General features: G+C 65.3%; 57 protein-coding genes and 1 tRNA gene (2 of these 58 only partly in view). 25 read left to right on the forward strand and 33 right to left on the reverse strand.

Features of this window, described 5'->3' with window-relative positions; all coding sequences use genetic code 11:
* On the forward strand, window positions 1-223 hold the end of the coding sequence (gene hemB, locus JQ507_18290) for a porphobilinogen synthase (GenBank protein QRI66968.1). 842 nt of this gene lie to the left of the window's left edge; 223 of the gene's 1,065 nt are visible here — the last part of the coding sequence; its start codon lies beyond the left edge, outside the window; the stop codon is at window positions 221-223.
* Window position 224: 1 nt separating this feature from the next.
* Here the strand turns inward: hemB and JQ507_18295 are convergent, their stop codons facing one another.
* Complete coding sequence (locus tag JQ507_18295) at window positions 225-866, reverse strand: hypothetical protein (protein QRI66969.1); 642 nt, start codon at window positions 864-866, stop codon at window positions 225-227.
* A gap of 157 nt (window positions 867-1,023) precedes the next feature.
* Here JQ507_18295 and JQ507_18300 point away from each other — a divergent pair, with 157 nt between their 5' ends.
* Both JQ507_18300 and JQ507_18305 read left to right on the forward strand, forming a co-directional pair.
* Window positions 1,024-1,566, forward strand: a complete 543-nt coding sequence (locus JQ507_18300; GenBank protein QRI66970.1) for an RDD family protein — start codon at window positions 1,024-1,026, stop codon at window positions 1,564-1,566.
* A gap of 86 nt (window positions 1,567-1,652) precedes the next feature.
* Window positions 1,653-2,429 (forward strand): arginyltransferase, encoded by a 777-nt coding sequence (locus JQ507_18305; GenBank protein QRI66971.1) that lies wholly within the window; start codon window positions 1,653-1,655, stop codon window positions 2,427-2,429.
* A gap of 225 nt (window positions 2,430-2,654) precedes the next feature.
* On the opposite strand, the gene JQ507_18310 is transcribed toward JQ507_18305, so the two are convergent.
* Window positions 2,655-4,028: an Nramp family divalent metal transporter gene (locus tag JQ507_18310; GenBank protein ID QRI66972.1), complete on the reverse strand. Its 1,374-nt coding sequence runs from the start codon at window positions 4,026-4,028 to the stop codon at window positions 2,655-2,657.
* Between the two features lie 121 nt (window positions 4,029-4,149).
* Here JQ507_18310 and JQ507_18315 point away from each other — a divergent pair, with 121 nt between their 5' ends.
* The 4 genes from JQ507_18315 to JQ507_18330 all read left to right on the forward strand — a co-directional run bounded on the left by JQ507_18315 (window position 4,150) and on the right by JQ507_18330 (window position 9,288).
* Window positions 4,150-5,280: a PspA/IM30 family protein gene (locus JQ507_18315; GenBank protein QRI66973.1), complete on the forward strand. Its 1,131-nt coding sequence runs from the start codon at window positions 4,150-4,152 to the stop codon at window positions 5,278-5,280.
* The gene (locus tag JQ507_18320) at window positions 5,277-5,939 is read left to right on the forward strand and encodes a DUF1449 family protein (GenBank protein QRI66974.1); all 663 of its coding nucleotides are present in this window, start codon (window positions 5,277-5,279) and stop codon (window positions 5,937-5,939) included. Before JQ507_18315 ends, JQ507_18320 begins: the two co-directional genes overlap by 4 nt.
* A 3-nt stretch (window positions 5,940-5,942) precedes the next feature.
* On the forward strand, window positions 5,943-7,697 hold the full coding sequence (locus JQ507_18325; protein QRI66975.1) for a flotillin family protein: 1,755 nt from the start codon (window positions 5,943-5,945) through the stop codon (window positions 7,695-7,697).
* 349 nt (window positions 7,698-8,046) lie between these two features.
* A complete protein-coding gene (locus tag JQ507_18330) occupies window positions 8,047-9,288 on the forward strand; it encodes an MFS transporter (GenBank protein ID QRI66976.1) in 1,242 nt (413 codons plus the stop codon).
* Here JQ507_18330 and JQ507_18335 read toward each other — a convergent pair whose 3' ends face one another.
* Window positions 9,289-10,542 (reverse strand): adenylate/guanylate cyclase domain-containing protein, encoded by a 1,254-nt coding sequence (locus JQ507_18335; protein QRI66977.1) that lies wholly within the window; start codon window positions 10,540-10,542, stop codon window positions 9,289-9,291. It lies immediately after the preceding gene.
* A 173-nt stretch (window positions 10,543-10,715) separates the two neighbouring features.
* On the opposite strand from JQ507_18335, the gene JQ507_18340 reads away from it, so the two are divergent.
* Window positions 10,716-10,910, forward strand: coding sequence for a hypothetical protein (locus tag JQ507_18340; protein QRI66978.1), 195 nt, complete (start codon window positions 10,716-10,718; stop codon window positions 10,908-10,910).
* Here JQ507_18340 and JQ507_18345 read toward each other — a convergent pair whose 3' ends face one another.
* Window positions 10,911-11,789: a DMT family transporter gene (locus tag JQ507_18345; protein ID QRI66979.1), complete on the reverse strand. Its 879-nt coding sequence runs from the start codon at window positions 11,787-11,789 to the stop codon at window positions 10,911-10,913.
* 78 nt (window positions 11,790-11,867) lie between these two features.
* On the opposite strand from JQ507_18345, the gene JQ507_18350 reads away from it, so the two are divergent.
* Complete coding sequence (locus tag JQ507_18350) at window positions 11,868-12,677, forward strand: helix-turn-helix domain-containing protein (protein QRI66980.1); 810 nt, start codon at window positions 11,868-11,870, stop codon at window positions 12,675-12,677.
* On the opposite strand, the gene JQ507_18355 is transcribed toward JQ507_18350, so the two are convergent.
* From JQ507_18355 to recO, 4 genes are all read right to left on the reverse strand, one after another.
* Window positions 12,668-13,447: an N-acyl homoserine lactonase family protein gene (locus tag JQ507_18355; protein ID QRI73400.1), complete on the reverse strand. Its 780-nt coding sequence runs from the start codon at window positions 13,445-13,447 to the stop codon at window positions 12,668-12,670. The genes JQ507_18350 and JQ507_18355 overlap by 10 nt on opposite strands.
* A gap of 173 nt (window positions 13,448-13,620) precedes the next feature.
* Window positions 13,621-14,598 carry a cation transporter gene (locus JQ507_18360; GenBank protein QRI66981.1) on the reverse strand — a complete coding sequence of 326 codons (978 nt, stop codon included), beginning with the start codon at window positions 14,596-14,598 and terminating at the stop codon, window positions 13,621-13,623.
* A 122-nt stretch (window positions 14,599-14,720) separates the two neighbouring features.
* Window positions 14,721-16,976 (reverse strand): DNA topoisomerase IV subunit A, encoded by a 2,256-nt coding sequence (gene parC, locus JQ507_18365; GenBank protein ID QRI66982.1) that lies wholly within the window; start codon window positions 16,974-16,976, stop codon window positions 14,721-14,723.
* Window positions 16,977-17,048: 72 nt separating this feature from the next.
* Window positions 17,049-17,798 carry a DNA repair protein RecO gene (gene recO, locus JQ507_18370; protein ID QRI66983.1) on the reverse strand — a complete coding sequence of 250 codons (750 nt, stop codon included), beginning with the start codon at window positions 17,796-17,798 and terminating at the stop codon, window positions 17,049-17,051.
* Window positions 17,799-17,860: 62 nt separating this feature from the next.
* Between recO and JQ507_18375 the strand changes: the two genes are divergently transcribed.
* Entirely contained in the window at window positions 17,861-18,160 is a 300-nt protein-coding gene (locus JQ507_18375; protein ID QRI66984.1) for a hypothetical protein, read from the forward strand.
* A gap of 10 nt (window positions 18,161-18,170) precedes the next feature.
* Here the strand turns inward: JQ507_18375 and JQ507_18380 are convergent, their stop codons facing one another.
* The 8 genes from JQ507_18380 to JQ507_18415 form a co-directional block, all read right to left on the reverse strand.
* Window positions 18,171-18,551: a hypothetical protein gene (locus tag JQ507_18380; GenBank protein QRI73401.1), complete on the reverse strand. Its 381-nt coding sequence runs from the start codon at window positions 18,549-18,551 to the stop codon at window positions 18,171-18,173.
* 14 nt (window positions 18,552-18,565) lie between these two features.
* Window positions 18,566-19,489: a GTPase Era gene (gene era / locus JQ507_18385; GenBank protein ID QRI66985.1), complete on the reverse strand. Its 924-nt coding sequence runs from the start codon at window positions 19,487-19,489 to the stop codon at window positions 18,566-18,568.
* A complete protein-coding gene (gene rnc / locus JQ507_18390; protein QRI66986.1) occupies window positions 19,482-20,303 on the reverse strand; it encodes a ribonuclease III in 822 nt (273 codons plus the stop codon). The genes era and rnc overlap by 8 nt, the downstream gene beginning before the upstream one ends.
* Window positions 20,300-21,061, reverse strand: coding sequence for a signal peptidase I (gene lepB, locus JQ507_18395; GenBank protein QRI66987.1), 762 nt, complete (start codon window positions 21,059-21,061; stop codon window positions 20,300-20,302). Before lepB ends, rnc begins: the two co-directional genes overlap by 4 nt.
* A 282-nt stretch (window positions 21,062-21,343) precedes the next feature.
* Window positions 21,344-21,760, reverse strand: coding sequence for a holo-ACP synthase (locus tag JQ507_18400; protein ID QRI66988.1), 417 nt, complete (start codon window positions 21,758-21,760; stop codon window positions 21,344-21,346).
* On the reverse strand, window positions 21,757-22,530 hold the full coding sequence (locus JQ507_18405; GenBank protein ID QRI66989.1) for a pyridoxine 5'-phosphate synthase: 774 nt from the start codon (window positions 22,528-22,530) through the stop codon (window positions 21,757-21,759). Before JQ507_18405 ends, JQ507_18400 begins: the two co-directional genes overlap by 4 nt.
* Window positions 22,531-22,623: 93 nt before the next feature.
* Window positions 22,624-24,915: a bifunctional (p)ppGpp synthetase/guanosine-3',5'-bis(diphosphate) 3'-pyrophosphohydrolase gene (locus JQ507_18410; protein ID QRI66990.1), complete on the reverse strand. Its 2,292-nt coding sequence runs from the start codon at window positions 24,913-24,915 to the stop codon at window positions 22,624-22,626.
* A gap of 216 nt (window positions 24,916-25,131) precedes the next feature.
* Window positions 25,132-25,524 (reverse strand): DNA-directed RNA polymerase subunit omega, encoded by a 393-nt coding sequence (locus JQ507_18415; GenBank protein QRI66991.1) that lies wholly within the window; start codon window positions 25,522-25,524, stop codon window positions 25,132-25,134.
* 360 nt (window positions 25,525-25,884) lie between these two features.
* Here JQ507_18415 and JQ507_18420 point away from each other — a divergent pair, with 360 nt between their 5' ends.
* Genes JQ507_18420 through JQ507_18430 form a run of 3 tightly spaced genes read left to right on the forward strand, consistent with a single transcriptional unit; the run spans window position 25,885 to window position 28,353 of the window.
* Window positions 25,885-26,517 carry an NYN domain-containing protein gene (locus JQ507_18420; protein QRI66992.1) on the forward strand — a complete coding sequence of 211 codons (633 nt, stop codon included), beginning with the start codon at window positions 25,885-25,887 and terminating at the stop codon, window positions 26,515-26,517.
* On the forward strand, window positions 26,498-27,160 hold the full coding sequence (locus JQ507_18425; GenBank protein ID QRI66993.1) for a uracil-DNA glycosylase: 663 nt from the start codon (window positions 26,498-26,500) through the stop codon (window positions 27,158-27,160). Before JQ507_18420 ends, JQ507_18425 begins: the two co-directional genes overlap by 20 nt.
* Window positions 27,161-27,177: 17 nt before the next feature.
* Window positions 27,178-28,353: a LanC-like protein gene (locus JQ507_18430; protein QRI66994.1), complete on the forward strand. Its 1,176-nt coding sequence runs from the start codon at window positions 27,178-27,180 to the stop codon at window positions 28,351-28,353.
* A gap of 221 nt (window positions 28,354-28,574) precedes the next feature.
* Here the strand turns inward: JQ507_18430 and JQ507_18435 are convergent, their stop codons facing one another.
* Genes JQ507_18435 through JQ507_18450 form a run of 4 tightly spaced genes read right to left on the reverse strand, consistent with a single transcriptional unit; the run spans window position 28,575 to window position 31,042 of the window.
* Complete coding sequence (locus JQ507_18435) at window positions 28,575-29,156, reverse strand: peroxiredoxin (GenBank protein QRI66995.1); 582 nt, start codon at window positions 29,154-29,156, stop codon at window positions 28,575-28,577.
* Between the two features lie 44 nt (window positions 29,157-29,200).
* Window positions 29,201-29,674, reverse strand: coding sequence for an SsrA-binding protein SmpB (gene smpB / locus JQ507_18440; GenBank protein ID QRI66996.1), 474 nt, complete (start codon window positions 29,672-29,674; stop codon window positions 29,201-29,203).
* 1 nt (window position 29,675) lies between these two features.
* Entirely contained in the window at window positions 29,676-30,092 is a 417-nt protein-coding gene (gene mscL / locus JQ507_18445; protein ID QRI73402.1) for a large conductance mechanosensitive channel protein MscL, read from the reverse strand.
* 59 nt (window positions 30,093-30,151) lie between these two features.
* On the reverse strand, window positions 30,152-31,042 hold the full coding sequence (locus JQ507_18450; protein QRI66997.1) for a 4-hydroxy-tetrahydrodipicolinate synthase: 891 nt from the start codon (window positions 31,040-31,042) through the stop codon (window positions 30,152-30,154).
* 355 nt (window positions 31,043-31,397) lie between these two features.
* On the opposite strand from JQ507_18450, the gene JQ507_18455 reads away from it, so the two are divergent.
* The 3 genes from JQ507_18455 to JQ507_18465 all read left to right on the forward strand — a co-directional run bounded on the left by JQ507_18455 (window position 31,398) and on the right by JQ507_18465 (window position 35,427).
* Window positions 31,398-33,851 (forward strand): transglycosylase SLT domain-containing protein, encoded by a 2,454-nt coding sequence (locus tag JQ507_18455; GenBank protein QRI73403.1) that lies wholly within the window; start codon window positions 31,398-31,400, stop codon window positions 33,849-33,851.
* Between the two features lie 250 nt (window positions 33,852-34,101).
* A tRNA-Ser gene (locus JQ507_18460) sits at window positions 34,102-34,194 on the forward strand.
* Window positions 34,195-34,686: 492 nt separating this feature from the next.
* Entirely contained in the window at window positions 34,687-35,427 is a 741-nt protein-coding gene (locus JQ507_18465) for a DUF2061 domain-containing protein (protein QRI66998.1), read from the forward strand.
* Window positions 35,428-35,522: 95 nt separating this feature from the next.
* On the opposite strand, the gene JQ507_18470 is transcribed toward JQ507_18465, so the two are convergent.
* Window positions 35,523-36,449 carry a DMT family transporter gene (locus JQ507_18470; GenBank protein QRI66999.1) on the reverse strand — a complete coding sequence of 309 codons (927 nt, stop codon included), beginning with the start codon at window positions 36,447-36,449 and terminating at the stop codon, window positions 35,523-35,525.
* A gap of 113 nt (window positions 36,450-36,562) precedes the next feature.
* On the opposite strand from JQ507_18470, the gene JQ507_18475 reads away from it, so the two are divergent.
* On the forward strand, window positions 36,563-37,333 hold the full coding sequence (locus tag JQ507_18475; GenBank protein ID QRI67000.1) for a helix-turn-helix transcriptional regulator: 771 nt from the start codon (window positions 36,563-36,565) through the stop codon (window positions 37,331-37,333).
* A gap of 17 nt (window positions 37,334-37,350) precedes the next feature.
* On the opposite strand, the gene gcvA is transcribed toward JQ507_18475, so the two are convergent.
* A complete protein-coding gene (gcvA, locus tag JQ507_18480; protein QRI67001.1) occupies window positions 37,351-38,253 on the reverse strand; it encodes a transcriptional regulator GcvA in 903 nt (300 codons plus the stop codon).
* Window positions 38,254-38,459: 206 nt separating this feature from the next.
* Here gcvA and JQ507_18485 point away from each other — a divergent pair, with 206 nt between their 5' ends.
* The 4 genes from JQ507_18485 to JQ507_18500 all read left to right on the forward strand — a co-directional run bounded on the left by JQ507_18485 (window position 38,460) and on the right by JQ507_18500 (window position 41,855).
* Window positions 38,460-38,966: a PaaI family thioesterase gene (locus tag JQ507_18485; protein ID QRI67002.1), complete on the forward strand. Its 507-nt coding sequence runs from the start codon at window positions 38,460-38,462 to the stop codon at window positions 38,964-38,966.
* A gap of 11 nt (window positions 38,967-38,977) precedes the next feature.
* A complete protein-coding gene (locus tag JQ507_18490; GenBank protein ID QRI73404.1) occupies window positions 38,978-40,225 on the forward strand; it encodes an MFS transporter in 1,248 nt (415 codons plus the stop codon).
* A 69-nt stretch (window positions 40,226-40,294) separates the two neighbouring features.
* Entirely contained in the window at window positions 40,295-41,017 is a 723-nt protein-coding gene (locus JQ507_18495; GenBank protein QRI67003.1) for a helix-turn-helix domain-containing protein, read from the forward strand.
* A gap of 73 nt (window positions 41,018-41,090) precedes the next feature.
* Entirely contained in the window at window positions 41,091-41,855 is a 765-nt protein-coding gene (locus JQ507_18500) for a sulfite exporter TauE/SafE family protein (protein ID QRI67004.1), read from the forward strand.
* Between the two features lie 104 nt (window positions 41,856-41,959).
* Here JQ507_18500 and JQ507_18505 read toward each other — a convergent pair whose 3' ends face one another.
* The 7 genes from JQ507_18505 to gatC all read right to left on the reverse strand — a co-directional run bounded on the left by JQ507_18505 (window position 41,960) and on the right by gatC (window position 49,157).
* Complete coding sequence (locus JQ507_18505) at window positions 41,960-42,226, reverse strand: hypothetical protein (GenBank protein ID QRI67005.1); 267 nt, start codon at window positions 42,224-42,226, stop codon at window positions 41,960-41,962.
* 1,479 nt (window positions 42,227-43,705) lie between these two features.
* Window positions 43,706-45,193, reverse strand: coding sequence for an Asp-tRNA(Asn)/Glu-tRNA(Gln) amidotransferase subunit GatB (gene gatB, locus JQ507_18510; protein ID QRI67006.1), 1,488 nt, complete (start codon window positions 45,191-45,193; stop codon window positions 43,706-43,708).
* Window positions 45,194-45,323: 130 nt separating this feature from the next.
* Entirely contained in the window at window positions 45,324-46,685 is a 1,362-nt protein-coding gene (locus JQ507_18515; GenBank protein ID QRI73405.1) for a patatin-like phospholipase family protein, read from the reverse strand.
* Between the two features lie 166 nt (window positions 46,686-46,851).
* Window positions 46,852-47,133 (reverse strand): hypothetical protein, encoded by a 282-nt coding sequence (locus JQ507_18520; protein QRI67007.1) that lies wholly within the window; start codon window positions 47,131-47,133, stop codon window positions 46,852-46,854.
* A gap of 3 nt (window positions 47,134-47,136) precedes the next feature.
* The gene (gatA, locus tag JQ507_18525; GenBank protein QRI67008.1) at window positions 47,137-48,612 is read right to left on the reverse strand and encodes an Asp-tRNA(Asn)/Glu-tRNA(Gln) amidotransferase subunit GatA; all 1,476 of its coding nucleotides are present in this window, start codon (window positions 48,610-48,612) and stop codon (window positions 47,137-47,139) included.
* Window positions 48,609-48,845, reverse strand: coding sequence for a hypothetical protein (locus JQ507_18530; GenBank protein ID QRI67009.1), 237 nt, complete (start codon window positions 48,843-48,845; stop codon window positions 48,609-48,611). Before JQ507_18530 ends, gatA begins: the two co-directional genes overlap by 4 nt.
* A 24-nt stretch (window positions 48,846-48,869) precedes the next feature.
* Window positions 48,870-49,157: an Asp-tRNA(Asn)/Glu-tRNA(Gln) amidotransferase subunit GatC gene (gene gatC / locus JQ507_18535; protein ID QRI67010.1), complete on the reverse strand. Its 288-nt coding sequence runs from the start codon at window positions 49,155-49,157 to the stop codon at window positions 48,870-48,872.
* 354 nt (window positions 49,158-49,511) lie between these two features.
* Between gatC and JQ507_18540 the strand changes: the two genes are divergently transcribed.
* Window positions 49,512-49,688 (forward strand): hypothetical protein, encoded by a 177-nt coding sequence (locus JQ507_18540; GenBank protein ID QRI67011.1) that lies wholly within the window; start codon window positions 49,512-49,514, stop codon window positions 49,686-49,688.
* On the opposite strand, the gene JQ507_18545 is transcribed toward JQ507_18540, so the two are convergent.
* Entirely contained in the window at window positions 49,679-50,758 is a 1,080-nt protein-coding gene (locus JQ507_18545) for a nitronate monooxygenase (protein ID QRI67012.1), read from the reverse strand. The genes JQ507_18540 and JQ507_18545 overlap by 10 nt on opposite strands.
* A 163-nt stretch (window positions 50,759-50,921) precedes the next feature.
* Entirely contained in the window at window positions 50,922-52,007 is a 1,086-nt protein-coding gene (locus JQ507_18550) for a nitronate monooxygenase (protein QRI67013.1), read from the reverse strand.
* A gap of 58 nt (window positions 52,008-52,065) precedes the next feature.
* Between JQ507_18550 and JQ507_18555 the strand changes: the two genes are divergently transcribed.
* From JQ507_18555 to JQ507_18565, 3 genes are all read left to right on the forward strand, one after another.
* Window positions 52,066-52,956 (forward strand): LysR family transcriptional regulator, encoded by an 891-nt coding sequence (locus JQ507_18555; GenBank protein QRI67014.1) that lies wholly within the window; start codon window positions 52,066-52,068, stop codon window positions 52,954-52,956.
* A gap of 75 nt (window positions 52,957-53,031) precedes the next feature.
* Window positions 53,032-53,514, forward strand: coding sequence for a Holliday junction resolvase RuvX (gene ruvX / locus JQ507_18560; GenBank protein ID QRI67015.1), 483 nt, complete (start codon window positions 53,032-53,034; stop codon window positions 53,512-53,514).
* 2 nt (window positions 53,515-53,516) lie between these two features.
* Window positions 53,517-54,443 carry an AEC family transporter gene (locus JQ507_18565; GenBank protein QRI67016.1) on the forward strand — a complete coding sequence of 309 codons (927 nt, stop codon included), beginning with the start codon at window positions 53,517-53,519 and terminating at the stop codon, window positions 54,441-54,443.
* Between the two features lie 81 nt (window positions 54,444-54,524).
* Here the strand turns inward: JQ507_18565 and JQ507_18570 are convergent, their stop codons facing one another.
* Window positions 54,525-55,295, reverse strand: coding sequence for a CPBP family intramembrane metalloprotease (locus JQ507_18570; GenBank protein QRI67017.1), 771 nt, complete (start codon window positions 55,293-55,295; stop codon window positions 54,525-54,527).
* A 10-nt stretch (window positions 55,296-55,305) separates the two neighbouring features.
* Window positions 55,306-55,330, reverse strand: the final stretch of a protein-coding gene (locus tag JQ507_18575) for an acyl-CoA dehydrogenase family protein (GenBank protein QRI67018.1). It continues 1,619 nt past the right edge of the window; the window shows 25 of its 1,644 coding nt (coding positions 1,620-1,644); its start codon lies beyond the right edge, outside the window — the gene reads right to left on this strand; the stop codon is at window positions 55,306-55,308.

A 55,330-nucleotide genomic window follows, 5' to 3' on the forward strand; every position in this document is an offset into this window, starting at 1 on the left:
TCTCGACATCGTCCGCCGCGTGAAGGACCATTTCGCGATGCCGACCTTCGTGTACCAGGTGTCCGGCGAATACGCGATGATCGCGGGCGCCGCCGCCAATGGCTGGATCGACGGCGAGCGCGCCATGATGGAAAGTCTGGTCGGCTTCAAGCGCGCCGGCGCCGACGGCATCCTGACCTATTTCGCGCCGAAGGCCGCCGAGAAGATCAAGGCGGAATCCTAGACTAGGTCTGGCCCGCGGCCGGTGCTGTCGGATGCGGGCCGCACAGCGGACGCAGGGCGTCGCGCTGCTGCTGCGACAGCACGGTTAGCGGATAGATCGGCTCACCGGTCTCGCGCCTGAAGAACGGATGCGGCCACGCCTTTCCGCGCAGGCGCCAGCCCAGCACCCTGCCAATGGCGCGCGCGATCAGCCCCAGGTTCAATCCGGTCGAGCCCTTTGGCGCCTCGCCGACCGCGTATTTCCCTTGGATCGCGCCGATCGGCTTGCCGAACGCTTCATCGGCGCGCAGCGCGCCGCCGTCGAACGCCTGCGCGACAATTCCGACGAACGGGACCGATGGCCTTAGCGTATTGCCGACCGGCGTGTTGCAGCACGTCGTGTGCCAGCGGAACAGGCCCTTCGGCGTCAGCCGCACGCCCGCAATCTTGTCCTGGCCCTGCACGAAACTCAGCGACGACGGCGCGATCTGGACGATGTCGGTGCCGCCATGTGCGTCGAGCAGATCGGCGCGGCCTAGCTGGTGCATGAACGCCTGGCAGTCGTCGCAGTAACAGGTCACGCGATTGGCCGATTGGGGCGACGGGTTCGAGACGACACCGAAAACCTCTCCGCACCTGCAGCGCAGCCCGATCCGTGTGCTCATGGGTTCCTCTCGGCTTGCCGTACGCAACATACACGTTCCGCGACCGCCTATGGCCGCCGAATCGCCGGAATATTTCGGCTAGTTAATGTTCGCCCAGACTTGGCAGGCGCCCGTCCTGTTCCCATGTCCTGCGCGGGTGTTTCATCGGAGGTTGGTCATGTCTTACGGCAGTGACGGTGGTGCGTGGCGCAACGACGGCGGCGTTCCCCCGCATGCGTTCGATCCATCGATAGAGCCGGAACTGTTCCGCGGCGTGCTGACGCGCCGCGTCTTCGCGTTCCTGATCGACCTCTTCGTGCTGTCGGTGCCGGTGATCCTCGCCGTGATCTTCATTGCGGTGTTCGGCCTGGTCACGCTCGGCCTCGGCTGGGCGCTGTTCTGGCTGGTATCGCCGGCTTCGATCGTCTGGGCCATCGTCTATTACGGCGCCTCGATCGGCGGCCAGCATTCGGCCACCATCGGCATGCGCATGATGGATCTGGAACTGCGCACCTGGTACGGCGCCCGCGGCTATTTCGTGCTCGGCGCCACCCACGCGGTGCTGTTCTGGGTGACGATCTCGTTCCTGTCGCCTCTGGTGCTGCTGGTCGGGCTCCTGAACGGCCGCCGCCGGCTGCTGCACGACATCATCCTCGGAACCGTCATTATCAACAGCTCGGTCCGGACCCAGGTCTCTCCGGCCGCGCGGGCCTCCTATTAGGCCCGCCTAAACCAATTGACCGTTAGCCTCCGGGGGGCGATGCTAACTCGGCTGCCTGTATTGTTTGTGGAGCCCGACGATCAGACGTGACCCAGCACTCGCGTGATACCCCGCAGTTCTATCTGACGGCGCCCTCACCCTGCCCCTATCTACCGGGCCGGCACGAGCGGAAGGTTTTCACGCACCTGGTCGGCGACAAAGCGGGCGATCTCAACGACTTGCTGACCCATGGCGGCTTCCGGCGCAGCCAGTCGATCGCCTACCGTCCGGCGTGCGACCAATGCCGGGCCTGCGTCTCGGTCCGGGTGGTCGCCAACGAATTCCGCCCCTCCCGCAATTTCCGCAAGGTTCTCGCCCGCAACGCCGACATCATCGGCGAGCAGCGCACGGCGGTGCCGACCTCGGAGCAATATTCGGTCTTCCGCGCCTATCTCGACCGCCGCCACCGTAACGGCGGCATGGCCGACATGACCGTGCTGGACTACGCGATGATGGTCGAGGACAGCCATGTCGAGACCCGGATCATCGAGTACCGCAAGCGCAATGCCGACAGCGCGATCACCGGCCGCGGCGACGAGCTGATGGCGGTGGCGCTGACCGACGTGCTCAGCGACGGGCTGTCGATGGTCTATTCCTTCTTCGAGCCGGGGCTCGAGGCCCGCTCGCTGGGCACCTTCATGATCCTCGATCACATCGCCCGCGCCCGCCGGCAGGGTCTGCCTTACGTCTATCTCGGCTACTGGATCGAAGGCTCCAAGAAGATGGACTACAAGGGTCGCTTCCTGCCGCAGCAGCGGCTCGCCCCGTCAGGCTGGCTGCGCGTCGACGCGTCAGGCGAAGGGCTGGCTGAGCCGCAGGACTAGCGCCTGGTGAGATTGGGCTAAGCTGCTACGGCGTCGAAACTTCACCTCTCCCTTGGGAGAGGTCGATTTGCGCAGCAAATCGAGTGAGGGGTTAAGGTCTACCGAGGGAGCAAGGGCCCTCACCCGGATTGCTGCGCAATCCGACCTCTCCCCGGCGGGGAGAGGTGAAACAAGACCGCGCCAAGTCGATTCAACTAAAGCTCATTCCGCTATAGAGCGCTCGCGCTAGGTACCGAAGATCGTATCGAACAACAGCTTCAGGTTCAGGATCACGATCAGGCCGGCGACGATCCACGCCGCCACCGCGACCGGCATCGAGATCGCGAGCGCGCCCATCTTGCGCTTGTCGGACACGAAGCGCACCAGCGGGATCACCGCGAAGGGCAGCTGCATCGACAGCACCACCTGGCTGAACACCAGGAGCTGCGCGGTGCCGCTCTCGCCATAGAGCGCGGCGACCACGATCACCGGGATGATCGCGATGCCGCGGGTCACCAGCCGCTGCAGCCAGTCGGGCAGCTTGAGGTCGAGAAAGCCCTGCATCACGATCTGGCCGGCCAGCGTTGCCGTCACCGTCGAGTTGAGGCCGGAGGCGAGCAGCGCCACGGCAAACAGCGTCGAGGCGATGCCGAGCCCGAGCAGCGGCGACAGCAGTTCGAACGCCTGGTCGATCTCGGCGACGTCGGAATGGCCGCTCTTGTGGAAGGTCGCGGCCGCCAGCACCAGGATCGCGGCGTTGACGAACAGCGCCAGCATCAGCGCGATGGTGGAATCCGTGGTCGCCCATTTGATCGCGTCGCGCCGCCCCTCCTCGGTGCGCGGATAGGCGCGGGTCTGCACGATCGATGAGTGCAGATAGAGGTTATGCGGCATCACGGTGGCGCCGATGATGCCGATCGCGATGTAGAGCATCTCCGGATTGGTGACGATCTCGCGCGACGGCATGAAGCCGCCGAGCACGCCGGCGATCGGCGGCGCGGCGGCGGCGATCTGCACCGCGAAGCAGACCGCGATCACGATCAACAGCGCGATCACGAAGGCTTCGAGGAAGCGGAAGCCGCGGTTCATCAGCAGCAGCAAAAGGAACGCGTCGAGCGCCGCCAGCAGTGCGCCGCCGATCAGGGGAATGCCGAACAAGAGCTTGAGCGCGATCGCGGTGCCGATCACCTCGGCAAGGTCGCAGGCAATGATCGCGGCCTCGCAGGCGAGCCACAGCAGCAAATTCACCGGCCGCGAATAGGTCGCACGGCAGGCCTGCGCCAGATCGCGATCGGTCGCGATGCCGAGCCGCGCGGCAAGCGCCTGCAGCAGGATCGCCATCAGGTTGGAGAGCAGGATGACCGACAGCAGCGTGTAGCCGAACTTCGAGCCGCCCGCGAGATCGGTGGCCCAGTTGCCGGGATCCATGTAGCCGACCGAGACCAGATAGCCCGGGCCGGCGAAGGCGAGCAGCCGGCGCCACCAGACGCCTGCACTCGGCACCTGAACGGTCGCGTTCACCTCAGGCAGGCTGCGCGCATGGCCGGCATCATCGCGCCAACCGCCGGGCGCGGCGTTGGAAACAGAAACGGGAGACATATCAGGAGTCCGAGCGTCCATCGCTCAAGGATGGCCGATCTCTCCCGTTATTGCAACTCATTTGCAACTGCATCTGGGCTCACGGAAATGATACCGGCCGCCAACCTTGTAAAGCACTGAGGAAGTGCTTTACGTTGGACGCATGATCAAACTTCCCGTCGAGACGCCAACCGCAACGCTGCGCTACGCCCTCGCACCCGACCCGTCGGGCATCGAAGCGATCGAAGCGACCTTTGCGGCCTATGACCGGATGATGGCTGTTCTCGCCGAGGTCGCGCCCGTCGGCGCCAACCTCGTCTCGCTGCACGCCCAGGCCTATGAGCGGATCCGCAAGGAAACGGGCCTGCCCGCGCGCCTCGTCACGCTCGGCCTGCGCGACCGCGCCAACTACATCGCGGGCGCCGCCGTCCGCCGGATACCGCTCGACGACAAGTTGTTTGCGATCAAGGGTCCAACTTCACTGACCATTAGCACTGTCAGCGGACGCGTGTTGGTGCCGTTCGACGTGCCGGGATATGTCTCTGGCTGGGAAAGCCCCTTCCCGGCGCATTTGATCTCGGATGGTCGCGGCTACGAAATCCACATCGCCGTCAAATCGAAATCAGCACAACCGGAGGAGAAGACCATGCTTCACGAAGGCATCCTTGCACGTATGGGCCGGCTTCTTGCCGCCATCGCGAGCCAGACCATCGACAATGTCGAGAACAACAACAAGGTCGCGCTGGTCAAGCAGGCGATCCGCGAGATCGACGCCGGCGCCGACGAAGCGCGCTATGCGCTCGGCAAGTCGCGTGCCGAAGAATTCCGCCTGAAGAGGCGTCGCGAGGAACTGGATACCGAAACCGCTGGTCTGAAGGAGAAGATCCGTCTCGCACTTGCGGAAAATCGCGAGGACCTCGCGCGCGCCGGCGTCGCACGGCAAATTGATCTGGAGTCGCAGGTGATCGCGCTGGAACGCGCGATGGATTTCATCGAGCTCGAAATCGATGAGCAGACCAAGGCACTGCAGGCCATGCTCGGCGCGCGCCGCGAGGCGGAGGCGCGATTAACCGATCTCGAACAAAGTCTGGTCCGCGAGGCCAGGGACGAAACCAGCCGGGGCCCATCGACGACCAATACATTGAGTGCTGAACGCGCCATGGCGGCGATCGCCCGGGTGACCGGTGTTCCCGCTTCCAGCGTGCTCGGCGACAAGGAGCTTGACGAACTCGATCGCCTGCACCGCGAAAAGGAAATCGCGGCGCGGCTTGAAAGGATCAAGTCAGAAAAATGAGTGCAGTTGGCGACATCCTGCTCGCCCCCGACGTACGGCCCTTCGCGGTCGCGGCTGCGATCATGGTGGCACTTGGCGGTATCGAGTTGCTCACCACCATGGTCGGACTTTCGATCAGCGAACTCATCGGCAAGGAGTTCGCGGTCGAGGCCGAGAGCCACAATGCTCTCAGTGGCCTGTTTCTCTGGATCAACGCCGGGCGGCTTCCCCTCCTGATCCTGATCATCCTGGTACTTGGCATATTCTCGATCGGAGGCTTTCTGCTCCAGGGACTGGCGCATGCCGCAGGCACCGCCATCCCGGTTTCCATTGCCGCCGTGGTTGCCGCCGCAGGCAGCATTCCCGTGATCAGAAACACCAGCCGCGGCCTCGCCCGCATCATTCCGCGCGACGAGAGCTATGCGGTCAGCGACAGCGACTTTGTCGGCAAGGTCGCCACCGTGTCGGTCGGCCCGCTCGATCAGGGCCTGCCGGGCCGGGTTCGTCTCAAGGATGTCTTCGGCAACTGGCACACCGTGTCGGCGCGTGCCAGCGCCGAGTCCGAGGCATTGCCGGTCGGCGCCAGCGTGCTGCTGGTCGACCGCGACGCCAAAAGCTTCATCGCGATATCAGCTCCAGCCGACCTGGTCGAACAACAACACTCTTCCAACAGGGCATAACACATGTGGGAACTTGCTATACCCGTCGCTATTGGCGTCCTTGCCATTCTCGTTATCGGTCTGCTGTTCGCAAAGCTTTACAAGCGCTCGACGCGCGACGAGGCCTATGTCCGCACCGGCCTCGGCGGCCAGAAGGTGGTGCTCGACGGCGGCTCGCTGGTGCTGCCGATCTTCCACTCCACCGCTGCGGTAAACCTGAAGACCTTGCGGCTCGAGGTCGCGCGCGGCGGCCCGGACTCGCTGATCACCAAGGACCGCATGCGCGTCGACATCGGCGCCGAGTTCTACCTGCGCGTCAAGCCCGATAGCTCCTCGATCGCCCTCGCTGCGCAGACGCTCGGCAACCGCACCAACGACGCTGCCGAGCTGCGCGAGCTGGTCGAGGCCAAGTTCGTCGACGGCCTGCGCTCGGTCGCCGCGACCATGAACCTGGAAGAGTTGCAGGAGCAGCGCGCGACCTTCGTCAAGGCGGTGCAGGACGCGGTCGGCGCCGACATCCAGAACAACGGCCTCGAGCTTGAATCGGTGTCGCTGACCCGGCTCGACCAGAGCGACATCAAGCACTTCAACCCGAGCAATTTCTTCGACGCTCACGGTCTGACCACGCTGACCAAGATCACCAAGGAGCGTGAACAGGAGCGCAACCAGATCGTCCGCACCACCGAGGTCAATATCGCCCAGCAGGACCTGGTGGCGCGGCAGACCACGCTGACGATCGAAAGCACCAAGCGCGAGGCCGAGCTCGCCCAGCAGCGCGACATCGCCAACAAGACCGCGGCGATGCGCGCGCAGACCGCGCAGGTCGAGCAGACCGCGTTGCAGAACGAGGCCGAATACCGCATCCAGCAGGAGCTCGCGGTCGCCAACAAGCAGACCGAGGCCAACCAGGCCCGCGACACCCGCAAGATCGAGGCCGATCTCGCGGTCAAGCGCCGCACCACTGAGACCGACCGCGAGCTGCAGATCGTGGCGCAGGAAGCCGCAATCGCGGTTGCGACCAAGAGCAAGGAGCAGTCGGAAGCCCAGACCATCGCGGAGACAGCGCGCGCACTCGCGATCGCGGCCGAAGAAAAGGTGACCACCGCCCGCGCCACCGAGGTCGCCGAACGCGACAAGATCATCAACGTGATCGCCGCGCGCAAGGTTGCCGAGACCAATGCAATGCCGATCACGGTGATGGCGGAAGCCGAGAAGCAGGCTGCGGCCAACAAGGCCGAGGCCACCAACGTGCTGGCGAAAGCCGACGCCAACGCAGCCACCACCCGCGCCGCTGGCGTCAAGGCACTCGGTCAGGCCGAGGCAGAAGTTGCGACATTGAAGGCGGAGGCGCGCAACAAGCTGAGCGCCGAGATGATCGACTACGACCTCAACCTCGCCCGCATCAACGTGATCCCGAGCGCGCTCGCCGAGGCGGTGAAGCCGATCGAGAAGATCTCCGACATCCGGATCTTCGACACCGGCAGCATGCTCGGCCGCGGCGGTGCCAACGGCCATGGCAACGGCAATGGCGGTCTCGGGCTCGGCGACGGGCTCGCCGCGCAATTGCTGTCGGTCTCGGCATTCAAGCCGATGATCGACAAGATCCTTTCGGAGGCCGGCTTCCCGGCAGGGTCCGATGCGCTGACCAGCCTGACCAGCGCGCTGGCGCAGCGCAAGGCCGAGGCCGCCGCGGCTCCCGCGGTCAGTGACGATGCCCGGCCGGCCACGCTGGTCGGCACCATCACCGGCCAGCTCGCACCGGGACCCACGCCGCAGTAACGGGCTTTAGGCGCATGAAATCGATGCGGTTCAGACTGAGCCGATCTGACGGCAGACACGCTCGACCTCTCCCGCTTGCGGGGGAGGTCGGATCGCATCGCTAGATGCGATCCGGGTGGGGGCTCCCTCCACGACACGACTCGCTGTGAGAGCCCCACCCTGACCCTCCCCCGCAAGCGGGAGAGGGAATGCAGCTTCGATGCGGCGACTGAACCCAACCTGACTTCCTCTGGAAAGGCTCACCGAATCCTCGGCGGGCCTTTGTTTTTGCGTTATCGGGAAACGGGTGGGATCGGACGTCTTCCAACCACACACTATGGCCAGATCGAATTTTGCCAAGGATTCTGCCATGTCCGCCGATACGCCTCGCCTGCCGGCCACCTTCAATCGCCTCGCCTGGTCCAACCTTGCCGCGCAATCGGCCGAGCAGATCGCGCTTGCAGCTGCGCCCATCGTCGCCGTGCTGGTGCTCGGCGTCGGCGAAGGCCAGACCGGCCTGCTGCAGACCGCGCTTACGCTGCCCTTCATCCTGTTTGCAATTCCCGCCGGCCTACTCGCCGATCGCGTGTCGCGGCGCTGGGTCATGGCGGGCTCCGAGGCGCTGCGCGCAGTGGCCCTTGCCGCGATCCTGCTGTTGCTCTGGCTCGGCGCGATGACCTTGCCGTTGCTCGCTTTGCTCGGCTTCATCGCGGTCTGCGGCACGGTTGCCTACAGTGTCGCTGCTCCTGCGCTGGTCCCGTCACTGGTGACATCGCAGCAACTCCCAGCCGCCAACGCTCGCATCGAGCTGGCGCGCACCGTCGCGTTCGCCAGCGGTCCAGCACTCGGCGGCGTGCTGGTCGGCTGGGTCGGCGCCGCGCCCGCATTCGGCTTCGCCGCGGCGCTGTCGGCGATCGCGGTCGTGCTGCTGGCCGGCCTCTACGAGCCGGCGCGTGCGCCCGCACCGCGGCGCCACCCGTTGCAGGACATCAAGGAAGGCGCTATTTTCGTGATGCACCATGCCTTGCTGCGGCCCGTCTTCATCACCCAGTTCATCTTCAACACCGCCTCGTTCCTGCTGCTCGCCGTGTTCGTGCCCTATGCGGTGCGCCACCTCGGGCTCAGCGCCACCGGCGTCGGCACGACACTTGCGATGTATGGGGTCGGCATGGTGGTCGGCGCGCTGTTCGCCACCCGTGTGATGAAGCGGCTGGCGTTCGGCACCGTGATCGGGCTCGGCCCCGTCACCGGCCTGGTCGCCTCGCTCGTGATGGCGTTGACGACCTGGATTGCCACGCCGCTGCTCGCCGGCCTCGGCTTTTTCCTGCTCGGCGTCGGCCCGATCCTGTGGGTGATCTCGACCACCACGCTGCGGCAGTCGGTAACGCCGCCCTCGCTGCTCGGCCGCGTCTCGGCGATCAACATCATGAGCTACGGCGCCCGCCCGCTCGGCTCCGCGCTGGGCGCCATCGTCGGCGGCCTGTACGGTGCCGAAGCCTGCCTCTACCTCGCAGCCGCGATCTTCGCCGCCCAGGCGCTGGTGATCCTGCTGTCGCCCGCGGTGTCGCTGACGCGGCAGCCGGACATGGTCGGCGAGCCTGCGCGCTGCTGATCAGCTCGCCAGATACCGCTCATACTTGCCGCCGACGACCTCGTCGGCGGCAACCGCCGGATCCAGCGTATAGAGATCCTGCGCGTGGCTGATGCCGCGCAACACGAAGCGGCCGGTGGAAACCAGGTAGTTGCGGCCGGCGGCATCCAGCCCGGTGCGGAAATCGGTCGAGGTCAGCAATTCGCGGTCAACCGAGGCACACATCGAGGCGATCCGGCTGACCTCGTTGACGGCGGGCCCGACCACGGTGAAGTCGAGCCGGTCCTCGCTGCCGATGTTGCCGTAGAAGACTTCGCCGACATGGAGGCCGACATAGGCCGTGGTGGTCGGCCGGTTCTCGTTTTCGCGGCGATCGTTCAGCACGCGGATGTTATGGCGGAATCTGTGCTCGGCACGCAGTGCCGCGCGCCTGGCGCTTGCCATGTTCTCGCTGGTGAACATCGCCAAGACGCCGTCGCCGATCAGCTTCAGCACCTCGCCACCCGCGTCGTGGACCGCGTCGATCGAGGCCTGCGCGTAATCGTTGAGGAACGGAATGATCTCGTCAGGGCCGATGCGCTCGCTGATCGCGGTCGAGCCGCGCACGTCGGAGTACCACAGCACGGCCTTGATCTTCTCGGTGATGCCGCGCTGCATGCGTCCGCGCAGCACCTGCTCCGCCGTCTCGCGGCCGAGATAGACCCGACCGAGCGTGCGGGCGATCTCGACCTGCGCCGCCGATTTGATCGCGAGCCCGAGCACCGGCACCAGGTCGCGCAGCGCGGCCATGTGGTTCTCACCGAAACCGTCCGAATGCCGGGTCGTGTAGTAGGAATAGAAGCAGTCCATCTCGCCGATCGTGCCGGCCTCGCCGAAGCGGTGCACGAACGCCGCGAAATGCTTGTGGCCCTTCTCGGCGAGGTCGCCGATCATCGAGAAATCGTGTGGCGCGGCGAGGTCGATCACCATCTCGTCATGGCCGTTTTCGAGCATGTGGTGGAACGCCGACTGCCGCCACTTCTGGCCGGCTTCGCCGGTACTGGTCGAGCCATATTCGAAGATGTCGGCCTCGTTGCTCTCGCCGTCGTTCCAGCGGAAGCCGCGCCCCTCGAAGATCGGATGCAGGGTGTCGATGAAGACGATGGCCCGCGACAGCGGCATGCCGGCGGCCCGACAGCGCTCGCAGAAGCCGCGCAGCAGGTCGTTCTCCGGCAAGCCCGTCAGACCCTGGCGGACCAGCCAATTCATGAGGCGCAAACGGGGCGTCAGTTCCATCAATGGATTATGCCGGGCAATTGGTGCGGGAGGAAGGGCTGGTCGTCGCGCGACAGATGCGGATGCCAACGCGGCATTGCAAGGCAGCCCGCCTCACCATTTCGCAGGGAACAGCGCAGCCCGAGTCGGCGATTCCGCTTCACTTTGCCTTGGCCTTCGCGCACAAGGAGCGCATGGACAACGATGCCGGCCCGCAAAATCCGATCCGACGCCTCCTGCTATGGGCGATCACCCCGCCGCAATCCTATGGGGTCTATCTCGGCGGCATCATCCTGGTCTACGCCCTGTCGTTCTATGCCGGCACGCTGAAACCGAAACACGTTCCCCCCGCTCCGCCGGTGACCACGCCGTCCGCCCCGCACAGCTGATCAGGCCGGCTTGGCCTCCGACGTCGCGATCCAGATTCCGGCGCAGACCGCGATCAGGCCGGCGACCAGACTGACCGTGATCGGCTCGCCGACCAGTTGCTTGGCCAAAAGCCCGGCCGCGATCGGGTTGACCGTCATGGTGTTGGCGACGCGGGTCGGTGAGGCCCGCTCGAGCGCCAGCACCCACAGGATGAAGGCCAGCGCACCACCGGCAATTCCAAGATAGAGCCCGGCGATCCATTGCGATGCGCCGAACGCGCGGAGCGTCGCCAGGCTGCCGCTGAACGCCCCAACCGCCACCAGCGCAGCCGCACCCGCGCCCATGCCGACGGCAAGGAAGCCGAGCGCGCTGGAGCGGCGGATCAACGGTCGCGACAGCACGTTGTAAAACGCCATGCAGAGCACGGCGGCGGCCATGATCAGCTCGCCGCGCCATGCGCCCGGTGGCGCCGCCGACAGCCCGGATGCGAGCGCCGCGGCGACGCCGAGCACCGCAATCGAGACCCCGGCCGATTTGCGCATCGTCAGCGGCTCGATGCCGAGCACGGCGCCGACCACCATGGTGGAGAGCGGCAACGTCGCCAGCGCCAGGCTGGCACGTGCCGCCGTCGTGTAGGACATCGCGATGTTGTAGAGCACGAAGAACACGCCGAAGAAGGCGATGCCGAGCGCCGCGACCGCCGGCCAATCCCCGCGCCGCGGCCATTTCGCCCCGAGCAACACCGCAGCGGGAAGCACGCAGAGGAAGCCGATTGCCCAGCGTAGGATCGCAAGCGTGATCGGGTCGGCGTTACCGGCCAGATACCGCGTGATCGCCGCTGCCGTGCCGCCGAGGCAGCTCGAGACCAGAGCCATCGCTACGCCGATCCACTCCCCCATTCCGCCCTCATGCGTTTCGCACTCGCTTGTGGCATCTTGCAAAGCGAAATCGTTCCGGCAACTACTTCACAGGTACTCATGTCGCAGCAGCGCGATTTTGCAGCCAGCCTGCGCTGGTGGCGGCAGCGCAAGGGCCACTCCCAGCTCGAGCTCGCCGGTCGCGCGGACATTTCGCAGCGCCATCTGAGCTTCCTGGAGCTCGGCCGGGCCGCGCCGAGCCGCGACATGGTGATCCGGCTTGCCGCGGCGCTCGACGTGCCGCTGCGCCAGCAGAATGCGCTGTTGGTCGCGGCCGGCTTCGCGCCGGTCTGGCGGCAAACCGACCTTGCCGCGCCCGAGCTCGCCCAGATCCGCCACGCGCTGGATTTCATTCTGGCACAGCAGGAGCCATTCCCTGCGGTCGTGGTCGACCGGCACTGGAATCTGCTGCTTGCCAACGCCGGCGCGGTACGGCTGGTGGAATTCCTGGTCGGGCCGCTGGTATCAGGCACACCGGTCAACCTCGCCGACGCGCTGATCGCTCCCGGCGTGCTGCGGCCCTGGCTCACCAACTGGACCGAGGTCGCCGGCTACTTCGTCCGCAGCGTCGAGGCCGATGCGGCCGCCGACGGCACGTCAGCGACGGCGGACCTGCTGAAGCGCCTGCTGGCCTATGACGGCGTCGAGGCCGCGTTGACCGCGCCGCCGCCAACATCCGGGCCGGTGCTGCCGATGTTGTTCCGCAAGGGCGACGCGCGCCTGCAGCTGTTCACGACAATCGCAACGCTGGGGACGCCGCAGGACGTCACGTTGCAGGAACTGCGGATCGAGAGCTTCTTTCCGATGGACGAAGCGACCGCGCAGATTTTTCGAGACTGGTCGAGTGCCGCCAAAGCAGCTCAGTCGTAGAACTCCGGCGACAGCTTCAGCCCGTCGCGCTGCGCCTTGTCGTGGTTGATCCAGAGCTGCGCCTTCTCCTTGGTCAGCGTGTCGGCGATCTTCTGCATCGAGGCCAGCGTCTGCTCCTTGCTGGCGTTCAGGCTCGGCACGCGCCGGTTGTCCCAATTGTCCTTGAAGTGGACGGCGTCGCCGGTCAGCACGACCGCGCCGCTTTTCGGCAGCTTCACCAGCAGCGACTGGTGGCCGGGCGTGTGGCCCGGCGTCGCCAAAATGGTGACGCTGCCGTCGCCGAACACGTCGCGATCACCCTCGAGCTTGGTGACCGGATGCTCGGGCTTGAAGCGCGGCGCGTCGTTGACGCCCGGCCAGTCATACTCCGCCTTCTGCACGTACAGCATCGCGGCCGGGAACAGCTCGACATTGCCGATGTGATCGGGATGGGTATGCGAGACGGCGATCGCCTTGATGTCCGACGGCTTCACGCCGAGCTGGTCGAGCTGCGCGGCGAGCGTCTTCGGCCGGTGCCACGCGACGGCTTTGGGATCGGCCGGTGCAAGGCCGTTCGGCATCGCGGCTACCGCGTCGGGAATGCCGGTGTCCCACAGGAACCAGCCCTGCGCGTGCTTGATCAGATAGCAATTGTCGACGAAGTCCATCGACTTGCCTTCATTGACGCCGGGCGACCAGCGTGAAATGTCGCCGGCAACGCCCTCGCCGCAGTTGAGGATGTAGAGCCGTTCGACGCCTGATTTCGCCGGCTGGGCGTCCGCATACGGCATCGCGCCCGCGACCCACAGCGAAAATGCAAGACCGATTGCCTTCTTCACGTTGGCCTCCGTTGATCGAGCCGGTTACTTAAGCGCGCGCAGCCGCAATGTGCCGTCTCGTCCGCAACCGCGGAAGAGGTCGGCATGAGGCAATCGATCAATTGAATGCGAGCGCGCGCCGCCGCCTAGACCATTTCCGCGGGCGCCAGCCGGCAGGTCTCGCTGCTGATCTCGACCTGCAGCGTTGCGTGGTGGATGCTGAACCGCTGCGAAAGCTCGGCGCAGACGCGATGCAGGAAGACATCGTCGTGTCCTCCGGGCCGCACCAGATGCGCGGTCAACGCGGTCTCGCTGGTGCTCATCGCCCAGATGTGCAGGTCGTGCACCTCGGTGACGCCCTCGAGCGCGGCGAGATAGTCCCTCACCCGCTTGAGGTCGATCCCCTTCGGCACCGCGTCGAGCGCGAGGTTGACGCTGTCGCGGGCAAGCTCCCAGCCGCTCAGCAGCACGACCACCGCGATGGCGAGGCTGATCGCCGGATCGAGCCATTGCCAGCCGGTCGCCATGATCAGGAGCGCGGCGATCACGACGCCGAACGAAACGCCGGCATCGGCCGCCATGTGCAGATAGGCGCCGCGGACGTTGAGGTCGCTGTCGCGGCCGCGCATGAACATGAGCGCAGTGCCGCCATTGATCAGGATGCCGAGCGCCGCGACCCAGACCACGGTCCAGCTCGCGACCTCCGCCGGCTCGCGGAAGCGGTTGATTGCCTCGACCGCGATGCCGCCGACCGCGATCAGCAGCAGCCCGGCATTGAACAGCGCCGCCAGGATCGAGGCGCGGCGATAGCCATAGGTGTGGGTATCGGTCGGGCGCCGGCCGGCGAGCCACGCCCCGCCCCAGGCCAACAGCAGCGCGATGACGTCGGAGAGATTGTGAACCGCGTCGGAGACCAGCGCCAGCGAGTTGGCGGAATAGCCGAAGATCAGCTCGGCAACGACGAAGGCGGTGTTGAGCGAGGCGCCGATCGCAAAGGCCGTGCCGAAACTGGCGGGCGCATGGCTGTGCCCGGCATGGGAATGTCCCGCGTGGGAGTGGCCAGCATGGGACTGGTTGTGAGAATGACCGCTGTGGTCATGGTCGTGGTCGTGATGATGCGCCATGGCAACCGTCGCCCGTGATCGTTGGCGACGGTTATAGCGCGGCGAAATGTGGATACTATCACACCGCGCTGGTCGTAAGCGTAGCCCGGATTTCGCTGCGCGCCATCCGGGCTACAATTCCACTACTCCACACCGCGGTTGAACTTGTTCGACTTGGGCAGGCCGTGGGCGAGCCGGCCGGCGTCGGCGCGGTTGCCGCGCCAGTCGGCCAGTTCCTTCATGCTCATGCTGTGCTCGCGGCCGGCGGAGTCCTTCCAGGTCAGGCCGGTCTTGGCGTCGAACACCGCAACGTCGGACAGCTCCGAGCTGGTATATTTCTGCAGCCGCACGCCGCGGCCGCGCGCCATCTCCGGCACCTGGTCGAGACCGAACAGCACCATCTTGTGGTTGGTGCCGATCACGGCGACGGTATCGCCGAGCACGGTCGTGATCGCGCGGGCCTCGTTCGGCATCTCGACATTGAGCACCTGCTTGCCCTTGCGGGTGTTGCCGACGCAGTCCTCTTCCTTGACGACGAAGCCCTGGCCCTCGCTGCTCGCGATCAGGAACTTGCGCTCGCCCTTGTTGACGAACAGCGAGATGATCGCGGCGTCCTGCTCGAGGTCGATGAACATGCGGATCGGCTCGCCATGACCGCGGCCGCCCGGCAGTTTTGCGACGTCGAGCGAGTAGAACTTGCCGTTGGTGGCGAACAGCAGCAGCTTCGAGGTGGTCTCGGCAAAGAACGAGTGCTCGAGCTTGTCGTCGGTCTTGAAGGCAAGCCCCGAGAGATCCTCGACATGCCCCTTCAGCGTCCGCACCCAGCCCTTCTCGGAGATCACGACGGTGCACGGCTCGCGCTCGACCAGCGCTTCCTCGATCGCGGCGAGATCGTGCTCGGGCGCATCGTCGAAGGTGGTGCGGCGCTTGCCGAGCGGCGTCTTCGGCCCGAAGATGTCGCGGACCTTGCGGACCTGATCGCCGACCTTGGCCCACTGCTCGGTCTCGGAGGCGAGTAGCCCCTCGACGCCCTTCAGCTCCTTGCGCAGATCCTTGTCCTCGGTGCGGATCTCCATCTCTTCCAGGCGGCGCAAATTGCGCAGCCGCATGTTGAGGATGGCGTCGGCCTGGATTTCGGTGAGCTTGAAGGTCTTGATCAGGACCGGCTTCGGCTCGTCCTCGGTACGGATGATCTTGATCACCTTGTCGAGGTTCAGATAGGCGACGAGGTGGCCGCCCAGCACTTCCAGCCGGTGCTCGATCTGCGTCTTGCGAAAGTTGGAGCGGCGGATCAGCACGTCGCGCAGATGGTCGAGCCATTCGCGCAGGCACTCGGCAAGGCCGACCACCTTCGGGATGCGGCCCTTGATCAGCACGTTGAGGTTCAGCGAGATCTTGCTTTCCAGCTCGGTCAGCCGGAACAGCGACTCCATCATCAGCGCCGGATCGACGGTGCGCGACTTCGGCTCGATCACGAGCCGAACGTCCTCGGCCGATTCGTCGCGCACGTCGGCGACCAGCGGCAGCTTCTTCTCGTTGATCAGCTCGGCGATCTTCTCGACGATCCGCGACTTCTGCACCAGCCACGGGATCTCGGTGACGACCACCACCCAGGTGCCGCGCGCGCCCTCCTCCTGGGTCCAGCGCGAGCGGGTGCGGAACGAGCCGCGCCCGGTGGTGTAGGCCTCGACGATCGCTTCCTTGGAATCGACGACGATGCCGCCGGTCGGGAAGTCCGGGCCCTTGACCCATTTCAGCAGCGCCTTCGACTTGGCGTCGGGCTTCTCGATCAGGTGCAGCGCGGCGTCGCACAGTTCGGCGGCGTTGTGCGGCGGGATCGAGGTCGCCATGCCGACCGCGATGCCCTGCGCGCCGTTGGCGAGCAGGTTCGGGAAGCCGCCCGGCAGCACCACCGGCTCTTTCGACTGGCCGTCGTAATTGAGGCGGAACTCGACACCGTCCTCGTCGATGCCGTCGAGCAATAGCCGCGCGACTTCGGTCATGCGCGCTTCGGTGTAGCGGTAGGCGGCCGGATTATCGCCGTCGATATTGCCGAAATTGCCCTGGCCGTCGACCAGCGGATAGCGCGAGGAGAAATCCTGCGCCAGACGCACCATGGCGTCATAGATCGCCTGGTCGCCGTGCGGATGGAACGAGCCCATCACGTCGCCGACGATCTTGGCCGATTTCTTGAACGCGGCGCGCGGGTCGAGCCCGAGCAGGTCCATGCCGTAGAGGATGCGCCGGTGCACCGGCTTCAACCCGTCGCGGGCATCCGGCAGCGCGCGATGCATGATGGTCGAGAGCGCATAGGCGAGATAGCGCTCCTCGAGCGCATCACGCAGCGGCACCTCGTGAATTTCGGCCGGCTTTTCCGGCGGTATCTGTCGTTTTCCCATGGGGAGGCGTTAAACCCTGGCGGTGAATCGGGCAAGCCGCGAATCACCGCGAATTTAGGTTGCGAATCGGCCCTACGGAATGGCCGTCCGGCCCCGCCGCCGGGTCACGGCGTTGATGAATCCGTCGCGGGCGTCGGAATGGCCCTGCCCGCGCGGCTCCAGCACGTGGCGGAGCAGGAACAGGCCGGTGATCGTAAAGCCGTCGCGCAGGTCCTGCTCCGACCAGCTGTTGGCGCCGCCCTCGCCTTCGCGCAGGAATGCCGGCAACGGCAACAGCCGGTCGCGCCACGGCTCGCCGGCGGCCCGGGACACCGCGCCGCCGGATTTCGGCGACACATAGATCAGGTCGGTGGTCTCCCCGGTGGCCGCGCAGTTCTCCAGATCGAGCCCGAAGCCGAGCTCGGTCAGCATCGCCAATTCAAACCGGATCAGGTGCACGGCGGCAATTCCGGCGTCGTCGAAATCGTCGAGCGTCCCTTGCAGCATCTCGTAGATGTCTTCATGCGGATCGCGCTCCGGCAGCAGCCGGGCCAGCGCCGCCAGATGCGTGACGCCATAGACGGCGTGCGACGATGCGAGCAGCGTCGCCGCCCGCAGCCTTGTGCCCTCCAGCGCGTACATCCCGAGATGCTCATCGAGCCGGGCCCGCCACACCGCGGTGACGCTGTTGCCGGGCTGCAGCAGCGGGCGCATCCGCGAGCCGGCACCGCCGCGCACCAGGCCGAGATGGCGGCCGTGCTCGCGGGTCAGGAGCTCGACGATGGCGGAGGATTCGCCATGCCGCCGCACCCCCAGCACGATGCCTTCGTCGGTCCATTCCATGTGCTAACTATACCGCCAACCGGTCCGATACTGAAGTTGTCGACCTATGCGGGACGATCGTAATGGCTAGCCTCATCGGCGACTTGATCGCCGGCGTGCTCGAACTTGTATTCTGGGCGGTCTGGGAAATGCTTCCTGTGCTCTGCTTCTTCACCGCGTTTGCAGTGGTGTTTGCCGCAACGCTTGGCAAGGTAACCATCGAACGCCCCGACGGCAGGATCGGCTGGACAGGTACTCCCGGAATCAGTCGCTCGCCTCAGGGCCGGATGATCTTGTCAGCTTCGCTCGGCGTCATCGTCGGCTTCGTCTTCTGGGTTATCGTCGTGAGCGGGATCGTCATCTTCCACGCGTACCGATCGTGAGGTCTGCCCCCTACGCGTTGAACCAGCCCTGTGCGTCACCGGTGAAGGAATAATACAGTCCGAGCGCCGCCAAGGCGTGGGAGACGACCTGGATCCCGTTGTCGATTTCGACGCCGTTCGTGACGATGTCCTGCAACAGGCCGACCGCCGACAACACCAGCGCGACCAGCAAAACCCAGCGCGGCCAGTTCTTGCGGTATCGCGCCGCAAGGAAGACAAAAAAGGTGAACAACAGCAGAAAGCCGGCATCGAGCAAAGGCAGTGAGGTCACCGTCTGCGATGTCAACTCTTCCTTCGGAGTGCGATCGCTGAACGCCGCCGACAGCGCGTCAAGGAGCAGCGTCGCATACAGCAGCACCTCAAACCACAGCACGTTTCGGGGCACGTTCATCGCCAACGCCGGTCTTATTCCTCGGGGAAATCCAGCCCCATTTCCTTGTAACGGTCGGGATCGTCGCCCCAGTTCTCGCGCACCTTGACGAACAGGAACAGATGCACCGGCACGCCCATGATCTCGGCGATCTCGGCGCGAGCCTGCGCGCCGATCGACTTGATGGTGGCGCCGCCCTTGCCGAGCACGATCTTGCGCTGGCTCTCGCGCTCGACAAAGATCGTCTGCTCGATCCGGATCGACTTGTCCTTGCGGTCGGTCCAGCTGTCGGTCTCGACCGTCGACTGGTACGGCAATTCCTGATGCAGATGGCTGTAGATCTTCTCGCGTGTGATCTCGGCCGCCAGATGCCGCATCGGCGCATCCGACATCTGGTCTTCGGGATAGAGGAACGGTCCCGCAGGCACCAGCTTGGCCAGCGCCTGGCGCAGATCGTCGACGCCGTCGCCCGACAGCGCCGAGATCATGAAGGTGTGCTCGAAGCGCATCCGCTCATTGGCGGCCTGCGCCAGCGCCAGGAGCTTCTCGCGCTGAACCAGGTCGACCTTGTTCAGCACCAGGATCTTCGGGTGCGCGACGGTCTCGAGCTTGGCCAGGATCGCGTTGGCCTCTTCGTCGATGCCCGACTTGGCATCGAGCAGCACGCAGACCAGATCGGCGTCGTGGGCGCCGCTCCAGGCGGTCGAGACCATGGCGCGGTCGAGCCGGCGCCGCGGCGCGAAGATGCCGGGCGTATCGACCAGGATGATCTGCGCGTTGCCCTCGATCACGATGCCGCGGATCAGCGCGCGCGTGGTCTGCACCTTGCGCGACACGATGGTGACCTTGGAGCCCACCAGCGCGTTGACCAGCGTCGACTTGCCGACATTGGGTGCACCGATCAGCGCGACGAAGCCACAGCGCGTCGCGTCTCCCTGCCCTTTGGTCTCGTCAGTCATTGGTACCGACGCCTTCACGCTCGATCATCGCGGATGCTGCTGCCTTCTCTGCCGCGCGCTTGTTGCCGCCGAGGCCCTCGGCGGAGGCGAGGCCCGGCAGATCAACCGCAACGCGGAATTGTGGATCATGGTGCGGGCCGGTGCGTTCGACCTCGCGATAGACCGGCGTCGGCAATCCCTTGCCTTGCGCCCATTCCTGCAACACGGTCTTGGGATCGCGCAACGGCCGGCGCAGCTTGTGCATCCGCTCGGTCCAGTTGCGCTCGACGAACTGGCGCGCGGCCTCGTAGCCGCCGTCGAGGAAGATCGCGCCGATCACCGCCTCGCAGATGTCGCCGAGCACGGATTTGCGCAGCCGCGCGCCCTCGACCGCCTTCACCATACCGAGCTTGATGTCGTCGAGCAGCCCGAGCGACTTGGCGACGTCGGCGCAGCTCTCCTTGCGCACGAGGTCGGCGAGCCGCTTCGACAGTTCGCCCTCATCGGCCTTCGGAAACGCCCGGAACAACATGTCCGAGACGATCAGCCCGAGCACGTGATCGCCGAGGAATTCCAGCCGCTGGTAGCTGTCGGCGCGGTTGCGAGTGGCCGGCTTAAGCGCGGAGACGTGGGTGAACGCGGTGGTCAGCAGCGCAGCGTCGGCGAACGTATAGCCGATCCGCGCTTCGGTGCCTGCGATCGCGGCCTTCGCTTCGGCAGCCTTGGCCGCCTTGCTGCGTCGCTTCTTCGGCGCGGCCGTGCTCTCGGCGGCAGACGTCTGGCTCGGCTCGCCGGTCGGCGCTTGATCGTTGATGGCTGCGGTATCGTCGTTCATCGCACGATGGAGAATAGGCGATTCCACCGCACCGCGAACGGCCAGCGCCAGACCATCCAGGCCTGCTCACCCTCGGCGATCGAGAAGAAGATCATCTGGGCGCGCCCGATGATGTTCTCGAACGGCACGTAGCCGACCTGCGACAGGAAGCGGCTGTCGGTCGAGTTGTCGCGGTTGTCGCCCATCATGAAGAAATGTCCGGGCGGAACGGTGTAGACGATGGTGTTGTCCATATAGCTGTTGTCGGTGCAATCCAGCGTCTCATAGCTGACGCCGTTCGGCAGCGTTTCCTTCCAGCGCTTGACCCGGGCAGTGGCATCCGCCGAGCCGCAGGGGTCCTCGCCGACGAAATCGCTCAGCCGCTCGCGCTTGATCGGCTCATCGTTGATGTAGAGCAGCCCGTTCTTGACCTCGATGCGGTCGCCCGGCAGGCCGACGACACGTTTGATGTAGTCGGTGGAGTCATCCCGCGGCAGCCGAAACACCACGATGTCGCCGCGGTTCGGCTCCGAGCCGAAGATACGGCCCGAGAAGATGTTCGGCGAGAACGGGATCGAATAGTGGCTGTAGCCGTAGGAATATTTCGAGACGAACAGATAGTCGCCCACCAGAAGCGTCGCCTTCATCGACCCCGAAGGGATGTTGAACGGCTGGAACAGGAAGGTGCGGATGACGAGCGCGATCAGAAGGGCATGGATGACGACGCGGATGGTCTCGCCGAAGCCGCTTTCAGTTTTGGTCCCGGTGGTCACGCTCATTGCTTTCCCAATTCCCGTGGGCCGATGTCCACGCGGTGGCAGAACGTTCTCTTCGCGCGAAGCGTCAGGCCCTCGCGTGAGGAAAATGGCCTTGATTCTGATCTTGAGGGCAAACTCCGGCCTAAACCCGGAATCCGCGTCTCGCTCGATTTAGCCTGCGGCGTTTTAGACGGTTGTTTGCGGAGGCGCAATCAATCGTCGCCTCAAAACTTCGCAATTCATTGAAATGTCAATGATTTTTTAGTTTGCTGAAGTTTTCCGGCAGATTCCGGCGCCGCGCGCTCATCTGGCGGGGGCAACCGCCGAAATTATGACGAAGGCCTGCGCCAGCGGCCAATCGTCCGTAATCGACAGGTCGATCTGCGCCTGCATGCCCTCGGGCGTCAGTTCCTGGAGCCTGGCCAGCGCCCCGCCGGTCAGCCGCATCGACGGCCGCCCGCCGGGCAGGTTCACCACCCCCATGTCCTTCCACCACACCCCGCGCCGGATACCGGTGCCGAGCGCCTTGGAGCACGCTTCCTTGGCGGCGAAGCGCTTGGCGTAGGTTGCGACCACCATCTTCTCGTTGTTGGCGCGGCGCATCGCCTTGGCCCGTTCGGCGTCGGTGAAGATGCGATCGAGGAAGCGCTCGCCATGGCGCTCGATCACCTTGGCGACCCGGGTGATGTCGATCAGGTCGGAGCCGATGCCGATGATCATGCGCCGGCCACACCCTGCGCCTTGGCGCGGCCGCGGTCCATCGCCGCGCGCATCTCGCGCACCGTCCCGGCGATGCCGACGAACAGCGCCTCGCCCATCATGAAATAGCCGATGTTGAGCTCGCGGATTTCCGGCAGCGCCGAGATCGTCTCCGCGGTCTCATAGTCGAGCCCGTGGCCGGCATGGACCTCGAGCCCGGCCGCCTGCGCGAGCCTTGCGCCGTCGACGATGCGCTTCCATTCGGCGTCCGCCTTGTCCTTGTGGCCATCGACGACGGCGTCGCACCAGCCGCCGGTGTGGATCTCGATCACGGGTGCCTTCAGCTTCGCGGCCATCTCGATCTGCCTGGGATCGGCCGCAATGAACAGCGAGACCCGGATGCCGGCATCATTGAGCCGCGCGATGAACGGGGCCAGCGCATTGTGCTGGCCGACCACGTCGAGGCCGCCTTCGGTGGTGAGCTCCTGGCGCCGTTCCGGTACCAGGCAGACCGCGTGAGGCTTGGTGGCGAGCGAGATCCGCAGCATGTCGTCGGTCGCCGCCATCTCGAAATTCAGCGGCCTCGATATCTCGGCCTTGAGCCGCGCCATGTCTTCGTCACGGATATGGCGGCGATCCTCGCGCAGATGCGCGGTGATGCCATCGGCGCCGGCCGCGATCGCAGCAAGCGCCAGCCGCACCGGGTCGGGCCGCGCCCCGCCCCGCGCATTGCGCAGGGTCGCGACGTGATCGACGTTGATACCGAGACGGAGCGGAGCAGCCTTTAACATGTCTCTGACCTGTAGTCCGAGCCTGTCGGGCACGGGCGTCGCCGTTTGCAGGACGGGGTCGCTTCCGCCCGCCGACGCCGCGCGCATCGATCCTTACCCATTGACGCGCTCGACCCGTGCAACGACGGCCTTGGCGCGCAACTGCGCGATGATAGCGCTGAGATGCTTGAGGTCATAGACCTCAAGATCGATGGTCAGCTCCGTGAAGTCGGGCGATTGACGCGACATGTGGATGTTGTCGATATTGCCGTCATGCTCGGCGATCACGGTCGCGATCTGGGCGAGGCTGCCGGGTTCGTTGACATTGTGCACCAGGATCCGCGCCGGGAAGCGCTGCGGCATGGTCTCGTCGATGTCCCAGCGCACGTCGAGCCAGCGCTCCGGCTCCTCCTCGAAATCCTTCAGCGCCGGCGACTGGATCGGATAGATCGTGATCCCCTCGCCCGGCGTGACGATGCCGACGATGCGGTCGCCCGGCACCGCGCCGCCGTTCGGCGCGAACTTCACCGGCAGGTCGGAGTTGATGCCGCGCACCGGAATCACCGAGGCGGCGCGCGCCGGATGCGGCGGGGTCTGTGTCTTCAGCTTGGCGGCAAGCCCCTTCTTGGCGCCGTAGCGCACCAGCCGCTCTTCCTTGTAGTCGGGATACATCGCGCGCGCGACATCGGAAGCCTTGATCTCGCCGCGTCCAACCGAGGCCATCACCTCCTCGATCGAGGTGCGCGCGAGCCGCGGCAACGCGCCCTTCAATTTGTCGTCGGCATATTCGATCTTGGCGCGGGCAAACAGGCGGTCGACGATTCGGCGGCCGAGGCCGGCATACTGGTCGCGCACGGCATCGCGGGTGGCACGCCGGATCGCGGCGCGCGCCTTGCCGGTGCGGGCGAGCGCCTCCCACGCCGATGGCGGCGCCGACTGCGCCTTCGAGGTCAGCACCTCGACCTCGTCGCCGTTCTGCAGCTCGGACGACAACGGCGCGAACTTGCCGTTGATCTTGCAGCCGACCGCGCTGTTGCCGACGGCGGTGTGCACCGCATAGGCGAAGTCGATCACGTTGGCGTTGCGCGGCAGTGCGATCAGCTTGCCCTTCGGGGTGAAGCAGAACACCTGGTCATGGAACAGCTCGAGCTTGGTGTGCTCGAGGAATTCTTCCGGATTGGAGCTCTCCGAGAGGATGCCGATGGTGTGGCGCAGCCAGGCGAAGGCGTTGGATTCGTGCTTGAGCCGCTCATGCGGCGAGCCGGCCCCTTCCTTGTAGAAGGCATGCGCGGCGATGCCGAACTCGGCGATCTGGTTCATCTCCTCGGTGCGGATCTGCAATTCGACGCGTTGCTTGCCCGGACCGATCACCGTGGTGTGGATCGAGCGGTAGTCGTTCTGCTTCGGGGTCGAGATGTAGTCCTTGAAGCGGCCCGGCACCACCGGCCAGGTGGTGTGCACGATGCCGAGCGCGCGGTAGCAGGCGCCGACGTCGTCGAGGATGACGCGGAAGCCGTAGATGTCGGACAGCTGCTCGAAGCCGACCGACTTGCGCTCCATCTTGGTCCAGATCGAAAACGGCTGCTTGCGGCGACCGAACACCCGCGCGGTGATGCCGTTCTTCTGCAGGTTCTTGGAGAGCTGGGTTTCGATCTCGCCGATCAGATTGCGGTTGCGCTCGGCCAGGGAATCGAGCCGCTGCTGGACCACGGCATAGGCCTCGGGATCGAGCACGAAGAACGACAGGTCCTCGAGCTCTTCGCGCATCTCCTGCATACCCATGCGGCCGGCCAGCGGCGCATAGATGTCCAGCGTCTCATCGGCGATGCGGCGCCGCGAGGCCGGCGGCATGAACTCCATGGTCCGCATGTTGTGCAGGCGATCTGCGAGCTTGATCAAGAGCACGCGGACGTCGTCGGCGATCGCCAGCAGCAGCTTGCGCAAATTCTCGGCCTGCTTGGCCTCGCGCGACACGAGTTCCAGCCGCTTCAGCTTGGTGAGGCCTTCGACCAGCGCGCCGATCTCGTGGCCGAACACATGGTCGATCTCGGCCCGCGTCGCCTCGGTGTCCTCGATCGTGTCGTGCAGCAGCGCCGCCACGATCGTGGCGTCGTCGAGCTTGAGGTTGGTGAGGATCGCGGCGACCTCGAGCGGATGCGAGAAATAGGGATCGCCGGAGGCACGCGTCTGGGTGCCGTGCGCCTTCATGGCGTAGACATAGGCGCGGTTGAGCAGGTCTTCGTTGGTGTCGGGGTTGTAGGAACGGACGCGCTCGACAAGGTCATATTGTCGCATCATGCGCGTCCGCGGCCTGGCCGGCCGCTCCGCCGCGGACGACGCCGGCGCCACCGCAACCGTTTCGGTTGCAGCCTGCATCTGGATGGAACTGCGGCGTCGATACGCCATGAACTCGCTGCCTCTCGCGCGGGACCGAAGCGTCCCTTCCTCAATCTAGTGCGCTTTCGAACGAAGCTGCACCCCGCGCGGGCCCTGGGACCATTCAATTTCCCGCGCCCGCATAGGACGCACCGTAACAGCGAAATTGTCAACAAAAGCAAAGGCCCGGAGCAATGTCCGGGCCTTTTTCAAATCCGTTCCAAACGAGGCAGCTGAACGACGGGCTTACTCGTCTTCCTCGGGCTGCTCTTCCGGGGGAGCGAGGCCTTCGAGGCCCTTCAGCAGCTCTTCCTCGGTCATGCGCTCGACCGCGACCTCGGTGTCGTCGGCGTCAACGCTGGCACCAGCGGAACCGATCAGCGGCACAGTGTCCGGCTCGGGCTCGTCCACCTCGACGAACTTCTGCAGGGAGTGTACCAGTTCCTCCTTGAGGTCTTCCGGCGAGATCGTCGAATCGGCGATCTCGCGCAACGAAACGACCGGGTTCTTGTCGTTGTCGCGATCAACCGTGAGTTGCGACCCCGACGAGATCATCCGGGCGCGATGCGCAGCCAACAGGACGAGGTCGAAGCGATTGTCGACCTTATCAATGCAATCTTCGACGGTGACGCGAGCCATCTCGAGGCGCTCCGTGGTAAAAGGGACCGAACATGTAGGTTATGAGGGTTAGTTATAGGGCTAGTCCCGGTTTCGCAAGGTAAAATTTGTGATTTGCCTTCCCAACAGGCTCTGATAACCCGGTCCGCCGGGGCCAGAAGGGCCGGAGCGTCTGACGACATGGCTAGGTTGCCGTCCCAGACAAGTAAATCTCTTCATTGCAATGTCAAAAGTCTAGGCTTTTTGCCCTCGCCTCACCATAATTGCGGTGGTGATTGTCGTAGGGAAAGATTCACTGAACTTTAGGCAGCAACGCTGGAAATTGCGCGCGGTCGGTCGTCGTTGCGCTAAGAACACTAACAACTACGCGAGAACACTTTGATGTCGTCACCTGTTTCCAACAAGATCGCGCTCTTCATCGACGGAGCCAATCTTTATGCAACCGCAAAGACCCTCGGCTTCGACATCGACTACAAACGCCTCCTCAAGGAATTCCAGAGCCGAGGAACACTGCTGCGAGCATTCTACTACACGGCGATCATCGAGGATCAGGAGTATTCGTCGATCCGTCCGTTGATCGACTGGCTCGACTACAACGGCTACACCGTCGTCACCAAGGCGACCAAGGAATTCATCGACGCCAGCGGCCGCCGCAAGGTGAAGGGCAATATGGACATCGAGCTCGCCGTCGATGCCATGGAACTTGCCGAGCACATCGATCAGATGATTCTGTTTTCCGGCGACGGCGATTTCCGCTCGCTGGTCGAGGCCGTGCAGCGTCGTGGCGTTCGCGTCACCGTGATCTCCACGATTGCCAGCCAGCCGCCGATGATCGCCGACGAGCTGCGCCGCCAGGCCGACGTCTTCACCGACCTGGTCGAGCTGCAATCCAAGCTTGGCCGCGATCCGTCCGAACGGCCGGCGCCGCGCGAACCGCGTCACCACTCCCCGCAATTCCTGCAGCGCGCGACCACGATGGCCCCACGGGGAGCCGATGACGATTTCGACGAGTAATCTCGTCGCCGCACCGCAGCGTCCCGACAGCAACTGCCAGCTCTGTCCAAGGCTGGCCAACTTCCGCGCAGAAGCCCGCGCGCGCAACCCGGACTGGTTCAACTCCCCGGTGGAGTCGTTCGGCGATCCGAACGCGCGGTTGCTGATCGTCGGCCTTGCGCCCGGTATGCAGGGCGCCAACCGGACCGGCCGTCCCTTCACCGGCGACTACGCCGGGGACCTGCTCTATGCGACCCTGCTCGAATATGGCTTCGCCAGCGGCGTCTATCAGGCGCGGCCGGACGATGGCCTGACGCTGGTCGACAGCCGGATCAGCAACGCGGTGCGCTGTGTGCCGCCGCAGAACAAGCCGCTGCCGGCCGAGATCAACACCTGCCGGCAGTTCCTCAGCGCCACCATCGCTGCGATGCCGAAGGTGTGGGCCATCGTGCTGCTCGGACGCATCGCCCACGAATCGACCCTGAAGGCATTGGGCGTTCGCCTGGCCGCGGCGCCGTTTGTGCACGGCGCCGTGCATAGCGTCGGCAAGTACAAGCTCTACGACAGCTACCACTGCTCGCGCTACAACACGAACACAGGCGTGCTGACGACCGACATGTTCCGCAAGGTGTTCGCGACAGTGCGCAGGGATCTGGAGACCTGACGAAGCGTGGGAGCACCATGCCGGACAATCCATACGTGCCGTTGCGTCCTATCGACTGGGACGCGGACGAGGTGACGACGGCAATCGGGGAGATCGTTGCCGACGCGCTCGCCGGCTTTGACCCCGTGGACTTCTGGCCGGCACACCCAAGTGATGACGGCTTGCCGGACGGCACCGCGAGCTTCTACTTCGGTGCCACAGGGATGATCTGGGCGCTCAACTATCTCAAGTGGGTTGGGGCGACGAAGGCCTCATTCGATTTCAGTCCGATCCTGCCGCGGCTGATCGAGAACAACAGGGCCGAGTTCGCAGAACGGGATTACTCGGCACACGGATCACTCCTGTTCGGCGATCTTGGCAGTCTCCTCCTCGTGATGCGGCTGCAACCCGACGCTGCAGTCGCCTCTCAAATCTATGACCGCGCCGAAGCAAACAGTTCGCTCCCAATCCGCGAACTGATGTGGGGCATGCCCGGCTCAATGCTGGCTTGCATCCACATGCACGAGATGACCGGTGAAGAGCGTTGGCGCGCCCTGTTCAAGATGCAGGCGGCTCGGCTCTTGTCCGAGCTGGAAGACACCGAGCTGGGACCGCTGTGGCGACAGGATCTGTACGGTCATCATCACCGTTGGCTTGGTCCCGTGCACGGCTATGCCGGGAACATGATCCCGTTGCTGCGCGGCTGGAGCTGGCTGGAAGAAGAGCAGCGCGCGTCGCTGACCACGATCATGCCGCAGACCCTGACACGGAACGCGTGGCGAACCGCCGCAGGCATCAACTGGCCGGCCGTCGCCGGCGGCACCGCGCGTCTGTGCCAGCACTGCCACGGCGCACCAGGCATGGTCACGACGTTTGCCGACGCGCCCTTGCAATCGCGTGAGCTGGACGAGTTGCTCCGGCAGGGCGGCGACTTTACCTGGAACGCCGGCCCGCTCAGCAAGGGCTCCAACCTCTGTCACGGCACAGGCGGCAACGGCTACGCCTTCCTGAAGCTGTTCCGCCGGATCGGCGACGCCCATTGGCTTGAACGGGCACGATCGTTCGCGATGACGGCCATCGCCCAATGCCGCGAAGCAAGGTCGGAGCTCGGACGCGGCCGCTATTCGTTATGGACCGGCGACGTCGGTCTGGCGGTCTATCTCTGGGATTGCCTAACCGGCGACCCCCGCTTCCCGACGATCGACGTGTTCTAACGAACGATCGGATTGTCCTGACGCCAGTTGCAGAACCCCGCAAATGCCATAAGCGACGGCCTGCGGGGCTGAGGACATCAGCGAAATTTCGGAATACTAGAAAAGTACCCCTGAGTTGCCCGACGTGTCAAGTTGCTTGGTCGAACGCCGGCCGCTGCCGGCTGCTTTGCATGGGGTTGTTTTCGATATTTTAGCAGCGCTCCCTGCGACGACTGCTCCAGCTAGTTCTTCCGCGGATTGTCCTTCAGCCATTCCAGCACGTCGCCGGCGTTCCGGTCGGGTGGGAACACCGGATAGAACACGTGCGTGATGCGGGCGTCGTCGATCACAAGCGCCAGCCGCTTGATCAGGGTCAGGCCCGCCACCGACATCGTCGGCAACCTCAGCGCGTGGGTGAGTTCGAGCGCCTCGTCCGACAGCACCGGGAACGGCAAATGCAGGCGCGACGCCATCTCGATCTGATAGTCATTGCTTTGCGTCGACAGCCCGAACACCTGCGCGGCACCGGCGGCCTTCAGCTCGGCGAACAGGTCGCGGAAGGCGCAGGTCTGCGGCGTACAGCCGCGCGCACCCGGGATCATGTCCCAATCGTCGACCAGCCCGATCTTGCCGGGCTCGCCGGTTCGCGGATAGGCGAACACCACGGTGCGACCCTCGAGCGCCGACAGCGTCACCGACGTGTCGTTGGTGGCCCGCAAGGTCACGGGCGGGATCGTCATGCCCGAGAGGTGCGCCGCGCCGCCATCGTCCTTCGGCGCCGGGATCTTGCTCCAGTCAACGTCGGTGAGGCTGCCTTGGCTCATCGGCCCATCTCCATCCGTCGTCATCCGAAATGACGACTTGAACGCTACCCCCGCGCCCGCAACAAGCGGCCCTTTTCGCGGGACCAGTCGCGCTTCTTCTCGCTCTCGCGCTTGTCGTGCAGCTTCTTGCCCTTGGCGATCGCGAGCAGCAGTTTGGCACGGCCGCGCTCATTGAAGTACAGTTTTAGCGGAATGAGCGTCATGCCCTCGCGGTCGACCGCCCCGAGCAGCTTGTTGATCTGCTTGCGATGCAGCAGCAGCTTTCGCGGCCGCTTCGGCTCGTGGTTGAAGCGGTTGGCCTGGAGATATTCCGGGATGTTGGCGTTGATCAGCCACAGCTCGCCGTTCTTGGAATCCGCATAGGATTCCGCGATCGTGCTCTTGCCGCTGCGGATCGACTTCACCTCGGTGCCGGTCAGCGAGATGCCGGCCTCGATCGTGTCCTCGATGGCGTAGTTGAAGCGGGCCTTTCGGTTTTCGGCGACAACCTTGATCGGGCGTTCGTTCTTGTCGGCCACTTTAGCTCTTCTTGAGGAGGTCGCGGATTTCCGTCAGCAGCACGACCTCGTCGGACGGCTTCGGCGGTTCGGCGGGCTTGGCCTCATCCTTGCGCTTGAACTGGTTCATGGCGCGAATGACCAGGAACAGGACGAAGGCGATGATCAGGAAGTTCAGCGTCAGCGTCAGGAAGTTGCCCCAGGCCAGCACCGCGCCCTGCTTCTTGGCGTCGGCCAGGTTGGTTGCGGTGACCGCCTTGGAAAGCCCGGTGAAGTAGTTGGAGAAGTCGAGACCACCGGTGATCGCGCCGATGATCGGCATGATGATGTCGCCCACCAGCGAGGTGACGATCGCGCCGAAGGCTGCACCGATGATGACGCCGACGGCGAGGTCGACGACATTGCCCTTCATGGCGAATTCGCGGAATTCCTTCAGCATCCCCATCCCCTTCTGTTCGACATTGCGTACGGCATCATTCACGGCGGCACGGTCCCGGTTCAGTTGATCAGGCCGGCATGCACCATGGCGCTGCGGACGGCCTGGCGGGTCGATTCAGAGACCGGCACCATCGGCAGGCGCAGCTTCTCGTCCAGCTTGCCGAGCAGCGACATCGCATACTTCACCGGCGCGGGATTGCTCTCGATGAACAGGTTGGTGTGCAGCGGCATCAGCTTGTCATGGATCTTCAACGCGGTGGTGACATCGCCCTTCTGCCAGGCGGTCTGGAACTCGGAGCACAGCCGCGGCGCGACGTTCGAGGTGACCGAGATGCAGCCATGGCCGCCATGCGCCATGTAGCCGATGATGGTGGCGTCCTCGCCGGACAGCTGGTTGAAGTCCTCGCCCATCGCCGCGCGCTGCTGCGACACACGCACCATGCTGGCGGTCGCGTCCTTGACGCCGGCGATGTTCTTCAGCTCGAACAGCCGCTTCATGGTGTCGACCGACATGTCGATCACCGAGCGCGGCGGGATGTTGTAGATGATGATCGGAATCCCGATCGCATCGTTGATCGCCTTGAAGTGCTGGTACATGCCTTCCTGGGTTGGCTTGTTGTAGTACGGCGTCACCACCAGCACGGCGTTGGCGCCGGCCTTCTCGGCGTGCTCGGCGAGCTCGATCGCCTCCTTGGTCGAATTCGAGCCGGCACCGGCGATCACGGGCACCCGGCCCTTGGCCTCCTCGATGCACCACTCGACCACGCGCTTGTGCTCGTCATGGCTCAGCGTCGGGCTCTCACCCGTGGTGCCGACCGGCACCAGGCCGTGCGTACCCTCGGCGATCTGCCAGTTCACGAGGCCGCGGAACGCCGCCTCATCGACCGAGCCGTTTTTGAAGGGCGTCACCAAGGCAGTGAATGATCCCCGGAATTTTGTCTTGGCTGCCATGGACTTCCTCCAAACGCTTCAGGCTAAAGGCTAGGTCGACGGACCCTTGTTGTTGTCGTGCTTCACGTCCGTGCAACCGGCACCCGGTTGATGCGAAACGCCATGAAGGGCAATTCATATCGGGTCTGGCCGACAGGCGAAAGGGCCGTACCGTACCTATTCCCAACGGTAATCTGCGGCGCGCAATACCGCGTCCAGCCGCGATTTTGCCGTTGTGCTGGCGCAAACAGCCGCACCGGCAGGCTTCTTAGTATTTTGTCTACGTTTTCAATCAAATAAGAACCCATGGCCCAAACGACCGGTTGATTCGGGGCCGCAGAGGACTTCTGTGATCCGTTCCGTTCGCGCAGGCACATTGCGGTCGACGGCGCTGGCGACGAGCCTGGCGCTGGTGGTCGGCCTTGCCGCCATCACGCCCGATGTTCAGGCCGCCGAGGATGTTCCGGCCGCAAAGCCGGCTGCTCAGGATACGGCTGCAAGGAGCACGGGTTCCAAGGTGGCTGGCTCAAAGCCGGCAGCAGCCAAGAACGGCGAAGCCAAGAAGAGCGAAAGCAAGAAGAGCGAAGCCAAGCATACCGACGCGGCAAAGACGACCTCCTCCAGGTCGAGTGCGGTCAAGACCGACGGCGCCAAGGCCGCTTCTGCCAAGACCGACGCTCCCAAGGCAACGGCCGCGAAGACCACCGAAGCCAAGGGCACGACGTCGAAGGCCACTGCGTCCAAGACGACCGAGTCCAAGACCACGGCATCCAAGCCCGCCTCCCCGGCCGCAACAGGAAGTCTGCCGACGAACAAGCCGGCGCCTGCCCGCGCCGCCGCCCCCGCGCTGGTTCCGGCAACCCGCCAGCATGCCGCGCCGATCGTGCGCAAGCCGGTGCTGCCTGCCGCGGTGGCTGCAACATCATCGACGTCGCAGTCGGACAAGGACGCGCTTGCCAGCGTCGTCGAGTTGCTGCGCAAGCGCAGGCCTTCTGATGCCACCGAGGCTGAAGCCTCGATCTCCGATCCGGTGGCGCGCAAGCTTGCAGAATGGCTGATCCTGCGCAGCGAGGACAATGGCGCTTCGGTCGAGCGCTACCGCGCCTTCCTTGACGCCAATCCGAGCTGGCCGTCACAGACCTTCCTGCGCCGCCGCATCGAAGCATCGCTATGGGACGACCATCGCGACGACTCCACAGTCTGGGCCTGGTTCCAGAATGAATCGCCGGTCTCGGCCAAGGGCCGGCTCGCACTCGCCAAGGTGATGATCGGCCGCGGTGACCGCGGCAATGCCGAACGTTTGGTGCGCGAAGCCTGGCGCAACGACCCGATGAGCGAGGACACCGAAACCACCGCGCTCGATCTGTTCGGCTCGTTCCTGACCGCCGGCGACCACAAGGCGCGCATGGACACCATGCTCTACGGCACCGACAACGAGGCCGCCGGCATCCGCGCGGCCAAGCGTCTCGGCTCCGGCTATCTGGCACTTGCCAAGGCGCGCATCGCGGCCAACCGCAAGGGCTCGAACCTGCGTGCGCTGCTGGAAGCGGTCCCGAGTGACCTGTCCGGCGACACCGGCTATCTGTTCGCCAAGATCCAGCTGCTCCGCCGCGAAGAGAAATTCACGGAGGCCGCCCGGCTGATGCTGAGCGCACCGAAGGAGGCCTCGCGTCTCTACAACGTCGACGAATGGTGGGTCGAGCGCCGCCTGCTGGCGCGCAAGATGATCGACGTCAACGAGTTTCGCACCGCCTATCTGATCGCGCGCGACGCGGCACTGCCCGCCCGCGACATCTACAAGACCGAGCAGGAATTCACCGCAGGCTGGATCGCGCTGCGCTTTCTCGACGATCCCTCCCTCGCCGCCCAGCACTTCGCGCGGATCGGCGTCGGCAGCGCCAACCCGACTGCGCTGGCGCGTGCCGGCTATTGGCAGGGCCGCGCCGCGGAAGCCGCCGGCCGCGGCCAGGAGGCGCGCGCCGCCTATGCACGCGCGGCCGAGCAGTCGACCAGCTATTACGGTCAGCTCGCGCGCGCAAAACTCGGCTTGCCGCAGATCGAGCTGAACAGCGCGCCGCGCGGCCGCGGTGCCGATCGGCTGGAGATCGTGCGCGCAGTCGGGCTGCTCTACGAAATCGACGCGCGCGAGCTCGCGATTCCGATCTTTAGCGACATGGGCGACAATGGCGATCCGGAAGCGCTGGCCGGCCTCGGCGAGCTGACCGCGCGCAATGGCGACGCCCGCGGCATGCTGCTGATGGGCAAGTCGGCACTCAACCGCGGACTGCCGTTCGACCACTACGCCTATCCGGTGAACGGCATCCCGTCGTTCCGCCAGGTCGGGCCCGAGGTCGAACAGAGCGTCGTCTACGCGATTGCGCGCCAGGAGAGCGCGTTCAATCCCGCCGTGGTGTCGCCGGCGCAGGCCTATGGCCTGATGCAGGTGACGCCGGACGCCGGACGCTATGTCTGCAAGCGCGCCGGCATCGGCTTCGACCTCAACCGGATGAAGACCGATCCGGTCTACAATGCGATGCTCGGCGCGGCCGAGCTCGGCGGCCTGCTCGAGGACTATCGCGGCTCCTACATCCTGACCTTCGCCGCCTACAATGCCGGCCGGGGCAGCGTGAAGAAGTGGATCGAGCGCTACGGCGATCCGCGCGACCCCAAGGTCGACGCGGTCGACTGGGTCGAGCTGATTCCGTTCTCGGAGACGCGGAACTACGTCCAGCGGATCATGGAGAACCTGCAGGTCTACCGCGCCCGCTTCGGCGGCGGCACCAGATTGCAGATCGAGGCCGACCTGCACCGCGGCACCAGCGCGGAGTGAGCCGGCGCGACCGGTTTTCAACAGGCCCGCGACAGGCGACTTGCCATCGCCACCCAACATCCATTCAAGCCATTGTTTTAGCTTGGTTTTTCTGCGCTATCGCTGACCCGAGCTCCCCAATCGGCGCCCTATATAAAGGCTCGACGGCCATCCCGAGGCGGCCAGCCGTGGAGCTGCCACCAAATCACCTTGTCGCAATCTGAATCTGCCGCTTGCGGCTCAGCGTCCAGTCGGGCATATCGGCGCCACCGGAGAGGTGGCCGAGTGGCTGAAGGCAACGCTTTGCTAAAGCGTCATACGGTCTCAAGCTGTATCGAGGGTTCGAATCCCTCCCTCTCCGCCACGCTCAAGACCTTGGCCTCCCCTGGCCAACCACCCGATCGAATCGAAGACGCCGCCGGACAGCATTCGGCGCGCCCCTGATCGACCTCAGCCGCCGCCGCGCGTCGACGGATCGAGATTTCTGTTCTCGCCCGGCGGGATCGGCCCGAAGCCCGGATACCTGTACCAGGTCGGAGGAGCCACCTGTTCACTTGGGCGGATGATGAGGTGCGGTCGTACGCGGCGGTGATGTGCCGTCGCGGCATCGGCAACCGCAGTCCACAGAATCACAAGGGGCAACGTCAAGGCCAAGGAAGAACGCAAGCCAGCACGCATCGGGATCACTCCGCTTCATCGAACAGGTGATCACTGAACCCAGCGCTCTATTCTGCCGTGGCCTCTCGCATGCGATCAAAACGGCGAGACCGCCGGGCCGCGACGCCGGAATGTGACATTTTTCTTATACGCAACACGGCTATCCTCGTCGCCAATCTGGGCCACCGAGGGTCAGGCGATGAAGCAATACGTGACGATAGGGGTTGCAGTCATTGTGGGCGCGGCCCTGATCGAGGTCGCGCTGGTTCCTGGCCTCCTGATTGGCGGCGCAGCCATGCTCGCTCCCAACATTCTGCCCGGCTTGCGTCGCCGCAATCGAAAATCGGTTGCGACCGCGCGTCAAAATTCTGCGCGCTCCGCGTCCTTGCTGAACCAGCTCCCGGTCAAGCTGCCGTTGACGCTGCTGCCGAAGCTCGCGCTTGGGCGCACCGTCGCCAAGACCATCACATTCCGCGTCATCGTCACCAGCCTCGACTTCACCACGAACTATCTGGTGATCGGTGAACTCGCCACCGCGGCCGGTCTGTCATCCTTCAACCTGGTCGCCGGCCCTCTGTTCTATCTGGCCCACGAAGCCGCCTGGAACTACTTCAGATCGTCTGATACCCCGGTCGCCCTGCGCGCGCTTGCACCGCCGGCAGAGGACGCTCAATCAGCCGACGGCAGCGTCACGATCAGCCGCGCCCTCGCCAAGACCATCACCTACCGCACGATCGCAACCGTGGTCGACTTCACCACCAACTATGTGGTGGTACGGAACATCACGGAAGCGACGATCCTGTCGGCCAGCGGCTTCATACTTGGTCCGTTCGTTTATTTCGGGCACGAGAAGGCCTGGGACTATTTCACCTCGCGAGCCGAGCGCGCGATTGACCTGTTGCCGCCGAGCGAGACGAGACTGCTGCCGGCGCCGGCATGATCAAGACGGGTCGAGAAGCACCCGACCTTGATCGAGCACCCGACCTTGATCGCTGATCGCGGGAATGGTGACCTTCAACGACACCATTCCGTCCCTCACGAGTGCCCGAGAGGCCCCAGCCCTTGCCGCGCCGCGCGCAGCGGCCGCGGAAAGGCCTGTGCGCAAGCGACGCCGAGTAGCGCGAGGCCGCCGCCGATGACATGGAATGGCTTCACCGGCTCGCCCAGCATCACGATCGCGGCCGCGGCGGTCAGCACCGGCAACAGGTTCATGAAGATCGCGCAGCGGTTCGGGCCGAGCTGCGCGACACCGCGGATCCACAGGAACGGCAGCACCACCGAGGCCAGCGCGCCGGCATAGATGATCAGCGGCAGCGTTGCGGCGTTGACCTGCCGCAGCGGCGCCGGCGTTGCGAGAAATGCGGGAAACATCACCGCCAGCGCACACAGCGCCTGCATGTAGGTCGACTGCCACCCGGTGATCGGCAGATTCCAGCGCTTCAGCAGCACGCCGTACAACGCGTAGACGATCGCGGCGAGCAGCATCAACGCGTCGCCCGCATGCACGCCGTTCTGCAACAGCGAAGACAAGTCGCCGCCGCTGACGAGATAGACGAGGCCGGCAAACGACAGCGGCGCGCCGCAGATCATGCCGAGCGTCGGCTGCTCGCCGAGCAGCGCGGCACTGAGGCCAACGGTCAGGAGCGGCGTCAAGGCTGTGAACACCGCCATGTTGGTCGCGGTCGTGGTCTCGGCCGCGAGGTACGACAGGCTCTGGAACAGGCACATCGCCAGGAAGCCGAGGATCGCGAGTGGCCCGAGATGCGGCCAGATCGCGAGACGATTGCGCCAGGCTCCGTGCGCCACGAACGGAGACATCAGCAGGACCGCGACCAGCAGACGATAGAAGGTGATCGCCTGCGGACCGATCGTGTGCGCCGAGAGACGGGAGACGATGACGTTGCCCGCCCACAGGACGATGGCAACGAAGGGATAGAGAAGTGCGGCTTTCTGCTTGAACATGACCTTGGCAGCGCGTTGGTGAAAGACCCACCAGCAACTACTTGTCGCGCCAACGTCCGTCTCACGCTAGAGTGACGTCACCTAGCGAGATTGGGACATGAAATGAGGAAGTGTTGGACGAGCTGATCACGCGGCACCTCGACTATCACGCCACGGCGCGGCCGATGGCGGCGATGGAGATCGACTATCCGAGCGGCGCGTCGACCGGCCTGCACGCGCATCCGCGCGGCCAGCTGCTCTACGCGATCGAGGGCGTGATGATCGTGCGCTGTGCCGAGGGCACCTGGGTGGTGCCGCCCAATCGTGCGGTGTGGCTGGTCGCAGGACTCGAGCACGAGGTCCGCATGTGCGGCGCGGTCAAGATCCGCACCGTGTTCGTCGATGCCGGCGCGGCTCCCGATCTACCGCAGACCAGCTGCGTGTTCACGGTCTCGCCGCTGCTGCGCGAATTGTTCGTCGCCGCGATGCGCGTGCCGCTGGACTACGCGCCTGCGACCTCGGACGAGCGCCTGATGCACGTGCTGCTCGACCAGTTGCGCGAGGTCGATGTGCTGCCGTTGCATCTGCCGATGCCGCGCGACCAAAGGCTCGCGCGGATCTGCGCGACGCTGGTGAGCCGCCCGGACGATGCCTCCACCGCCGAGCAGTGGGCAAACCGCTTGAGGTTGACGTCGAAGACGATCCATCGTCTGTTCGCCAGGGAAACCGGCATGACGTTCGGCGAATGGCGTCAGCAGGCGCGTCTGCTGTTCGCGCTCGAACGCCTCGCGCGCGGCGCGCGGGTGGTCGATGTCGCGCTCGATGCCGGCTATGCCAGCCAGAGCGCCTTCACCGCGATGTTCCGCCGGCATTTTGGCGTGCCGCCGAACGCTTTCTATCGGTAAGTCGTCGAGGCGAAGAACTAGCGCTCCGCAGGCACCGACTGCGCCGCCGGCCCCAGGATCCATTCCCTGAATGCCGTGATCTTCGGAAGCGACTGCCTGTTGTCGGGGCAGAGGAGATAATACGCGAACTCTTCCAGATGTGCGGTCTCCAGCAGCTGGACCAGTTCTCCGCTCTCGATCTCGCTTGCGACCATCGCCGCCGGCAGCAGCCCAGCGCCCTGCCCGGTCAGCACGGCCTTCAGCAGCAGACTGCTGTCATCGAACGACGGTCCGCGCGGCGCGCGCACCTCCGCGATGCCGTTGGCCTGAAACCACAGGCTCCAGCCCTTGCGATCGGCGTCATGCACCTGCGGCCAGGTCGCGAGGTCGCCGGGAGATGCCGGCCGGCCGAGACGCGCAACCAGCGACGGCGCGGCCACCACCACCATCTCGACTGTCACGACGCGGTCGCTGCGCAGCCCCGGATAGCGGCCGAGGCCGTGGCGCACCGCGACGTCGATGCCGCTGCGCGAGAAATCGATCAGCGTGTTGCTGGTGACGATCTGCAGATCGATCTCGGGATGGGTGTTCTGAAACGACGTCATGCGCGGCACCAACCAGGCCGACGCAAAGAACGGCGTGACGCTCACCGTCAGCGTGCCGACATCAACGGATGCAGCGACGCGGCGCGATGCCTCCGCGATCTGGCGAAACGCATTGCGGATCGACGGCAGATAGTCGCGTCCGGCGTCGGTGAGATAGATGCCGCGCGGCACCCGCTCGAACAGCTTGACGCCGAGATGCGCCTCCAGCGTCTTGAGCATCTGGCTGACCGCGCCCGGCGTCACGTACAGCTCCTCGGCCGCGAGCTTCACCGAGAGATGGCGGGCGGCGGATTCGAATGCTTTGAGCGCGTTCAGGGGCGGAAGCCGGTTTTCCATGATTTAGATCTTCTAATCTCAATTGCGTAGCAAATCTGGTTTGCCAATCCGACGTCCCAGGCGCTCTATCAGCTATCTTAACGCTGAAAGCCGCGTCAACGCAGAGAAAGTCGAACCAATAAGATTAGATCATCTAATCTTTCGTTCCGGCGTTCGCCAGCTGCTTTCGGTTCCTTTGATGAAGCCAGGACTGATGGAACCAGGACATGATTGACGTCCCAAACACACTCGCTCTGCACGAGGTCGCTGCAGACGGCCATCCCAACCAACTCGTCGATCGCATCAACGAATCGCAATCCGGCAGCCTGCCCGGCCTGCTCGACTTCCGATGGCTCAATGCCGGACGCGGCCACATCAGCGGTCGCTTCGAGATCTCAGCGAAGCACTTCTCGCCGCACGGGCTGCTGCATGGCGCAAGCATCGTCGCGTTGGCGGACACTGCATGCGGGTTCGGCTGCCTCGCCTCCTTACCGGAGGGCGCGATCGGCTTCGCCACCGGAGAGTTGAAGACGAACTTCATCGGCGCAGCGCGCGAAGGCGGCGTGAGCTGCGACGCGCGCCTCGTTCACGCCGGCCGCACCACCCAGGTGTGGGATGCCGAAATCCGCAGCGAGTCGACCGGCAAGACCATCGCGCTGTTTCGTTGCACGCAGATGCTGCTTTACCCGCCGGCCAAGGCTGGCGGTCGCGCGCCGCAGGGAGAACGATCGTGAGGGACGCCGTCATGCACGCCGGTTATCAGCGAGCAAAGCCGTTCTACGGCTGGATTGTCGTCGCGGCGGCTTTCGTCGTGACCTTCATCGGCTTCGGCAGCGCCTACACGTTCTCGTCCTTTGTCGAGTCCTTGCAACGGGAGTTCGGCGCCTCACGCGGCGCGGTGTCGCTGGTGTTCTCCTTCGCGGGCTTCCTGTATTTTGGTCTCGGCATCGTCTCCGGTGCGCTTGCCGATCGCTGGGGCGCACGCAGGCTCGCGGTCCTCGGAATGACCCTCGTCGGCCTCGGCATGGTGCTCGCCGGACAGGCGCAGACCATCCTTCAGGTCTACGCCGCCTACAGCATCGGCATCGGCGCCGGCGTCGGTTGCGCCTATGTCCCGACCTTGGGCGCCGTGCAGCGCTGGTTCGTTCGGCGGCGCGGTTTTGCATCGGGCCTCGCGGTCAGCGGGATCGGGGTCGGGACGCTGGTGATGCCGCCGCTCGCGACCTGGCTGATCGCGAGCTTCGGCTGGCGCGATGCCTACGTCGTGCTGGGCGTCGTCGCCGCCGTCGCCGGGATCGGCGCATCGCTGCTGATCGCGGATGATCCGCGCCGCTACGGCACCGGACCGGACGGTGATCCGCTTGAGGCGGCTTCAAGCACGGCACTCCGCCAAGGCGTTTCGATCCTCGGTGCGGTCCGAACCGCCCGCTTCGCCGGGCTCTACGCGGCCTGCCTGATCAGCGCGTTCGGCGTGTTCGTGCCCTTCGTGCACCTGGTGCCGTTCGCGATCGATCATCAGGTGGCGCCGGCGCTTGCCGTGCTGCTGCTCGGAATGATCGGTGTCGGCAGCACCGCCGGCCGGTTCTTCCTCGGCGGCATCGCCGACAGGATGGGGCGCGATGCGTTCCTGATTGCGATGTATCTCGGCATGGCCGCCGCGCTCGCGATCTGGGCGATCGCAGGCACTTTCTGGTCGCTCACAGTGTTCGCGCTGCTGTTCGGCGTGTTCTATGGCGGCTGGGTCGCGATCCTGCCCGCCGTGGTCACCGACCATTTCGGCGGCCGCAATGTCGGCGGCATCATCGGCATCCTCTACACCAGCGTCGCGTTCGGGACGCTGCTGGGTCCGAGCGCCGCCGGCTTCGCCTTCGATATCAGCCACAGTTACTTCATTCCGGTGGCGATCAGCGCAGCCGCCAACCTCGTCGCCGCCCTCATCGCTGCCGCGACGATGCGAACCGCCTCGCCGATTGGCTCGGTCACGCAGCATTGACGTCGCTATGACGGCCGGTGACATCAGTGCTAGGCTCGGGGATCACCGCCTCCTCGGTTCGAGACCTCTGTGACCCCACGCTTCGCCATGACCAATGCCTGGACCTATCGGCGAGCCGACCGTGACGGCATCGTCGAGCTGGCATCGTGGCACGGCGCCGGTTCGCTCGGCCTCAAGCCGCACTTTCATGACGAGAGCCAGATCGTGCTGGTGCTGTCGGGGTTGCGCGCCTTTCGCATCGACGGCACCACCGTAACTGTGCCCGCCGGCCATGCCGCGCTCATTCCCGCCGGAATGTTGCATGCGCCGCTACCGACACCGGACGAGGAGACGGTTTGCCTCAATGCTTATTTTCCGGCCAGCCGCGCCGCCTCGTCGGTCCGGATCATCCGCGTTGAGGGGCGCTTTCGACGCGTCGAGGAGATATCGCCCGAGTACATCCTCGATATCGCGGGCGACATCGGCGCGCGCGAGCCGTCTCCATCGGCCGGGCTCGCCGGCCGGACAAGGCTCGGCGCCGCTCTGAAGGAGAGCCTCGAGCCGATCTGCGAGATCGCCGCAGGCTTCGGGCGAAGCCGCGAAGGGTTCAGCCGCATGGTGAGGCGCGAGCTCGGCGTCGCGCCGCATGCGTTCCGCCTGCTCGCCCGGCTCAATTTTGCGCGACAGCTGCTGCGCGCCGGCGATCCGATCGCGATGGTTGCGGTCGATGCGGGCTTCTCCGACCAGAGCCACCTCACCCGTCTGTTCCGCCGCACCTTTGGCACCACACCGGGCGTCTATTGGCGTGACTGAAGCGGCGTCACAGACGTTCCAGACGGACCGCGGCCCCGCCCGCTAGCCTGCTCACCCTCGAATTGGGTGACGCATGGATATCCAGACAGGCCTTCTGCTGTTCGCCGCCGGTATCGCGGGAGGCATCATCAACGCCTTGGCGGGCGGCGCGACGCTGATCACGTTTCCGGCGATGCTCGCGGCGGGCTTGCCGGCGATCATCGCCAACGCATCGAACGCGGTGGCGATCTCGCCGGGGCATCTGATCGCCGCGCTCGCCGATCGCGGCAAGCTGCCGCCGCCGACACGGCGCACGATCAGCCTCGTCCTCGTCTCGACGCTCGGCGGCGCGATCGGCGCCGGCGTCCTGCTGCTGCTTCCCGAGCGGCTATTCGTGCTGCCGGTGCCGGCCCTGATCGGCTTCGCGACGCTGTTGTTTGCCTTCGCGCCGCATATCCAGAGCTGGACCATCGGGCAGCAGAAGACCGCGACCCTGCCCTCGACCCGGGCGAGCGCTGCCGTGCTGGGACTGGCATGTGTCTATGGCGGGTTCTTCGGCGCCGGGCTCGGCGTCATCCTGACCGCGGCGCTGTCGGTCACGGAGCCCAACGATATCAGGGCGATCAAGGCGTTGAAGAACCTGCTTGCGACCTGCGTGTCGCTCGCCGCCACAGCGATCTTCATCGTGCAGGGAGCGGTGCGCTGGCCGGAGACGTGGGTCATGCTGCTCGGCGCCATGGCCGGCGGCTATGCGGGAGGTCACCTGATCCGGGTGCTTCCCGCGACCATCGTCCGCCAGTTCGTCATTGTGGCGGGAGCGGCGATGACCGTGCTCTACGCCGCGCGATACTGGTTCTAGGTGGAGCGAGGGAGCCGAGGCTCCCGGCTCGAGAGCTGCTAGGCTTGGGCGTTTTCGCGCGAAGCGGTTACCGGTTCGCGCGGAGAAAACGCGCCAAACGAAACCTAATGCGTCGTCATCCAGGCGCGGGCTTCGCGCTGGGCAGCCGCGATCTCGACATCGGACATCTGCTCGGCGACTTCGCGGCGGTGCGCGATCGCGTCGGTACGTCCCTTGAGCGCCGCCAGGTTGAACCATTTGTGCGCCGCGACGAGGTTGACCACGCCGGAACGGCCGCTCGCCCAATACATGCCGCGCTCGAACAGCACGTCCTGGATTGCAGTCGCAGCAACCGGGACCGCGCTTTCCTGATCGATGACCCCCTGAAACATTATCGTCATTCCCCTTTTTGTTGTTGGCCGCCCTCCCCCGAGCGCGGCCCCCGTCCACTGTTCAAACGTCCCGTTATTCGCTCGCCGTTTGCCGGCTTGTGGGGATGATCATGGCCCATCAAATTTGAAGAGCGGTTTAAGTATCGCGATGAACGGGATGTAAACCGGCGCCGCCGGAGGCGCTGCGCTGAATCGCAGAAGTGCCTGTGCCGCAGGCATTTCTGCGTATTCGTGAACGCCGGTTTACCGTGGTGTTTCGGACAACGATAACCATGGCGGACAATGGCCCGCGCATGCCCGCCGACCCGGCGGGCAGTCAGTCTCGAGATTGACCGAAGGGGTGGTGTGACCGCGAGCGATCCGCCGAACGGCGTGCAGCCGGGTACGCGCGCGCATGCCACGCGAGGCCGTGAAGCCTGACGTCGGACCAGAACTGGAAATGGGAAGATGGTTGCCGGGGCGCGGACTGCGCAAGCCGCCGGAACGAGGGGGTCGGCGAACACGTCAGGACCAGATTTCAGTCGGCATTGTCGCCGGTGAAATTGCGGAACCAAGCGGGTCCCGCACCGAACGAAGAAATCTCTGTTTCTTCTGCCGGACCGGTTTTGGGAAGGTCGCCCTCTCCGAAATTCGATCCAGCCGTTTGACCTGATGTCTCGCCGACACCCTCTTTCGTCAGCCAGAGCCTTGGGGGTGGGATGTGCCTCTCAGCAGTCCGTCCGCTGGCTCTCGCGACGTGCCGGCGTCAAGCCGCCGGCAATCCTCTCAAGGCGAGAGGCTTACTTCTTCTTGGCGACCTTGCGGGTCTTCTTCGCAGTCTTCTTCACCGCGCTCTTCGCCTTCTTAACCTTCTTCGCCTTCTTTGCCTTCTTAGCCATGTTGCCCTCCAGTATGTGAGATGGCTCTCTAGTTCGCTGCGTGCACTCGGGAATCGATATGCACTACTTCCCGAATACACCAACAGACCGAAAAAAACAGTGTCCCGCTTAAGGAAGTGTTGACGCAGCGATGGCAGCGCACGCAGCGCGCGGCGCAGTTCAAATCGGCGATGCATTCGCGCGACGATGCAAGAAGTGCAACAGCTGTCGACATCGGCATTTGTCAACGTTGCAGGAAATGCCTTGTATTGTAGGCTTTCATTGAATTCGCATTGAAGCGATCGACGCGCGAGCGTCGTTGCGCTGAGTCGCGAGCGGCGACGAAAAGCGGCGCGTCGCGGACGCCGAGTCGTAATTTTTGGCAATGAAAAAATTTTCGTGGGAAAGACGGCTTTTGCCTCGTTTGCGGTCATCCGAGCCGGTTTCGCGAACGAATCGCAGCTTCGCCGATTCGGCGTCGAGGGCGTCAGTGCGCCGTCGCGGGAGGCTGTGAGCTGGGATCACGCCGCGTTCACGCGCGCGCGACGAAGCCGAAGGTGATCGCACGGGAGCATGATCCGGTCGGATCATGCGCCAAGGACAACATCATTGTCCTGTTGGTTCAGATGCCGAGCTTCGACTTCAAGAGGTCGTTGACCGCCTGCGGGTTCGCCTTGCCGCCCGACGACTTCATCACCTGACCGACGAACCAGCCGACCAGTTGCGGCTTCGCCTTTGCCTGCTCGACCTTGTCGGGATTGGCCGCGATGATGTCGTCGACCACCTTCTCGATCGCGCCGAGGTCGGTGACCTGCTTCATGCCGCGCGTCTCGACGAGTGCGCGCGGATCGCCGCCCTCCTGCCAGACGATCTCGAACAAGCCCTTGGCGATCTTGCCGGAAATCGTTCCCTCGCCGATCAGATCGACGATCGCTGCGAGCTGCTGCGCCGACACCGGCGAGGCCGCGATCGCAACGCTCTCCTTGTTCAGACGGCCGAACAGCTCGTTGATCACCCAGTTGGCGGCGAGCTTGCCGTCGCGCGCCTTGTCGGCAAGGCCTGCAAGCACCGTCTCGTAGAACTCCGCGCTCTCGCGCTCGGCGACCAGCACGCTTGCGTCATAGGGCGACAGGCCGAAGCCCGTAACAAAACGGGACCGCTTCTGGTCCGGCAGTTCCGGCAGCTGCGCCTTGAGGTCGTCGACGAAGGCCTGGGTGAACTCGAGCGGCAACAGATCGGGATCCGGGAAGTAGCGATAGTCGTGCGCCTCTTCCTTGGAACGCATCGAGCGCGTCTCGCCCTTGTTCGGGTCGAACAGCCGGGTTTCCTGGTCGATCGAGCCGCCATCCTCGATGATCTCGATCTGGCGCCGTGCCTCGTACTCAATCGCCTGGCCGATGAAGTTGATCGAGTTCATGTTCTTGATTTCGCAGCGGGTGCCGAACGCGGTCTCGCCGTAACGGCGCACCGAGACGTTGACGTCGGCGCGCAGGCTGCCCTTCTCCATGTCGCCGTCGCAGGTGCCGAGGTAGCGCAGGATCGAGCGCAGCTTGGTGACGTAGGCCTTGGCCTGCTCGGCGTCGCGGATGTCGGGCTTGGAGACGATCTCCATCAGCGCGACACCGCACCGGTTGAGGTCGACATAGGACATCGTCGGCGACTGATCGTGCAGCAGCTTGCCGGCGTCCTGTTCCAGGTGCAGCCGCTCGATCCCGATGGTGACGCTGCGGCCGCCGTCGAGCTCGAGCGATACCTCGCCCTCACCCACGATCGGCGACTTGTACTGGCTGATCTGGTAGCCCTGCGGCGAGTCCGGATAGAAATAGTTCTTGCGGTCGAACACCGAGCGCAAATTGATCTTCGCATTCAGCCCGAGACCGGTGAGCACCGCCTGGCGGACGCACTCCTCGTTGATCACAGGCAGCATGCCCGGCATCGCGGCATCGACCAGCGAGACATGGGAGTTCGGCTCGCCGCCGAACGCGGTCGATGCGCCGGAGAACAGCTTTGAGTTCGAGGTGACCTGGGCATGGACCTCCATGCCGATCACGACCTCCCAATCGCCGGTGGCGCTCTTGATCAGTTTATGCGGGGCGGCAGCTGCGGTCATGGATCTCGGTTTCCGGATAAAAGTCATATCTGGGATGGATTGGGCTTCGCGCAACCGACCGCGCCAGTCAAGCGGGCTTACTGTCCCCTTTGCGGTCCCTTGAGACCCCGCGCCAGCGCATGAGTGCGGATCAGAGCCCGCGCCGGAACTGCTGGTAGGCCTTGCTGGCGCGCAGCGCGTCCGCGCCGCCCACGATCAGCTGGTCGACCTGCTCCGGCGGCAGCGACAGCCGCGTCGCGATGGCGTTCAGGATACCGGCGCGTTCCGGTCCCAGCCGGTCGAAGCCGAGCCGCTCGACATAGATCGTGACGTCGCCGCACTTCCAGCCGGCGCCGACGCCGAGCCGGCTCCGATCCGCCGCCGACAGGCCGCAGCGCCAGCGCTTCAGCTTGCCCGACCAGTCGCTGGCGAGCGACGTGAAGGCGGCGTAGCTCGAGCGCACGCTGGCATCGATCGCGGTGTCGGCGGCCGCGGACACCAGCTCGACACCGTTCGGTCCTTCGAGCGTCTGCACGAAATCGCCGGAGACGCCGCGGCCGGCATCGACCACCAGGAACAGGATGCGCTTCAGCTTGGCCGCCTGTCGCTCGTCGAGCGGCTCGTAAGGACGCTGCGCGGCGAGCAGACCGATGCTGAGCGCCGACAGCCCGTAATTGTCGACCAGCCCGCCATCGAGCAGCTTGACGTAGCGCATCGAGCCGTCGCGGTAGCGCGCCTGGGCCTCGGCATAGGACCGCAGCAACGGTTGCGCGTTCGGATCGTTGCGCACCCGATCGTACCAGGGCGGCAGCGGGGCGGCGCAGCCGCCGGGATAGGTTTGCAGCACGATCGGGGCGAATGCCAGCGGCACCGCGGCAGATGCCGCCACGGCCTCTGCGACACGATAAGAGCGGATGTCGCTGCACAGCGCGTCGAACGAGGTCTTGCCGAACACGAACGGCGTGCGGTTGTAGATGTCGGACGCGTTGATCCACACCCGCGGCCGGCGATCGTCGGGCAATGCCTCGAACCGCGCACCGTCGAACAGGTTCTGGTCGAGCCAGTCGGTGAACTGGCTGTCGTTGACGCCGCCGCCCAGCGCGCGCCCGATATTGCCGAGCGAGATCCTGGTCTTCAGTCCCTCCTCGGCATTGCGCAGCAGGAAGCGTTCGCGGAAATCGGCGAGCGCCGCGCGCCGCTTCAATCCGAAATAGGCGGCGGTGACCGATCCGCCGGAGACGCCCGAGACGAAGTCGACGCGGTCGAGCAGCGTCTTGGTGCCGGCGGCGCTGGAGCGCACCCGGTCGAGTTCTTCCAGCACGCCGAACGAGAACGCCGCGGCGCGCGTGCCGCCGCCGGAGAACGACAGCGCCAGCAGCAGGTCATCTTCGTAAGGTGGAATTTCGCGGGCGCTGCTGTTGTCGGCGAGCGCGGCACCGAGCGGCACATTGCCGGGCAGATTATAGACGGAAGCGCAGCCGGCAAGGCCCGCTGCCACCACGGCCACCAGCAGTGCTGACAGCCATCCCCCTATGCCCGACCCACGCACGAATACTCTCTTTGCCACTGGCCCCCGCCCCGTTCCACCAGCCTATCACGGCCAATCTGGGCGGCGGCATGGCGGCCGAAACACGGTTAATGCTCGCGGTGCCAAGACACCAACGTCCGGCACCAGTACGTCAGGCCAGAAGCGCGGAAACAATCCGCTCCCACTCGGCCTCGAGCGCGTCCTTTGCGACCGGCTGGCCGGCCCGGCGATACCAGTAGCCGGCATTGCCGAGATCGCCCTCGACGCGATGCAGATGGGCATGCACCCAGGCCGAGTTGGCGTCGCTCTCATTCATCACGATGCGGTGCGCCTGGTCCCAATCGCCCTTCTTTGCCCACCACAATGCGGCGAGCGGCGGCGGCAACGCCGCGTCAGGCGCAGCGTCAGCGAGAGTGGCGCGAAAATCCGCCATTGCTCACCACCATTTGGGCGCCGTGAAGCGGCCGGCCGCCTGCTCGATCACCTCGCCGAGCGAGAACAACGTCTCCTCGTCGAACGGACGGCCAATCAGTTGCAGGCCGAGCGGCAGACCCTGGCTGTCCTTGCCCGCGGGCACGGCGATGCCCGGCAGGCCCGCCATGTTCACGGTCACCGTGAAGATGTCGTTGAGATACATCTCAACGGGATCGGCGCCGCCCTTCTCGCCGATGCCGAACGCCGCCGACGGCGTCGCCGGCGTCAGGATCGCGTTCACGCCCTTGGCGAAGCAGTCCTCGAAATCCTTCTTGATCAGCGTCCGCACCTTCTGCGCGCGCAGATAATAGGCATCGTAATAGCCGGCCGAGAGCACGTAGGTGCCGATCAGCACGCGGCGGCGGACCTCGTCGCCAAAGCCGTCGGCGCGGGTGTTCTCGTACATCTCGATGATGTTCTTGCCGGGATCGCGCAGTCCGTAGCGCACGCCGTCATAGCGCGCGAGGTTCGACGAGGCTTCCGCCGGCGCCACGATGTAGTAGGCCGGCAGCGCGTATTTGGTGTGCGGCAGCGACACCTCGACGAGCTCGGCGCCTGCGGCCTTCAGCCATTGCGCGCCCTCGCTCCAGAGCTTTTCGATCTCGGCCGGCATGCCGTCGAGGCGATACTCTTTGGGAATACCGATCTTCATGCCCTTCACGGACTTGCCGATCGCGGCCTCGTAGTCCGGCACGGCGATGTCGACCGACGTGGTGTCCTTCGGATCGTGCCCGGCCATCGAGCGCATCAGGATCGCGGCGTCGCGCGTCGTGCGCGCGATCGGGCCGGCCTGGTCGAGCGAGGACGCGAACGCCACGATGCCCCAGCGCGAGCAGCGGCCGTAGGTCGGCTTGATGCCGACGGTCGCGGTGAACGCCGCAGGCTGGCGGATCGAGCCGCCGGTGTCGGTCGCCGTCGCGCCCATGCAGAGCAGCGCCGCCACCGCGGAGGCCGAACCGCCGGACGAACCGCCCGGCACCAGCGTGGTGTTGCTGCCCTCGCGTCGCCACGGATTGGTGACCGGGCCGAAATGCGACGTCTCGTTCGACGAGCCCATCGCGAACTCGTCATTGTTGAGCTTGCCGAGCAGCACCGCACCGTCGCGCCACAGCTGCGAGGTCACTGTCGACTCGTAGGGCGGGATGAAATTGCCGAGGATCTTCGAGCACGCCGTGGTCCTGATATCGCGGGTCGCGAACAGGTCCTTGATGCCGAGCGGAATGCCGGCCAGCGGTCCGCCCTCGCCCTTGGCGATCTTCTCGTCGGCGGCCTTCGCCATCTCGCGGGCACGGTCAGGTGTTTCGAGCACATAGGCATTGAGCACCCGCGCGGCCTCGATGGCGGCGAGATGCGCATCGGTCAGCTCAGCGGCGGTGAAAGACTTGCTCGCCAGGCCCTCGCGGGCCTCGGCGATCGTCAGCGATGTCAAATCGGTCATTTATTGATCGGGCTGCAGAAGAACGGAGACAGGGTCTTGTCGTTGGCGGGGTCGTCCTGGCGCGCCCGGTTGTTGGCATTTTCCTTGGCGCGGGCAGCGTCAAGCGCCTCGAGATGGTCGAGGACGGCGTCCATCGCCGCGTTGGGATCGGCGACCTTCCCCTTGCGCTCCATCGCATCGAGGAAGTCCATGTAGGCCTTGTAGGCCTTCTCATCGTCGCAGAGCAGACACATCGCCATCGTCCCAGAACAGAGAAACTACTCGACCACCTTCGGCACCAGGAAGAAGTCGTTCGCGGTGTCGGGCGCATTGCGGACGATGATATCGGCAATCTCGCCGTCATTGACCACGTCGGCGCGCTTCTTCATCTCCATCGGCGTCACCGAGGTCATCGGCTCGACGCCCTCGATATTCACCTCCGACAGCTGCTCGACAAAGGCCAGCATCGCGTTCAGTTCGCCCTGGAGATGGGGAACCTCGGCGTCGCTGACCGCGATCCGCGCCAGATGCGCGATGCGGCGGACGGTCGTGGCATCTACGGACATTATATAGGGCCTCGGGTGGTCAGGCTGAAAGGTCAGCCTGCCGTATAGCAGAGGCCGGTTTTGCGCCGCAACCGCGCCAATCCGGCCCCCCGGGGCTTGGACGCTCCGCCGGCCCCCGGTGCGAGACATTGCGGCTGCGAAACCCACGACGAAACCACTTCCCGCCCGCCACGAAGTCGTCCGGAAACATTGCCGGCGCCTACTCCGTTCAAACAGAAAAGTTCGGAGCGCGTCATGTCAATGCTCGAAAGCCGCCCCCGGTCCGACGGCTGGGACCCTGCTCTGTGGTCGATCGGCACAGTGCTGGGGATCGCAATCGTTTACGTGGCCTGCCTGGTCTGAGCGAGGCGAGCGATGGCCATGTCCCAGGCAAGGGCCTTGCAGGAAAAGGCCGAGATGTTCGAGCGCCGCGCCGAAAGCGCCGCGGACCCGATCTCGCGGCAGCATTACAAGGAAATGGCCGCGCATTACCGCAGGCTCGCGACCGAGCACCTTGAAATTATCCGGGACGAGCCCGCGCGTCAGGCCTGAGACAGCGCCCCCATCCGCGCCAGCGCCGCGCCGGCGAGTGCGCGGGTCAGCTCGGCGGCCGGCATCTCCTTGCCCATCCGCACCGCCTGCCCGGCCCACAGATTGGTGAAATCGACCTTGCCCTGCTTTTCGGCAGCTGCCTTCAACGGCCCGAGGGCGGTGGCCGCGTGCGGGAACGCCGGCGCGTCAGGCGAGATCGGGCCGACCTCGCGCATCACACGGTTGGCGACGCCGCGCGCCGGACGGCCGGTCATCACATTGGTGATGACGGTCGATTCATCGCTGGCCTGCGCCAGCGCGACACGGCCCTGCGCGCTCACCTTGGATTCCGGGCAACGCAGATAGGCCGTGCCGACCTGCACGGCCGAGGCACCGAGCGCGAAGGCCGCCGCGATGCCGCGCCCGTCGGCGATGCCGCCCGCCGCGACGACCGGCACCTTCACCGCATCCACCACCTGCGGCAGCAGCGAGAAAGTGCCCGGCTGCTCGGCGATATCATCGGTCAGGAACATGGCGCGATGGCCGCCGGCGTCGGCGCCCTGCGCGATGACCACGTCGGCGCCGTTCTCCTCGAGCCAGATCGCCTCCTTCACGGTCGTCGCCGACGACATCACGATGGCGCCCGTCCCCTTCACCCGTTGCAACAGTTTTGGCTCAGGCAGGCCGAAATGGAAGCTGACGACCTCGGGCTTCAGCTCCTCGACCACGGCGCAGAACGCCGCATCGAACGGCGCGCGGTTCGCCGCGTTGATCGGTGCGTTGGGATCGAGGCCGTGCTCGCGGTAGTAAGGCGCGAGCCGCTGCCGCCATTGTGCCTCGCGCGCCGGATCGGCATCGACCGCCTTGTGGCAGAAGAAATTGAGGTTGATCGGCGCAGACACGCGCTGGCGGATGATGTTGACCTGCTCTCGCGCCTTCTCGGCCGACAACATCGCGCATGGCAGCGAGCCGAGCCCGCCGCCCTGCGCCACCGCGATCACCAGGTCGGCATCCATCACGCCGGCCATCGGCGCCAGCACGATCGGGAATTCGGTCTTGAAGCGATCGATCAATCGACGGTCCGGCCACATGGTGTGTCTCTTTCCTGGCTTGCTCGGAATTACCCTCTCCCCTTGTGGGAGAGGGTGACTTCGATGCGGAAGCATCGAAGTCGGGTGAGGGGTTCCTCTCCGCAGATACAGACCCCTCATCCGGTGCGGATTGCACATAGCCGATGCCACGCATCGGCGTTCTCTACTCATATACGGCGGCCGGAGGCCGCCTATGACCACCTTCTCCCACAAGGGGAGAAGGTGAAAAGTTGCGCCGGCCCTGCAGCGACTGCTCGGCTTCGGCGACGATGCGGCCGACGATCTCGGCCGCGGGAACGATATCATGGATCAGGCCGACGGACTCGCCGGCAAACACTGCGGCAATGTCGAAATTGCCCGCGCTCCGCGCCGCGGCATATTCCACAGCGATCTCGTCCACCCGCTGCATCAGCTCGATCTCGTGGCCGGACCAGCGCCGCAGGTGATCGTTGGCAAGCGAGCGCGCCGTGAACGGCGCCGGCCAGATCAGCTTGCGCGACCAGTCCATCACGACGCCGCGCACCGTCTCGCCGCTCTTGGCCGCACGGATCAACTGCTTCGCCCGCTCGGGCGCGTCGGCCTCGACGCTGGCATAGAAGCGCGTGCCCATCAGCACGCCGGACGCGCCGAGCATCATCATCGCGGCGACACCGCGGCCATCAGCGATGCCGCCGGCTGCGACCACAGGCACACGTCCTGCCGCGAAATCGATGATCGCAGGCACGATGTCGAGCGTGGTGCGCGACGCGCCGTGACCACCCGCCTCCGTTCCCTGCGCAATCAGGATGTCGGCGCCGCAATCGAGCGCCGCTTGCGCCATCTCCTCATTCTGCACCTGGCAGATCAGAAGCGCGCCGGCGGCTTTGATATCAGGCGCGAACGGCGCGGGATCGCCGAACGACAGCATCACCGCGCGCGGCCGCGCCTCCAGCGCGATGTCCATCAGTTCGGGTTGCTTGGCGAGACTCCAGGTGATGAAGCCGATGCCGAACGGACGGCGAAATCCCCTGAGCGCCGCGGTCTCCGCCTCGAGCCAGGCCTTCTCACCATAGCCGCCGCCCAGAATGCCGAAGCCGCCAGCCTCGCTCACCGCCTTCACCAGCCGGCTGCCCGTGATCATCGCCATCGGCGCCGCCAGGATCGGATGTTCGGTGCCCAGACGCGCCGTCAATTCGGTGCCGATCGGCATGCGCTTGCTCCCTGTTCTGGACTTGCTGTTCTGGACTCCAAGCCTAAGCGGGCCTAACATTCTGCGAAAATGAATACTAGAGAACGCTGCCATCTCTAAATTGAAACGGTGGTCCCAGATGGAATTGACCGACCTGCTCACCTTTTCCACGGTCGCCCGGCTCGGCGGCATCACCCGGGCCGCCGAAGAGCTGAATACCGTGCAGTCCAACGTCACCCAGCGCATCAAGGCGCTGGAGGCCGAGATCGGCACCGCGCTGTTCGAGCGGCACAGCCGCGGCATGTCGCTGACCGGCGCCGGCCGCCGCCTGCTGCCGTATGCGCAGCGCATGGCGGCGCTGTCGCGCGAAGCCGTGCTCGCCGCGCGCGACGACGGCGAGCCGAAGGGGCCGCTGTCGATCGGCTCGATGGAGACCACCGCTGCGGTGCGGCTGCCGACGTTGCTTGCCGAGTTTCACCGCCGCTATCCGGCGGTGCGCCTGACCTTGCGCACCGCGCCGAGCGCCGATCTCGTCGCCGCCGTACTCGACGGCTCGCTCGATGGCGCCTTCGTCGCCGGTCCGATCGAGCATGCCGAGCTGTCCGCGACATCGGCCTTCACCGAGGAACTGGTGCTCGTCACCGCGCAGCGCTGGAAGTCGCTCGCCGCCTTGCGCGCCGGCACACCGGAATCGGGCCCCACCGCGCTGGTGTTCCGCACCGGCTGCACCTATCGGCAGCGCCTCGAACAGGTGTTCACCGAGTTCGGCTGGCCGTCGGCCGCGCGCTTCGAACTCGGCACGCTCGACGGCATGGTCGGCTGCGTCGCCGCCGACATGGGCGTGACGCTGTTGCCGCGCGCGGTCGTCGAGCGTGACCACGTCCAGCGCGACATCAATATCCACAAGCTCAATCCGAAGCATGCGCAGGTCGAGACGCTGTTCATCCAGCGCCGCACCGCACACCAGTACAGTCCGTTGCAGGGCCTCGTCGCGTGCCTCGGTGGCGACGATCGGGTGATCGCTGCCTGATCGGCGTTTTCGCATGGAGGCCCGCCCGACGCCGGGCTTTGCCTCGGCGCGCGGCTGCGTGCTAAGCGCTGGTCCATGCCTGCCCCCATCCTTCCCCTGATCGAAGCTGCGCCGCACTGGCCCGACCGCGGCGCGCTGGTCGGCCTCGACCTCGGCACCAAGACGATCGGCGTTGCCGTCTCCGATCCGGACCGGCGGCTCGCGACCGGTGTCCAGACCATCCAGCGCAAGCAGTTCAAGGTCGACGCGGCGCGGCTGCTCGCGATCGCAGCCGAGCGCAACGCGGTCGGTTTCGTGCTGGGCCTGCCGATCAACATGGACGGCAGCGAAGGCCCGCGCGCGCAATCGACCCGGGCCTTTGCCCGCAACCTCTCAAACCTCACCGCGCTGGCGATCGGGCTGTGGGACGAGCGGCTCTCGACCGCGGCGGTCGAGCGCGAGCTGATCGGGATGGATGTCAGCCGCGCCCGCCGCGCCGAGGTGATCGACGAGCACGCCGCGATCTTCATCCTGCAGGGCGCGCTCGACCGGCTCGCAAAGCTGCGCGGGGACCGCTGACCGTGGCCGTGGTGATCGCGGCGCTGCTGCCGGTGTTCCTGCTGATCGTGCTCGGCTTCGTCCTGAAGCGCACGCTGATGCGGCTCGACACGCAATGGCATGGGCTGGAGCAGCTCACTTATTACGTGCTGTTCCCCGTCCTGTTGGTACAGACGCTGGTCAAGGCCGACCTGACCAAGGTTCCGGTCGCCGGCGTCGGCGGCGCGTTGCTGCTCGCGGCGCTCTTGATGTGCCTGCTCTGCCTCGCGCTGCGCGGCCCGCTCGCCCGCGCCGGGGTGGATGGCCCCGCCTTCACCTCGATCTTCCAGGGCGCGACGCGCTGGCAGACCTATGTCGCGCTGTCGGTGTCACGCAATCTCTATGACAGCACAGGTCTCGCGCTCGCCTCGGTCGCGATGGTCGCCATCATCCCGCTGGTCAATGTCTTCAGCGTCGCCGTGCTGGCGAGATATGCCTCCTCGGAGAAGCGGTCCGTGAGCGCCATCGTGATGACGGTGCTGAAGAACCCGCTGATCTGGGCCTGTGTGATCGGTCTCGTCATCAACGTCACGCATATCCCGCTGCCGCAGATCTGGCATGACGTCGCCGACGCGCTCGGCGGCTCGTCGCTGGCGATCGGCCTGCTGGTGACCGGCGCCGGGCTGCATCCGGAAGGCATCTTCCGTCCCAGCCTCGCCGCCAGCATCGCGCTGGTGCTGAAGCTGGTGCTGATGCCGGTGCTCACGGTCGCGCTCGCGGTGTGGTTCGGCGTCGCCGGTGCCAATCTCGCCATCGTCGCCGCCTGCGCCGCGGTGCCGACCTCGCCCTCAGCCTATGTGCTGGCGCGCCAGATGGGCGGCGACGCTCCCCTGCTCGCCCAGATCATCACGCTGCAGACGATCCTGGCCGCGATCACGATGCCGATCGTGATCGCCGCGGCAGGGCCTTAGACCTCTGCGATCCCAAGTCGAGGCCCGTCTTAATAGTCGTTCACAGTGTGTGCGCGATTCCAAATCATCGGATGGCCTTGCTCACCCCGCCAGCCACCAGGTCTGGATCGTCGCCGCCAGATTGTTCAGTCCGTGCAGCAGGATGGTGAGCCAGGTCGAGCCGGTGCGGAACCGCAGATAGCCGAACAGGAGTCCGATCGACAGCACCTCGCACAGGAAGAACCAGTCATATTGCAGATGCATCGCGGTCCAGACCAGCGACGAGAGCAGGATCGCGCCGTAAGGACCGAGCGAGCTCTCCGACCAGCCGCGATAGAGCCAGCCGCGCGCAAACAGCTCCTCCCAGAGCGGGGCGGCCACGGCGAAGGCGATCACCAATAGCCACAGCGCGCTGTGCTCCTGTGCCGATTTCAGCACGTCGCCCATGAAGCCCGGCGTCACCTCGCGCCCTGCGGCGCGGGACACCAGGTCCCAGGCGCCGACCAGCACGACGAGCGCGACGATGCCGATGATCACGTTCTTCCACGACGTCCCGCGCAGCCCGAGATAATCGGCGAACGGGATCCGCCTGCGGCGGATGGCGAACCACAGCATCAGCAGCACCATCGGCAGGCCGGCAAGCACCGAGAGCGAGATGGTCAGGCCGTCGGCGACCACGTGGGTGATGCCGGCCGCCGACAGTTCCCCGCCCTGCGCGATGATGCGCCAGATGATGACCGCGACCTGGCCAAGGAACATCGCGGCGAAGATCACAAGGCCCCACAGCGCGGTGCCCCAGAATTTCCAGACCCGCGGGGGACCTGGTGGCGGTTCGACGGAAGCCGGCGGAGTATCGGGATTGAGTGCGTCCATCAGCAAACCTTCATGGCAGCGCCCGCGCCAGCAGC

It is taken from the genome of Bradyrhizobium sp. PSBB068 (assembly GCA_016839165.1).
In the GTDB taxonomy this organism is placed as follows: Bacteria; Pseudomonadota; Alphaproteobacteria; order Rhizobiales; family Xanthobacteraceae; genus Bradyrhizobium.

What these genes read in the sequence shown, in the direction of transcription:
- JQ507_18485 (QRI67002.1), top strand. Translation starts at nt 38,460, where the DNA reads ATGATTGACGTCCCAAACACACTCGCTCTGCACGAGGTCGCTGCAGAC.
- gatA (QRI67008.1), bottom strand. Translation starts at nt 48,612, where the DNA reads ATGACCGATTTGACATCGCTGACGATCGCCGAGGCCCGCGAGGGCCTG.
- JQ507_18355 (QRI73400.1), bottom strand. Translation starts at nt 13,447, where the DNA reads ATGCCGTATGCGGACGCCCAGCCGGCGAAATCAGGCGTCGAACGGCTC.
- JQ507_18470 (QRI66999.1), bottom strand. Translation starts at nt 36,449, where the DNA reads ATGTTCAAGCAGAAAGCCGCACTTCTCTATCCCTTCGTTGCCATCGTC.
- rnc (QRI66986.1), bottom strand. Translation starts at nt 20,303, where the DNA reads ATGAACGACGATACCGCAGCCATCAACGATCAAGCGCCGACCGGCGAG.
- JQ507_18435 (QRI66995.1), bottom strand. Translation starts at nt 29,156, where the DNA reads ATGAGCCAAGGCAGCCTCACCGACGTTGACTGGAGCAAGATCCCGGCG.
- JQ507_18410 (QRI66990.1), bottom strand. Translation starts at nt 24,915, where the DNA reads ATGGCGTATCGACGCCGCAGTTCCATCCAGATGCAGGCTGCAACCGAA.
- JQ507_18345 (QRI66979.1), bottom strand. Translation starts at nt 11,789, where the DNA reads ATGGGGGAGTGGATCGGCGTAGCGATGGCTCTGGTCTCGAGCTGCCTC.
- JQ507_18415 (QRI66991.1), bottom strand. Translation starts at nt 25,524, where the DNA reads ATGGCTCGCGTCACCGTCGAAGATTGCATTGATAAGGTCGACAATCGC.
- JQ507_18430 (QRI66994.1), top strand. Translation starts at nt 27,178, where the DNA reads ATGCCGGACAATCCATACGTGCCGTTGCGTCCTATCGACTGGGACGCG.
- recO (QRI66983.1), bottom strand. Translation starts at nt 17,798, where the DNA reads ATGGAATGGACCGACGAAGGCATCGTGCTGGGGGTGCGGCGGCATGGC.
- JQ507_18450 (QRI66997.1), bottom strand. Translation starts at nt 31,042, where the DNA reads ATGGCAGCCAAGACAAAATTCCGGGGATCATTCACTGCCTTGGTGACG.
- JQ507_18375 (QRI66984.1), top strand. Translation starts at nt 17,861, where the DNA reads ATGGCTAGCCTCATCGGCGACTTGATCGCCGGCGTGCTCGAACTTGTA.
- JQ507_18335 (QRI66977.1), bottom strand. Translation starts at nt 10,542, where the DNA reads ATGGAACTGACGCCCCGTTTGCGCCTCATGAATTGGCTGGTCCGCCAG.
- JQ507_18505 (QRI67005.1), bottom strand. Translation starts at nt 42,226, where the DNA reads ATGTTTCAGGGGGTCATCGATCAGGAAAGCGCGGTCCCGGTTGCTGCG.
- gatC (QRI67010.1), bottom strand. Translation starts at nt 49,157, where the DNA reads ATGTCCGTAGATGCCACGACCGTCCGCCGCATCGCGCATCTGGCGCGG.
- JQ507_18310 (QRI66972.1), bottom strand. Translation starts at nt 4,028, where the DNA reads ATGGACGCTCGGACTCCTGATATGTCTCCCGTTTCTGTTTCCAACGCC.
- JQ507_18295 (QRI66969.1), bottom strand. Translation starts at nt 866, where the DNA reads ATGAGCACACGGATCGGGCTGCGCTGCAGGTGCGGAGAGGTTTTCGGT.
- parC (QRI66982.1), bottom strand. Translation starts at nt 16,976, where the DNA reads ATGGGAAAACGACAGATACCGCCGGAAAAGCCGGCCGAAATTCACGAG.
- JQ507_18540 (QRI67011.1), top strand. Translation starts at nt 49,512, where the DNA reads ATGGCCATGTCCCAGGCAAGGGCCTTGCAGGAAAAGGCCGAGATGTTC.
- JQ507_18300 (QRI66970.1), top strand. Translation starts at nt 1,024, where the DNA reads ATGTCTTACGGCAGTGACGGTGGTGCGTGGCGCAACGACGGCGGCGTT.
- JQ507_18420 (QRI66992.1), top strand. Translation starts at nt 25,885, where the DNA reads ATGTCGTCACCTGTTTCCAACAAGATCGCGCTCTTCATCGACGGAGCC.
- JQ507_18340 (QRI66978.1), top strand. Translation starts at nt 10,716, where the DNA reads ATGGACAACGATGCCGGCCCGCAAAATCCGATCCGACGCCTCCTGCTA.
- JQ507_18530 (QRI67009.1), bottom strand. Translation starts at nt 48,845, where the DNA reads ATGTGTCTGCTCTGCGACGATGAGAAGGCCTACAAGGCCTACATGGAC.
- era (QRI66985.1), bottom strand. Translation starts at nt 19,489, where the DNA reads ATGACTGACGAGACCAAAGGGCAGGGAGACGCGACGCGCTGTGGCTTC.
- gatB (QRI67006.1), bottom strand. Translation starts at nt 45,193, where the DNA reads ATGACCGCAGCTGCCGCCCCGCATAAACTGATCAAGAGCGCCACCGGC.
- lepB (QRI66987.1), bottom strand. Translation starts at nt 21,061, where the DNA reads ATGAGCGTGACCACCGGGACCAAAACTGAAAGCGGCTTCGGCGAGACC.
- JQ507_18570 (QRI67017.1), bottom strand. Translation starts at nt 55,295, where the DNA reads ATGGACGCACTCAATCCCGATACTCCGCCGGCTTCCGTCGAACCGCCA.
- gcvA (QRI67001.1), bottom strand. Translation starts at nt 38,253, where the DNA reads ATGGAAAACCGGCTTCCGCCCCTGAACGCGCTCAAAGCATTCGAATCC.
- JQ507_18330 (QRI66976.1), top strand. Translation starts at nt 8,047, where the DNA reads ATGTCCGCCGATACGCCTCGCCTGCCGGCCACCTTCAATCGCCTCGCC.
- JQ507_18315 (QRI66973.1), top strand. Translation starts at nt 4,150, where the DNA reads ATGATCAAACTTCCCGTCGAGACGCCAACCGCAACGCTGCGCTACGCC.
- JQ507_18400 (QRI66988.1), bottom strand. Translation starts at nt 21,760, where the DNA reads ATGATCATCGGCATCGGCTCCGACCTGATCGACATCACCCGGGTCGCC.
- ruvX (QRI67015.1), top strand. Translation starts at nt 53,032, where the DNA reads ATGCCTGCCCCCATCCTTCCCCTGATCGAAGCTGCGCCGCACTGGCCC.
- JQ507_18405 (QRI66989.1), bottom strand. Translation starts at nt 22,530, where the DNA reads ATGTTAAAGGCTGCTCCGCTCCGTCTCGGTATCAACGTCGATCACGTC.
- JQ507_18555 (QRI67014.1), top strand. Translation starts at nt 52,066, where the DNA reads ATGGAATTGACCGACCTGCTCACCTTTTCCACGGTCGCCCGGCTCGGC.
- JQ507_18545 (QRI67012.1), bottom strand. Translation starts at nt 50,758, where the DNA reads ATGTGGCCGGACCGTCGATTGATCGATCGCTTCAAGACCGAATTCCCG.
- JQ507_18350 (QRI66980.1), top strand. Translation starts at nt 11,868, where the DNA reads ATGTCGCAGCAGCGCGATTTTGCAGCCAGCCTGCGCTGGTGGCGGCAG.
- JQ507_18550 (QRI67013.1), bottom strand. Translation starts at nt 52,007, where the DNA reads ATGTTAGGCCCGCTTAGGCTTGGAGTCCAGAACAGCAAGTCCAGAACA.
- JQ507_18325 (QRI66975.1), top strand. Translation starts at nt 5,943, where the DNA reads ATGTGGGAACTTGCTATACCCGTCGCTATTGGCGTCCTTGCCATTCTC.
- JQ507_18425 (QRI66993.1), top strand. Translation starts at nt 26,498, where the DNA reads ATGACGATTTCGACGAGTAATCTCGTCGCCGCACCGCAGCGTCCCGAC.
- JQ507_18380 (QRI73401.1), bottom strand. Translation starts at nt 18,551, where the DNA reads ATGAACGTGCCCCGAAACGTGCTGTGGTTTGAGGTGCTGCTGTATGCG.
- JQ507_18465 (QRI66998.1), top strand. Translation starts at nt 34,687, where the DNA reads ATGAAGCAATACGTGACGATAGGGGTTGCAGTCATTGTGGGCGCGGCC.
- mscL (QRI73402.1), bottom strand. Translation starts at nt 30,092, where the DNA reads ATGCTGAAGGAATTCCGCGAATTCGCCATGAAGGGCAATGTCGTCGAC.
- JQ507_18360 (QRI66981.1), bottom strand. Translation starts at nt 14,598, where the DNA reads ATGGCGCATCATCACGACCACGACCATGACCACAGCGGTCATTCTCAC.
- JQ507_18520 (QRI67007.1), bottom strand. Translation starts at nt 47,133, where the DNA reads ATGGCGGATTTTCGCGCCACTCTCGCTGACGCTGCGCCTGACGCGGCG.
- JQ507_18320 (QRI66974.1), top strand. Translation starts at nt 5,277, where the DNA reads ATGAGTGCAGTTGGCGACATCCTGCTCGCCCCCGACGTACGGCCCTTC.
- JQ507_18490 (QRI73404.1), top strand. Translation starts at nt 38,978, where the DNA reads ATGCACGCCGGTTATCAGCGAGCAAAGCCGTTCTACGGCTGGATTGTC.
- JQ507_18500 (QRI67004.1), top strand. Translation starts at nt 41,091, where the DNA reads ATGGATATCCAGACAGGCCTTCTGCTGTTCGCCGCCGGTATCGCGGGA.